At 61.0% G+C, this 42,420-nt stretch carries 47 protein-coding genes and 1 pseudogene; 4 read left to right on the top strand and 44 right to left on the bottom strand.

Annotated elements, in window-relative coordinates:
- Window positions 1-584 precede the first annotated feature (584 nt).
- From CWO89_RS08215 to CWO89_RS08155, 12 genes and pseudogenes are all read right to left on the bottom strand, one after another.
- The gene (locus CWO89_RS08215) at window positions 585-1,694 is read right to left on the bottom strand and encodes an IS630 family transposase (RefSeq protein ID WP_130578126.1); all 1,110 of its coding nucleotides are present in this window, start codon (window positions 1,692-1,694) and stop codon (window positions 585-587) included.
- 709 nt (window positions 1,695-2,403) lie between these two features.
- Window positions 2,404-2,925 (bottom strand): annotated as a pseudogene (locus CWO89_RS47695) (SDR family NAD(P)-dependent oxidoreductase).
- The gene (locus CWO89_RS08200; protein ID WP_245475817.1) at window positions 2,876-3,106 is read right to left on the bottom strand and encodes an Lrp/AsnC family transcriptional regulator; all 231 of its coding nucleotides are present in this window, start codon (window positions 3,104-3,106) and stop codon (window positions 2,876-2,878) included. Before CWO89_RS08200 ends, CWO89_RS47695 begins: the two are co-directional and overlap by 50 nt.
- 110 nt (window positions 3,107-3,216) lie before the next feature.
- Window positions 3,217-3,501, bottom strand: coding sequence for a hypothetical protein (locus CWO89_RS08195; RefSeq protein WP_130578123.1), 285 nt, complete (start codon window positions 3,499-3,501; stop codon window positions 3,217-3,219).
- A 30-nt stretch (window positions 3,502-3,531) separates the two neighbouring features.
- On the bottom strand, window positions 3,532-4,683 hold the full coding sequence (locus CWO89_RS08190; RefSeq protein ID WP_130578122.1) for an FAD-dependent oxidoreductase: 1,152 nt from the start codon (window positions 4,681-4,683) through the stop codon (window positions 3,532-3,534).
- A complete protein-coding gene (locus CWO89_RS08185) occupies window positions 4,683-5,201 on the bottom strand; it encodes a cupin domain-containing protein (protein WP_130578121.1) in 519 nt (172 codons plus the stop codon). The genes CWO89_RS08190 and CWO89_RS08185 overlap by 1 nt, the downstream gene beginning before the upstream one ends.
- A 103-nt stretch (window positions 5,202-5,304) precedes the next feature.
- Window positions 5,305-5,970 (bottom strand): TetR/AcrR family transcriptional regulator, encoded by a 666-nt coding sequence (locus tag CWO89_RS08180; RefSeq protein ID WP_165421055.1) that lies wholly within the window; start codon window positions 5,968-5,970, stop codon window positions 5,305-5,307.
- Window positions 5,960-6,664 carry an ABC transporter ATP-binding protein gene (locus tag CWO89_RS08175; protein ID WP_130578119.1) on the bottom strand — a complete coding sequence of 235 codons (705 nt, stop codon included), beginning with the start codon at window positions 6,662-6,664 and terminating at the stop codon, window positions 5,960-5,962. Before CWO89_RS08175 ends, CWO89_RS08180 begins: the two co-directional genes overlap by 11 nt.
- 3 nt (window positions 6,665-6,667) lie before the next feature.
- Window positions 6,668-7,399 (bottom strand): ABC transporter ATP-binding protein, encoded by a 732-nt coding sequence (locus CWO89_RS08170; protein ID WP_130578118.1) that lies wholly within the window; start codon window positions 7,397-7,399, stop codon window positions 6,668-6,670.
- The gene (locus CWO89_RS08165) at window positions 7,387-8,367 is read right to left on the bottom strand and encodes a branched-chain amino acid ABC transporter permease (RefSeq protein WP_130578117.1); all 981 of its coding nucleotides are present in this window, start codon (window positions 8,365-8,367) and stop codon (window positions 7,387-7,389) included. Before CWO89_RS08165 ends, CWO89_RS08170 begins: the two co-directional genes overlap by 13 nt.
- The gene (locus tag CWO89_RS08160) at window positions 8,367-9,251 is read right to left on the bottom strand and encodes a branched-chain amino acid ABC transporter permease (protein ID WP_130578116.1); all 885 of its coding nucleotides are present in this window, start codon (window positions 9,249-9,251) and stop codon (window positions 8,367-8,369) included. The genes CWO89_RS08165 and CWO89_RS08160 overlap by 1 nt, the downstream gene beginning before the upstream one ends.
- A 33-nt stretch (window positions 9,252-9,284) precedes the next feature.
- A complete protein-coding gene (locus CWO89_RS08155; RefSeq protein WP_130578115.1) occupies window positions 9,285-10,547 on the bottom strand; it encodes an ABC transporter substrate-binding protein in 1,263 nt (420 codons plus the stop codon).
- 329 nt (window positions 10,548-10,876) lie between these two features.
- Here CWO89_RS08155 and CWO89_RS08150 point away from each other — a divergent pair, with 329 nt between their 5' ends.
- Window positions 10,877-11,491, top strand: a complete 615-nt coding sequence (locus CWO89_RS08150) for a glutathione S-transferase family protein (RefSeq protein ID WP_130578114.1) — start codon at window positions 10,877-10,879, stop codon at window positions 11,489-11,491.
- Window positions 11,492-11,609: 118 nt separating this feature from the next.
- Here the strand turns inward: CWO89_RS08150 and CWO89_RS45755 are convergent, their stop codons facing one another.
- The 5 genes from CWO89_RS45755 to argE all read right to left on the bottom strand — a co-directional run bounded on the left by CWO89_RS45755 (window position 11,610) and on the right by argE (window position 15,046).
- Complete coding sequence (locus CWO89_RS45755) at window positions 11,610-11,750, bottom strand: hypothetical protein (RefSeq protein ID WP_165421054.1); 141 nt, start codon at window positions 11,748-11,750, stop codon at window positions 11,610-11,612.
- Window positions 11,747-12,172 (bottom strand): GlcG/HbpS family heme-binding protein, encoded by a 426-nt coding sequence (locus CWO89_RS08145; protein ID WP_130578113.1) that lies wholly within the window; start codon window positions 12,170-12,172, stop codon window positions 11,747-11,749. The genes CWO89_RS45755 and CWO89_RS08145 overlap by 4 nt, the downstream gene beginning before the upstream one ends.
- Window positions 12,173-12,247: 75 nt before the next feature.
- The gene (locus tag CWO89_RS08140; RefSeq protein ID WP_245475815.1) at window positions 12,248-12,868 is read right to left on the bottom strand and encodes a glutathione S-transferase family protein; all 621 of its coding nucleotides are present in this window, start codon (window positions 12,866-12,868) and stop codon (window positions 12,248-12,250) included.
- Window positions 12,861-13,853, bottom strand: a complete 993-nt coding sequence (locus CWO89_RS08135) for an NAD(P)H-quinone oxidoreductase (protein ID WP_130578112.1) — start codon at window positions 13,851-13,853, stop codon at window positions 12,861-12,863. Before CWO89_RS08135 ends, CWO89_RS08140 begins: the two co-directional genes overlap by 8 nt.
- Window positions 13,854-13,870: 17 nt before the next feature.
- Entirely contained in the window at window positions 13,871-15,046 is a 1,176-nt protein-coding gene (argE, locus tag CWO89_RS08130) for an acetylornithine deacetylase (protein ID WP_130578111.1), read from the bottom strand.
- A 33-nt stretch (window positions 15,047-15,079) separates the two neighbouring features.
- On the opposite strand from argE, the gene CWO89_RS08125 reads away from it, so the two are divergent.
- Entirely contained in the window at window positions 15,080-15,733 is a 654-nt protein-coding gene (locus CWO89_RS08125) for a DUF1028 domain-containing protein (RefSeq protein WP_130578110.1), read from the top strand.
- An 11-nt stretch (window positions 15,734-15,744) separates the two neighbouring features.
- Here CWO89_RS08125 and CWO89_RS08120 read toward each other — a convergent pair whose 3' ends face one another.
- The 7 genes from CWO89_RS08120 to CWO89_RS08090 all read right to left on the bottom strand — a co-directional run bounded on the left by CWO89_RS08120 (window position 15,745) and on the right by CWO89_RS08090 (window position 22,212).
- A complete protein-coding gene (locus CWO89_RS08120) occupies window positions 15,745-16,893 on the bottom strand; it encodes an ABC transporter ATP-binding protein (RefSeq protein WP_130578109.1) in 1,149 nt (382 codons plus the stop codon).
- Window positions 16,877-17,692 carry an ABC transporter permease gene (locus CWO89_RS08115; RefSeq protein WP_130578108.1) on the bottom strand — a complete coding sequence of 272 codons (816 nt, stop codon included), beginning with the start codon at window positions 17,690-17,692 and terminating at the stop codon, window positions 16,877-16,879. Before CWO89_RS08115 ends, CWO89_RS08120 begins: the two co-directional genes overlap by 17 nt.
- Window positions 17,689-18,489, bottom strand: a complete 801-nt coding sequence (locus tag CWO89_RS08110; protein WP_245475813.1) for an ABC transporter permease — start codon at window positions 18,487-18,489, stop codon at window positions 17,689-17,691. Before CWO89_RS08110 ends, CWO89_RS08115 begins: the two co-directional genes overlap by 4 nt.
- 132 nt (window positions 18,490-18,621) lie before the next feature.
- On the bottom strand, window positions 18,622-19,659 hold the full coding sequence (locus tag CWO89_RS08105) for an ABC transporter substrate-binding protein (protein WP_130578106.1): 1,038 nt from the start codon (window positions 19,657-19,659) through the stop codon (window positions 18,622-18,624).
- Window positions 19,660-19,835: 176 nt separating this feature from the next.
- Window positions 19,836-20,243, bottom strand: coding sequence for a RidA family protein (locus CWO89_RS08100; protein WP_130578105.1), 408 nt, complete (start codon window positions 20,241-20,243; stop codon window positions 19,836-19,838).
- An 11-nt stretch (window positions 20,244-20,254) separates the two neighbouring features.
- Window positions 20,255-20,761, bottom strand: coding sequence for a flavin reductase family protein (locus tag CWO89_RS08095; RefSeq protein WP_245475812.1), 507 nt, complete (start codon window positions 20,759-20,761; stop codon window positions 20,255-20,257).
- The gene (locus CWO89_RS08090; protein ID WP_130578104.1) at window positions 20,758-22,212 is read right to left on the bottom strand and encodes a 4-hydroxyphenylacetate 3-hydroxylase family protein; all 1,455 of its coding nucleotides are present in this window, start codon (window positions 22,210-22,212) and stop codon (window positions 20,758-20,760) included. Before CWO89_RS08090 ends, CWO89_RS08095 begins: the two co-directional genes overlap by 4 nt.
- 91 nt (window positions 22,213-22,303) lie before the next feature.
- Between CWO89_RS08090 and CWO89_RS08085 the strand changes: the two genes are divergently transcribed.
- Window positions 22,304-23,251, top strand: a complete 948-nt coding sequence (locus CWO89_RS08085; RefSeq protein WP_130578103.1) for a LysR family transcriptional regulator — start codon at window positions 22,304-22,306, stop codon at window positions 23,249-23,251.
- Here the strand turns inward: CWO89_RS08085 and CWO89_RS08080 are convergent.
- The 20 genes from CWO89_RS08080 to CWO89_RS07990 form a co-directional block, all read right to left on the bottom strand.
- Entirely contained in the window at window positions 23,219-24,148 is a 930-nt protein-coding gene (locus tag CWO89_RS08080; RefSeq protein WP_130578102.1) for a 2-hydroxyacid dehydrogenase, read from the bottom strand. The genes CWO89_RS08085 and CWO89_RS08080 overlap by 33 nt on opposite strands.
- Window positions 24,145-24,600, bottom strand: coding sequence for a type II 3-dehydroquinate dehydratase (locus CWO89_RS08075; protein ID WP_130578101.1), 456 nt, complete (start codon window positions 24,598-24,600; stop codon window positions 24,145-24,147). The genes CWO89_RS08080 and CWO89_RS08075 overlap by 4 nt, the downstream gene beginning before the upstream one ends.
- A 528-nt stretch (window positions 24,601-25,128) precedes the next feature.
- Entirely contained in the window at window positions 25,129-25,560 is a 432-nt protein-coding gene (locus CWO89_RS08070) for a sigma factor (protein ID WP_165421053.1), read from the bottom strand.
- A gap of 8 nt (window positions 25,561-25,568) precedes the next feature.
- Window positions 25,569-25,727 carry a hypothetical protein gene (locus CWO89_RS45750; RefSeq protein ID WP_165421052.1) on the bottom strand — a complete coding sequence of 53 codons (159 nt, stop codon included), beginning with the start codon at window positions 25,725-25,727 and terminating at the stop codon, window positions 25,569-25,571.
- 212 nt (window positions 25,728-25,939) lie between these two features.
- Window positions 25,940-26,875 carry a carbohydrate kinase family protein gene (locus CWO89_RS08065; RefSeq protein ID WP_130578099.1) on the bottom strand — a complete coding sequence of 312 codons (936 nt, stop codon included), beginning with the start codon at window positions 26,873-26,875 and terminating at the stop codon, window positions 25,940-25,942.
- A 100-nt stretch (window positions 26,876-26,975) separates the two neighbouring features.
- Window positions 26,976-28,643: an FGGY-family carbohydrate kinase gene (locus CWO89_RS08060; RefSeq protein WP_130578098.1), complete on the bottom strand. Its 1,668-nt coding sequence runs from the start codon at window positions 28,641-28,643 to the stop codon at window positions 26,976-26,978.
- A gap of 28 nt (window positions 28,644-28,671) precedes the next feature.
- Window positions 28,672-29,445, bottom strand: coding sequence for an SDR family NAD(P)-dependent oxidoreductase (locus CWO89_RS08055; RefSeq protein WP_130578097.1), 774 nt, complete (start codon window positions 29,443-29,445; stop codon window positions 28,672-28,674).
- A 13-nt stretch (window positions 29,446-29,458) separates the two neighbouring features.
- Window positions 29,459-30,463, bottom strand: coding sequence for an ABC transporter ATP-binding protein (locus CWO89_RS08050; RefSeq protein WP_130578096.1), 1,005 nt, complete (start codon window positions 30,461-30,463; stop codon window positions 29,459-29,461).
- Window positions 30,464-30,481: 18 nt separating this feature from the next.
- Window positions 30,482-31,312 (bottom strand): carbohydrate ABC transporter permease, encoded by an 831-nt coding sequence (locus tag CWO89_RS08045; protein ID WP_130578095.1) that lies wholly within the window; start codon window positions 31,310-31,312, stop codon window positions 30,482-30,484.
- Window positions 31,313-31,315: 3 nt separating this feature from the next.
- On the bottom strand, window positions 31,316-32,224 hold the full coding sequence (locus tag CWO89_RS08040; protein WP_130578094.1) for a carbohydrate ABC transporter permease: 909 nt from the start codon (window positions 32,222-32,224) through the stop codon (window positions 31,316-31,318).
- Between the two features lie 63 nt (window positions 32,225-32,287).
- Window positions 32,288-33,601, bottom strand: a complete 1,314-nt coding sequence (locus tag CWO89_RS08035; RefSeq protein ID WP_165421051.1) for an ABC transporter substrate-binding protein — start codon at window positions 33,599-33,601, stop codon at window positions 32,288-32,290.
- 159 nt (window positions 33,602-33,760) lie between these two features.
- Window positions 33,761-34,714, bottom strand: coding sequence for a sugar-binding transcriptional regulator (locus CWO89_RS08030; RefSeq protein ID WP_130578092.1), 954 nt, complete (start codon window positions 34,712-34,714; stop codon window positions 33,761-33,763).
- A gap of 9 nt (window positions 34,715-34,723) precedes the next feature.
- Window positions 34,724-35,389 carry an HAD family hydrolase gene (locus CWO89_RS08025; protein ID WP_130578091.1) on the bottom strand — a complete coding sequence of 222 codons (666 nt, stop codon included), beginning with the start codon at window positions 35,387-35,389 and terminating at the stop codon, window positions 34,724-34,726.
- Window positions 35,390-35,515: 126 nt separating this feature from the next.
- A complete protein-coding gene (locus tag CWO89_RS08020; RefSeq protein ID WP_130578090.1) occupies window positions 35,516-36,385 on the bottom strand; it encodes an amidohydrolase family protein in 870 nt (289 codons plus the stop codon).
- Window positions 36,386-36,395: 10 nt separating this feature from the next.
- On the bottom strand, window positions 36,396-36,788 hold the full coding sequence (locus CWO89_RS08015) for a RidA family protein (RefSeq protein ID WP_130578089.1): 393 nt from the start codon (window positions 36,786-36,788) through the stop codon (window positions 36,396-36,398).
- Window positions 36,789-36,811: 23 nt separating this feature from the next.
- The gene (gene hpaH, locus CWO89_RS08010) at window positions 36,812-37,615 is read right to left on the bottom strand and encodes a 2-oxo-hept-4-ene-1,7-dioate hydratase (RefSeq protein WP_130578088.1); all 804 of its coding nucleotides are present in this window, start codon (window positions 37,613-37,615) and stop codon (window positions 36,812-36,814) included.
- A gap of 4 nt (window positions 37,616-37,619) precedes the next feature.
- Window positions 37,620-38,480, bottom strand: a complete 861-nt coding sequence (locus CWO89_RS08005; RefSeq protein WP_130578087.1) for a fumarylacetoacetate hydrolase family protein — start codon at window positions 38,478-38,480, stop codon at window positions 37,620-37,622.
- Window positions 38,481-38,505: 25 nt separating this feature from the next.
- Window positions 38,506-39,831, bottom strand: coding sequence for an MFS transporter (locus CWO89_RS08000; RefSeq protein WP_130578086.1), 1,326 nt, complete (start codon window positions 39,829-39,831; stop codon window positions 38,506-38,508).
- A 24-nt stretch (window positions 39,832-39,855) separates the two neighbouring features.
- Window positions 39,856-40,473 (bottom strand): flavin reductase family protein, encoded by a 618-nt coding sequence (locus CWO89_RS07995; RefSeq protein WP_130578085.1) that lies wholly within the window; start codon window positions 40,471-40,473, stop codon window positions 39,856-39,858.
- A 35-nt stretch (window positions 40,474-40,508) separates the two neighbouring features.
- The gene (locus tag CWO89_RS07990) at window positions 40,509-41,474 is read right to left on the bottom strand and encodes a Bug family tripartite tricarboxylate transporter substrate binding protein (protein WP_130578084.1); all 966 of its coding nucleotides are present in this window, start codon (window positions 41,472-41,474) and stop codon (window positions 40,509-40,511) included.
- Window positions 41,475-41,643: 169 nt separating this feature from the next.
- Between CWO89_RS07990 and CWO89_RS07985 the strand changes: the two genes are divergently transcribed.
- Entirely contained in the window at window positions 41,644-42,417 is a 774-nt protein-coding gene (locus CWO89_RS07985) for an IclR family transcriptional regulator (RefSeq protein ID WP_282526825.1), read from the top strand.
- The last annotated feature ends 3 nt before the right edge of the window (window positions 42,418-42,420 follow it).

Here is a 42,420-nt window from a genome sequence, read left to right as displayed (position 1 = left end):
TTCCGCATAGCTCCGTCATAGGCTCCAATGTCCGGTTTGCGCCATAACCTGCCGATCCTCCGATTTCGCTCGTGCGGTCGAAGCCGAAGTACGCCATTGGCGCGAGGGATCAGTTCTCAGAGACAACCCGACTGCTACCGGCTACGCGATGTCGCAATTCGCGTTCACGGGTACGATAGCCAGCACCATATCGTATGAAATCCTAGTTTGGGATGAGAAATCGTGGGCTAAAAATGGCCGGAAGCGACTGGAACCGCCGGCCACGCCCTGACAATCCGCGCAGATTCTTGGAATGCCAACGTTGGTATTCGTGTTGGTACCGAGATTTCGCCGTCATAAAATGCCAAATGAAATCAATAACTTGTCTGTCCAATTCGGCGCCGGCCAGGGACAGATTGCGGCGCCGGAAGTGCAGGACAATTCCAGCATCTGGTTGGCGGCAAATGCGATCGGAATCAAACCGCGGGACCGCAGGAATCGAACTGCAACGCAACAGGCCGACACCTTCTAGGTGCGCGATGCAGCCGCCTGCAATGGGCAAACTTCTTAAGCGATTTTGTAGGTGACCAGCTAGTCACGTGAATCTAAAGTTCGCCACATAAGGTCTGCTGGGCTTTATGGCAGAAGCGTTTGACCGAGGCCAGAATCTGGTCTGCGGACTTGGTCCATTTGAAGGGCTTCGGGTTTCTGTTGTGCAGGTCGATGAAGGTACGGATGTCGGTCTCGAGCTGCCTGACGGAGGTGTGGACACCTCGCTGGATCTGCTTTCTGGTGAGTTCAGCGAACCAGCGCTCGACCAGATTGATCCATGACGCGGACGTCGGCGTAAAATGAACATGATAGTGAGGTCGACGTGCGAGCCACGCTTTGATCTTGGGTGTCTTGTGGGTGGCGTAATTATCCATGACGATATGGACATCGAGCCCTTCAGGAACTTGGGCATCGACTTCTTTTAAAAACTTCAAGAACTTGACTGCGCGGTGGCGCTTGTAGCATTTGCCGATGACGAACCCCGAGGCGACATCGAGCGCGGCAAACAGCGAGGTCGTACCATGCCGCACATAGCTGTGCGTGCGACGTTCCGGTACGCCAGGCATCATCGGCAAGACCGGTTGCTCGCGATCGAGTGCCTGAATCTGGCTTTTCTCATCGATGCTGAGGACAAGGGCTCGGTTCGGCGGGGATAGGTAAAGGCCGACGATATCGCGCACCTTGTCGACGAACAGTGGATCGCTCGACAGCTTGAACGTCTGGCTGCGGTGCGGCTGCAAGCCGAACGCTGCCCACATTCGGCGGATCGTGGTGTGGGAAAAGCCGGTTTCCGCAGCCATCGAGCGGATCGACCAGTGCGTCGCATCGGCCGGCGTCGTACGCAACGTCCGCTCGATCACGGCAGCGACCTGATCGTCGTTGATGGTGCGAGGGCGGCCAGGGCGGGCCTCGTCAAGCAGGCCATCACAGCGGTCCTTCAAGAATCGGCGGCGCCACTTGCCAACGGTATGTTCGTGGAGGCCGAGTTCCGCAGCTACAGACTTGCTTGGCAAGCCATCCGCACATCGCAGGATCGCGCGGCATCGCTCAGACAGCGACCGGGCAACACGATGACGACGAACTTGCCTCTCCAAGTACGCCCGCTCCTGCGGATTCAGCATTAACGGCGCAATCGGCCGGCCTCGCTCACCTGCATTAGCCACTCGCACTCTCCTCTGTAGAGATTCGAACTATCAACTAATGTGACGAACTTGCGTTCCAGATGACTAGGGACCCCGATGCGATGGTCCGTCCTCCGAAAGGAGAGTTGTGCAATCGGACCAGTTTCGCACTAGAAACGGCATCAACGAAGCGCAACGAACGCGATCGAAATCGAACGAAAACGTAGGAAATTCAACGAAGCTGATCGCTATTCTGCCGCTCATAACGGTCTGGTTGCAGGTTCGAGTCCTCCGGGCCCACCAGCGAATCAATCTGTTGCGGACACCAAAGAAGAACGATTCGATTTTGCATCCCGCTGCCTTGACTAACGAATTTTCGGCTCGATTTTTCGAACCGATTTGAGTTGCGCAAAAAATGCGGGGGGTCCTTTTGGATCCGAAGCTGGCACTTGCGACGAGGCACGGCAAGCGGCCTCCTCGGGCGAAGTGTTCCCATTGTTACACCTCCCCTAACATATCTGCGTCATTCTGCTCGTCCCGCTTTGAACCTGCATCGAGACGCCGCTCAGCGAGCGGAAGTACGGCGCATAAGCTGCCGCCATTTTTCTTGAAATCAGTGGATTGCGAGGCGTTTCTCGATCTCACCGCACGCGGCGTTCGATGGCGATCAACCCGACGACGGATACTCGACTGACCAGTGATGTCGAAAGCAGCCTCAAATGCCTGAGACGCTGATCGCTATCGATGTTCATCAATGGTTATTCTTATAGGACGATGGAATCCCATATTGGGCCATGTAGCCACCATCGACATAAATTGTCTGACCGGTCATGAAGCTGCTCTCGTCGCTACCCAGAAACACGATCGCGGCGGCGATTTTCTCGGGTGAAGCGAGGCGGTGCATGGGCGTGCGATTGATCATGTGATCGGGGTCGATATTTCCTTTGTCGATGAAAACCTGCACCAGCGACGGTTTCGTGAAACCGGGAGCGACCGCATTCACCCGTATGCCTCGCGTTGCTCATGCGGTCGCGCCTGACTGCGTGAGCGAATTGACCGCGGCCTTTGTCGCCGCATAGGCGCAACGATCGGGAATGCCACGAGCGCCAGTGATCGATGATATGTTGACGATCGAGCCCGAGCCTGCCTTCAGCATATGACGTGCCGCCGCCTGCATGAACAAGAACGTACTCGCGAGGTTCACATTCAACACGAAGTTCCAGTCATCGAGCGCGTACGGCCGCCACGAATTCGTCAGCGCCCTCGCTCGCATGTCCCTCTATCTTAATGCTGACAAACACTGTTATACCGAGACCAACCCGGTCGCGGCTGAGCAGGGCGCGATCGCCTTCGATAACCCCTTCCGTTTCTAAGCGCTTCACACGCCGCAGGCAGGGAGACGATGATAGGCCGATCTTCTGGGCGAGTTCGACATTCGCAGATGGCGCTTCCAAAGTACGCGATCCGAGCGAAATCAATGGAACCAAAAAGCATTGGATCAGCTCCCTTGACGGCAGCGAATCCTTGCCTTGTGCGTCATTGAGATGAGAACAGTCTCGGCCGCTCAAGATCTCCGCAACGCTTGCTCATGTTCAATCGCCTGGTCCAGAGAATTCAGAAGGTTCTGAACGTCTGCAATATCCTGCGCACGCCCGAGGAATACTACAGGATAGGTCATTGCATCCTGCGCCAGATATCGACGCTTATCGATCAACATCTGGCGCAACTTCTGCAAGTTCTCGAGCGGATCGCCGACCGTGGCCTCGCCAAAATCATCGGTGGGTCGCGCATAGCCGGAGGTATCCGCCAACGTGTCGTACAGTTCGGCAGCCGGAGGCTTCTGGAACATCGGTTGACCTTTCTTTGGGGCTGGATGCCGTTATACGGCGTCGGAAAGTGAAGGGTTCAGGGCGTCGAAGTTCGGCGTGTCGAACCGCATGTTGGGAATGTCGGCGCTCAGCAACGGGCGGAGTGCCGGATCGCTGAAGAAGATATCGTTCTTGGGGTCCAGCCGGCCTTCGGTAATCCCTTCGGCAAACTTCTGGGTGAAATGGACGAGCGGCCGGATTTTCGCCTCCCATGCGGTCAGAGCGTCCGATAGTGAGCCGTTCAAGAGATCAGTCGCCCCCAGCGAATAGGCTGTCATCATCGCTGAGTTTGCCCCCTGGCCAAGCGCCGGCGTCATCCCGTGGGCAGCGTCGCCAATCAGGACGCACTTGCCGTAATGCCAGGTGGGCGGAAAGATCGAATGGTACTCATCGTAATGCCCCTCCGAGCCGACCCGGTCGATGAACCTTCCCAACGTCGGAAACGTAGCCTTCCAAAGGCCCGGATCGATCGGCATGCTCAGTGCTTCTGGATCCGAGAGCAAGGCCACAAGGATCATGTACATAGTCTGCGACGAGCATGGGAGAAGTCCGATGCGTCGTCCGCTCGGATCGTTGTACTCGGTCGCAACATGGTCATTCCCATCGGGAAAGTCGCCGGGATGAATCGGAATCAGTAGGCGAATAGCGCCCTTGCGATGTTTGCCCAAAGGAAGCTTTCCCGCGACCGATCTCCTTACGATCGATTGGATGCCATCGGCCCCGACGACAAGGTCGGCCTCAATCCGGCGTCCTCCTTCCAGATGCAGAAGGCCTTCTTGCCCGGCGCTGAGAACCCTTGAGCCAGTCTCTATCGTCACGCCAGCCCTGACAGCCGCCTCGGCCAGCGGATCGACAAGAGCCTGCCGCTGGAACATCACAATCCGGCCACCGGTTGCTGCAAAGGGCTCGTACTCCTTCGTCTTCTGACCGGAACTCAGTCGAATGATCCAGTGGTTGAGCTGGTGCCCGCGCGTCCGTATGGCCTCGTGGAGGCCTAACGCTTCGAGAACACGCAACCCATTTTCGAATATCGGAAGTCCGTTACCGCCTGCCCTCAGCGCTTCGCTTCGCTCATGGAGCCTCACGGTCCATCCTTTTCTGGCGAGCTGAATGCTTGCGACGAGGCCCGCAATGCCGCCCCCCACGATCTCGGCGCTCGGCATTACTGCTTGCCTCCCAGAGCATCGTGCCAGATTTGTGGTAGCGAGCCGGACGAGCCTTCCAGGGGATCAAACACAGGGATAGGCACACGCCGAGAGCGTTCCACCATCCGTGCGTACTCCTCGACATAGCCCAGCCTGAAATCGTGGATGGCATGGCCCATCGGAAATGCCCCCGTCAGGCGCAAGTCTTCTGTGATCGACTCCCCGAAGTGCCCTACTCCTGCGGGGATCACGACGAAATCACCTTTCGTCATCGTCACGCACACACCCTCCGGGCCGCCGAAGCGTCCCACCAAGGTACCGCGCGTCACCGCGATCAATTCGTGGGCATCACTGTGAAAGTGGTGGCGTGGATACATACCGAAAGAACTGTGCCAATCCGTCGGCCATTCGTTCTTTCGAAACAAATCCTCTATTTCCGGAGGACGCATATCGAAGGCTTGACGGTAGATCAGAACCGGCAGACACGAATTCGGAATGCGTCCGTTGCCCTTCAGGACGTAAGTTTCGATATTCATCGAGTGTGCTCCTCCCCAAGCATCCGCGCGCGATCGAGCGGAGATGCTGCGTGTCTAATCGAGACTCTTGCTGCCGTTCAGACGGTGATCGACCTTACGTACTTCAGCCGGGGCTCCGCACCGTGAGGCCGTCGAGAAAGAGATCGATACCATCCGCGTAAACCTGCTCGATCGTGCGCTCATAGATTGTCGTCCGGCCGGCAACAGCGAGGTAAGCGTTACCCATCCACTGCCCCCACAGAGAAAGCGTCGCCGCGCGCGCGTCGACCGGCCGTGCCTCTCCGCGCGAAATTCCCAACTTGATGGCTTCCTCGATCGTTAGAATGCCGTCATTGAGCCGCGCGCTAATTTTGGCAGCGGCATCGGGAGGCAACGTTTCCTTGCGACCCGGCATGAAGAAGAACGAAAGGGTCGTAAAATACTCCGGATGAACGCGAAAGAAGTTCATATAGGAGATCGACATTCGAAACAGGTTATTGCGGACCGAGTCGTTCCGGTCGAACGACGTGATCAGCATCGTGATCATCGCATCAAGGTCGCGGAACAGAAGCTCCGTATATACTTCCTGCTTGCTCTTGAAATACAGATAAATCGTCGCCCGCGATATGCCCGCGGTATCCGCGATGTCGTCGATCGTGACCGACGCATAGTCGCCCGCGAGAAAGATGTTCTTTGCAGCGTCGATAATCTCGGCGCGTCGGCGCACAATCCGCTTTGAGCGGCGACGCTCCTTTATCGCGACCGGGTCGCGCTTATCATCAGATCCCAAGGTAGGCACGTCTCAATCCATCATCCTGCAAGAGCGTGGCGCCGAGGCCATGCATGGCGCCCCGTCCGCTTTCCAGCACATAAGCATAGTCGGCCGTCTCGAGCACGTGGACGACCTGCTGCTCGACGATCAGGATCGGAACGCCCCTATCCCGAATCGCCTTCACCAGTCTGAATACGTCCTCGACGAGCATTGGTGCCAAGCCAAGCGTTGGCTCGTCCAACATCAACAGTCGAGGACATGACATTAGTCCGCGACCGATGGCGCACATCTGTTGCTCTCCCCCTGACAGGGTACCGGCCAGTTGGTCACAGCGCTCCGCCAAGCGTGGCAGGAGATCGAAGATGAACTCGAGCTGCTGCTTTCGCTTGTCACGCGCCGCCTTTCCGTACGCTCCGATTTCCAGGTTCTCCAGAACGCTCATAAACGGAAACAGCCGGCGTCCCTCCGGCACATGAATCAAGCCCTGCTCGACAATCTGATGAGGAGGCAGCCGCGAGATATCCTTGCCGTCGAGCTCTATGCTCCCGCTGCGATTCTTGACCAGCGCCGATATCGCGGACAATGTTGTGGTCTTGCCTGCGCCATTGCTGCCAACCAACCCGACGATTTGCCCAGCTCCCACGTCAAATGAAAGCTGTTCGACGGCTTGTACGTCTCCGAAACGTACACTGAGATCACGGACGCGCAGCATCGACTAGCTCCTCGACGCCGCAAAATTGGCGCCAAGATACGCCGACAGCACCACCGGATCGCGCGTAACCTCCGCAGGAGTTCCCGTTGCGATCGGCTCCCCATTTTGAAGGACCAGGATGCGATCCGATAGCTGCATCACCGCGCTCATGTGATGCTCGATCACCACGAGAGCTATGCCTCGCTCCCTCAGCCGTTGAATGAAGCCGATCATTTTCTTGACTTCGATCGGGATAAGCCCGCCCATGACCTCATCAAGCAGGAGTGCGCGAGGGGACGTTGCCAGGACTTTGGCCATCTCCAGCCGCTTACGGTCGCCGATCGGAAGCTGTCCAGCGGAGACATCACATAGAGCCGACATGTCAAGATCGCTCAACACTTTCCGGGCGATCTCACGTGCCATTTCGATCGACCGTGCACGAAGCATTGCCCCCATGACGACGTTGTCGAGCACGCTCAGGCCCCGAAATGGCTGCACGATCTGAAAGGTGCGAGCGAGGCCCGCGCGACACCTGCTTTCGGGAGAGACGCCCCCTAAATCCATGTCGTCGAGGGATACTGAGCCCCGGTCCGGCCTGAGAAATCCGGTCAACAGATTGAAGACGGTGGTCTTTCCCGCCCCGTTGGGCCCGATGATCGAAAGGATTTCGCCGGGGCGTGCCGTGAAGCTGACGTCCTTGACTGCGGTCAAGCCCCCGAAGCGCTTCGTCAAATCCGTTGCCGTCAGGACCGCCATATCGCGCTCCGCTTCAAGAACGCATGTACCGAGGGTCCGAGCCCCGTTGGGGCGGCAAGCAGCACCAGGATCACGATGGCTGCGTAGGCAAGCTGCGTCAGGCCTGAGATTTGATCACCAAGATACACCTGCATGACTACGGAGACGACCGACACCAGGAGTGCGCCGACGATCGGGCCGTATGCCGTGCCGAGTCCGCCAACGATCGCCATCAGCGCAAAATTGAGCGACAGGTTCAGGCCCATCACGCTGTCCGGATCAACATACAGATAGTATTGCGCATGCACGCTGCCGCAAATGCTGATGAGGCCGGCAGACAGCGCGAATACGCCTATCCGAAGAGGTAAGGTGCGGATTCCGAGCGCGCGCGCGGCCTGGTGGTTCTCCCGGAACGCAACCAACGCATAACCCACCTTGCTCACAGCAATCATCCGCGTGACTGCGTAGAAGACAATGACGAGAACGAGGGCGACGTAAGTGTAGACGAGCTTCTTGGCGAAGATCAGATTCTCAGGGCTCGGCCGAAGTGGGATCGCCAACCCCGATGGCCCGCCGGTGAGATCTCGCAAGTTGATGGCGCTGATGTGGACGACGGCGCCAAAGGCGAGCGTCGACATGACGAAGAAGGAGCCCTTCAGCCGCATCGTGATGGCGCCCAGGAAAACGGCCAGAGCCGCGCTGACAATCGCGCCGAGCCACATTCCTATGAGCGGACTAATCCCCGCCTTCAGGAAAAGGATGGTCGAGACATAGGCGCCAATGCCGTAGAAGGCTGCATGGCCAAGCGACAACTGGCCCGCATATCCTCCGCTTAGGTTCCAAGCGAGTGACGCGGCGGCACCCAGAAGTGCCAGCGTGACTGCTGCCACGAAGAACGCGTCAGAAAATATGAGGGGCAGAACCGCCAAAGCCACAAATCCGGCAGCGGGCAGCAGAAGTCCGGTGAGTGGAGAGTGAGCCGGCTTCATCACGTGACATCCATGACTTCGGCACCCTTGCGGCCGAAGAGACCATTGGGACGCACGGCGAGAACAACCATGAACAGAACAAAATAGACGAGCTGCTTCAATTCTCCACCAGCAAAGTACCCGGTGAACGACTCCACTATGCCGATCGAGAGTCCCGCCACCACCGCGCCGGCGATGCTTCCCATCCCGCCCAGAACGACGACGACAAATGAGATCAGGATCATGTCGGCGCCGGTGTAGGGATTTACTGGAAATAATGGCGACAGAAGGATGCCGGCCGCTCCCACCAGTGCGCAACCAAGAGCAAATGTGACCGCGTAGACCTGGTCAACATTGATGCCGACTAGTCGCGCCGAACGACGATCTTGCGCCGTGGCGCGTATCGCGCTTCCGATGTACGTGTACTTCAGAAACGCCGCCAATCCACCGGCCAACATCAGCGCGACGACGAAAACGGCAACGCGCAACCAGGACACATAGAGTGGCCCGATCTGAAACGCGGCCGTCGCATAAGGCGTCCTGATCGATCGAAAATCGGACGTGAACAGCGTCAGTAAAAGGTTCTGCAGAAGCAGCGATAGCGCGAAGGTGACGAACACCTGGACCACATGCGGGGCCTCGAGCGTCGGTCGGATCAACAGGCGTTCAGTCACAAGTCCAAGGACGAACATCAGCGGCACGACGGCAACGCTCGCGACAAAGGGATCGATTCCGACGCGCTGAAACATGAAGTACGTCAGGTACATCGCTATCGTGAGGTACTCGCCATGCGCAAAGTTCACGACTCGTAAGACGCCGAACACCAGGGTCAAACCGACACTGATCAGCGCGTACACCCCGCCGATGAACAGGCCCGACAAAGCAAGCTGAATGTAGATGTCCATGAGAGCTCTTGGATCGCCGGCTCTAGTTCGATGTCACCGCGCATTCCAGGCGGGCAGCGGCACCATGATGGGATCGCGGACCTTGTTGGCTTCCGGATAAACGGACATCATCTTCTGATCCTGCCACTGGACCACGCTGCCGAAGGCCCGCTGATTCTGGCCCTTATCGTCGAATTTCAAACCCCAGCCATTGATGTAGGACCCGACCGGCACATCGACCTTGAGCGATGCGTCACGAAGATCCGAGGCGCCATCGGAAGCCGCCCTACCCACGATGTCCCGCGCAAGCGCAACGCCCACGACAAATCCGAGCGACTCCTGGACCGCAGGCGTAACCTTGTACTTCGCCTCGTAGCGCTTCACGAACTCTTCACGATCTGCGCGCGCCTCGGCCGTTAGAGAACTCAAATTAGCTTCGAGCGGGAACGACGATGAGAAGATTCCGTTCACATCCTTCCCGATCGCCTCGGCCAGAGATAGCGTGGAGTGACCCGCGCTGGTGCCTACAAACGCCTTCGGGCTGTAATTCATTTCCTTCATCTGCCGCTGGAGAAGGATAGCGTCATTGATGAATTGCGTGGCTATGATCATGTCCGGATCGAGCGAGCGTAGCTTCAGGACCAGCGGAGACAGATCGGTGGTCTTGGCAGAATAGAATTCGCGCAATCCGATCTTGATACCGAGTTTTTCAGCCTGGTCGATGACGGCCTTGGACACGTCGACGCCGAATGCAGAATCCTCGGCAACGACCGCAACGTTGAGGTTTTTCGGATCGATCTTCAGCATCGGCGCAAGGACTTGGGCGGTATATAGCGGAGCGGGCTGGCCAAGGCCCGCGGCGCTCAGCCCCATCCGGAACACGTTCTTGAAGTCGCGCTCCGTATAGTTGTTCGCAACCGCCATGCCTTCCCAGTAAAACGCGCCATTGCGCTCGGCCTCCTGGCTCGCCACCATCCCAACAGCACTCGTCGAGCTCCCGACGAAGATGCGCACGCCTTCTCGCGAGGCGAGACGGTTGGTCTCGCTGATAGCGGCTTGCGGGCTATTCCCGTCGCCCTTGAAGAGCTGGATTTTCCGCCCGTTGATGCCACCGCGATCATTCACAAGGTCAATCGCCGTCTCGACGCCCTGATAATTCTGGTTGCCAAATACGGAATTCCCCCCGGTCAACGGAAAGATGCCACCAATCTTGATCGGGCCTTGTGCAAGCACTGATCGAGACGTGAGAACGACCGGCGCCGCCGCAAGGAGACCCAGGACCTTTCGGCGCGGAAGACAATGCTTGGACTGAGACATGCTTTACCCCCTGTGAAGCCTCGATCAAAGAAACGACCGGCTAGAACGATTCAGATCGCGACGAGGTCGCCAGATCCGCGCGTTTTTCTCCCCCACCACGGACGCCACGATGCGACCGACGTATCGGCCGCTCGTCTGGCTGAGCCCCTTCACGGCGCGCCTGAAGGCCCCCCTCAACGAAAGCACCAATCCGATCAATTATTATACTATATGGAGTTATAGTCCATAAATTAGACATGTAAAGCTATATCGTCTAATTATTCATGGCGTGTTGCCGCAGCCACTCCCTCCTTGGGGCAGCCTTCAAACGTCCAGATCAGAGCGCGTACATGAAACTCACCTTCGCCCCAGCTTCTCCCTTTGCTCGCAAAGTCCGCATTGCCGCGATCGAGCTGGGCCTCATCGACCAAATCGAGCTCGTGGCGACCGCGGTCGTACCGGGTCAAGCGAACGAGGAATATTCCCGCATCAACCCGCTCAAGAAGTTGCCGGTCCTGATCCTCGACAATGGCGATGCGATTCTCGATTCCTACGTCGTCGTCGAATATCTCGACGAACTCGCGGGCGGCGGGAAGCTGCTCCCTCTCTCAGGTCCAACTCGCTGGCGGGTCAAAAGCGAGCATTCGATGCTGCAAGGCATGCTCGATTCCATGCTGCTCTGCCGTTACGAGAAGTTCGCGCGCCCCGAAGGCACGCATTGGAACGCCTGGCTTGACGATCACTGGAACAGGGCGTGGTGCGGATTTGCGCATTTCGCGCGACAGCCGACCCTGATGTCGCGTCCGTTCGACGTCGTTGCTATCTCGCTCATTTGCGCGCTCGGTTATGCCGACTACCGGTTTCCCGATTGCGGATGGCGCTCGGCTTTCCCAGAGCTCAACGAATTCGCGCGAGCCTTGGCGGATCGCCCATCAGTGAAGGTCTCAGCGCCACCCGCACCGTGAACATTGCGGGTATGTGCGGCTCTTCATGAACCGCCATCGAGCCCGAATACAACCCACCGCTCAGTTGGTGCAGAAAGCAAGTGCATAGCTAGCGGCAGCTACTAGGCCAAATATAAAGTCACGACCGGCTGTCAAACAGCATCGGTGGCGCGCGGCCGTTGATGCGGGGCGTCTGCCGGACGACGGAGCTCTCGTCACATTTTCCTTCGCGCAGATAGCTCCGCGCCGTTTCGCTCAGGCCAGCTTCAAACTCGCTCATGGCTTTTGATCCTCCGCTCCGATCGCCGCCAACGCGGCGCGGGCTACTTCGACGTCTTGTGCACCGGTGCCTGACCCCACGCCGACCGCACCGACACATTGGCCCGCTATAATGATTGGCAGTCCACCTTCGAGGTTGGTGAGCCGGCCCCCACCCGCAATGGCAAGCTTGATCTCGTTGGCCGGATCGAGTCGCGACGTCGGTTGACGATGTGAAGCCGCGGTGATGGCCTTGGACATCGAGGTCTCCCGTGACAGCAGTTTGGCGCCATCCATCCGGACAAATGCCAGAAGGTTGCCGCCGTCATCAACGAGCGAAATGTTCTGCGGTACGTTAAGCTCTTCGGCTTTTGCTATGGCGCCAGCCAACGCCTTGAGCGCGCCGTCATGTGTCAATTTGAGAGATGGTTTGGTCATCGCCATTTTCGATAGCTCCGGTATCATGCCTTGTACGGCTCGGTGAAGCGTGCGGAGGCATACTCCCGACGAATGTCTCAATCATCCATCCGTTGGAAACGTGTCTCGCAAAGACGGACGCAGCGACATGGTTTCGAACCAAACGGCCAGCGCCGGCCGCGTTGTACGCCAGTCGAATGACGCGAAACGGAAATCCAGATAGCCAAGCGCACAGGCGATGGTGAGGCTGCCGATGCTGATGCATGCGCCGAATTCAGCGACCGTGTTTTCCATCTGGTCGAGTGCTGCGGCGATCTTGGTCATCTGGCCGTCTATCCAGTCGGCCGATCGATGCTCATCACTTCTGCAGGTGTTCTCGTAGCGGGTCAGCAGGGCGGCATCGAGGAGGCCGTCACCGAGGGCCTGTTCGGTGAGGACCTGCCAGCGCTGGGGCCCGCGCGGAAACAGCGAACCTTTTCCGAGATCATCGAGATACTCGCAGATCACGCGGCTGTCGAATAGCAGCGTTCCATCCGCCAGTTTTGCGGCCGGGACCTTGGCGAGCGGATTGAAAATGGCGATCCTCTCATCGCGCTTCAACGGATGCGCGGCGCTCGGCAGCCGCACGATGCGATCAGTAATGCCGAGTTCGATCGCGCAGGCCATGACCTTGCGGACATAGGGCGATGTCGGCGCATAAAACAGTTCGATGGCATCACTCATGAGCGTCTCCCGTCGGCAGCAGCAACACCTTGCCGATGTTCTCGTTGGCTTCGAGAATGCGATGGGCCTGTGCGGCGTCACTGAGTGGCAATTGCCGCCAGATCAGCGGCCTCACCACGCCGGACGCGACCAGCGGCAACACCTCGGCGCGGAGCGCGGCAGCGATCGCCGTCTTCTCCTCGTCCGACTTCGGTCGCAGCGTCGACGATGTCAGATACAATCCCTTCCGCATCACCAGCCCGAAATCAATCGGGACAACACCGCCCTCCATGAAGGACAGGCTGACATGGCGTCCGCCCGGCGCCAGCACGTCGAGATTGCGTGCAACGTAAGAACCGCCGACGATATCGAGCACGACATCGACGCCGCGCTCGCCGGCAGCATCGCGCGCTGCGGCAACGAAATCGTCGGTGCGATAATTGATCGCGGTGGCGCCCAGCGCTTCGACTGCCTTCTTCTTGGCGTCGCTGCCGACCGTCGCGATGGCCGTGGCGCCGCGGGCGATGGCCATGCGTATCGCAATCGTGCCGATGCCGCTGGCGCCGCCATGCACCAGTACGGCCTCCCCCTTCGACAGCCGACCGCGCTCGAACAGATTGTGCCAGACGGTGAAGAGCGCCTCGGGCAGGGCTGCCGCCTCTTCCATCGTCAGGCCCTCGGGCACCGCGAGACAATGCGATGCCTTGGCAAGGCAATAGCGCGCATAGCCGCCGCCCTTGACCAGTGCCATAACCGCCTGACCGCGCAAGTCGGCGTCGCCATCGACCACGCGCCCTGCAACTTCGAGCCCGAGCACATCGGTGACACCTGCCGGCAGCGGGACGGCGCCGCTCCGCTGCATCAGATCGGGGCGATTGACGCCGGCCGCGGCAACCTCGATCAGGATTTCGCCGGGACCGGGCACGGGCACGGGTCGCGCGACCTGCATCAGCACGTCGGGACCACCCGCCTGCGTTGCGATGATGGCCTGCATGGTGGGGGTCATTGTCGAAACTCCGTTGCTCATTCCTGCATCCAGTCTGCACTCGGCCGGCTTAGCAGAACGGCCAGCCTGTCGATCATCGCGCTCGCCGCAGCGAGTTCATCAAAGCCGATCCATTCGTCGGCCTTGTGCCCGCGCGCCATATCGCCGGGTCCGCAAACCAGCGTCGGGATGCCCGCTTCCGCGTAGAGGCCAGCCTCGGTGCCGAATGCTACTGTCGTTGCGGGCTGCGTGTCGCTTGCAAGTCGCGCAACCAGACGTGTCGCAGGCGCATCGGCATCGGTATCCAGGCCGGGATAGGCCGACAGTTCTTCGGAGATGATGTCGGCCTCTGGCGCGCTGTCACGAAGTCGATCACGCTCGCGCGCAACCAGCTCATCGATCCGTGCAAGGATTTCGCCAGCGTCACGGCCCGGCATGGTGCGGATCTCATATTCCAGCGTGGCGCGTTCCGGCACGAGATTGACCATGCTGCCGCCATGTAGCGATCCGACATGAATCGTGGTGAATGGCGGGTCGAAGGCCGCATCGCCGCCGCGTGCGATCTCCTGATCGGCGAAACCGCGCAACGCATGAGCGATCGCCACCGCGGAATCGACGGCATTGGTGGCGCGATGCGGCATTGCCGAGTGGCCCGTGCGCCCGATCACCGTCAAGCGACGCGCCACCTTGCCCTTGTGCGCGCGAACGACGCGCATCGTGGTCGGCTCTCCGACGATGGCGAGCGCCGGCGGCGCGACGGACTGCATCAACGCACGCACCAGATCCGGCGCGCCGCGGCATCCGATTTCCTCGTCATAGGAAAACGCCAGATGTACCGGAACGGCCTGAGCCGCCGCCTTGAGACGCGGCACGGCGGAGAGAACGACAGCCAGAAAGCCCTTCATGTCAGTCGCGCCGCGACCATAGACGCGCTGATCACGGATGACGCCGGCAAATGGCGGCGCAGTCCAGGCCTGCCCCTCCACCGGCACGACGTCCGTATGTGCCGACAGAACGACACCGGCTCGGTCCGCCGGACCGATGGTCGCGAGCAGCGACGCCTTGCGTCCGTCAGGCGACGGCACGCGACACGCCGTCACGTCCGATGACGCAAGTATCCGCTCGATATATTCGATGATATCGAGATTGGAATTCGAACTTATACTTTCAATATTGATGAGCTCGCAAAGTCTTTGAGCTGTCTTCTCGATCATCTATACTACCATTACGAATACAGGAGCATCACGATGACCTATTCTATCTCGGCGCGTTGTCCGGAGACCGGCGCATTCGGCATCGCCATCACGTCGTCCAGCATCGCGGTGCCGGCGCGCTGCGCGTGGGTCGGGCCTCTGGGCCTCGTGGTGTCGCAGAATGTGACCGACCCGGCGCTCGGCCCGACCGGTCTTGCGCTGTTGCGTCAGGGCCTCGGTGCCGCTGCCGTCCTCAACAGCCTCACGCTCGGCACACCGCAGCCAGCATGGCGACAGGTCGGCGTGATCGATCGTTACGGTCAGGTGGCCTGGCATTCCGGCGCTCAGGCATTGGCCACGGCGGCAATTGCTGAAGGCGCTGGCTGCCTCGCGCTTGGCAATCTGCTCGCCGACGACAAGGTGCCCGGCACGATGATTGCGCGGTTCGAGGCGACCACTGGCCAGCCACTGGCGGAGCGGTTGATGTCGGCGCTCGAAGCCGGCCTCGATGCCGGCGGTGAGACCGACGACGAGCATGCGGCGGGCCTGCATGTCGCTCACCTCTTCGACTGGCCGGTAGTCGACCTGCGTGTCGACTGGCACGACGCGCCGATCGGCGAATTGCGCGCACTGTGGGAGCGCTATCGGCCGCAGCAGAAAGACTATGTCGCACGCGCGAAGAATCCGGGCGCGGCGCCGTCGTTCTAGACGCAGACGCCTCACGGCGCCTCGCCCGGCGGAAACGCCACGATGTCGTCGGAGCCGATCGACAATCCGATCTCGGCTCCGACCGGACAGGACGACAGTGCCGCAATGCCCGGCGAACGCAGCAAAATATGATCGCGCGCGCTACCTGGCGCGTCGATATAGAGATCGACATGGCCGCCCTGGAACACCTGCGTCGTCACAGTGCCAGGCAACGATCCCGATGCCCCTCGCGACGTCACGGAAAGATGTTCCGGCCGTACGAAGACATCCACGGAACCGCCAATCGATACTTCGGCAATAGATGCTGCAGGAACGCTCGCGCGCACATCACCAATCGAGACCACCGCGGCATCGCCGCTCCGCTCGACAAGCCGACCGTTGAGAACGTTGGCATCACCCACGAAGGACGCGACGAAGCGATCGGCGGGACGACGATAGATATCGTCAGGCGCGGCGATCTGGCGGATGCGTCCAGCGGACATCACCGCGATGCGATCCGACATCGACAGCGCCTCGCCCTGGTCATGGGTAACAAAGATCGTGGTGACGCCGAGCTCGCGCTGAATCTGCTTAAGCTCGACCTGCATAGAACCACGGAGATTCTTGTCGAGCGCCGAGAACGGCTCATCCAGCAGCAGCACCTTCGGCTTGATCACGAGCGCACGCGCGAGCGCAACACGCTGCTGCTGACCACCCGACAATTGCCGGGGCTTGCGGTCTGAGAAACCGGTGAGCTTGACCAGCGCCAGCGCGTCGTCGACACGGCGCGCCATCTCCTTCTTGTCGACGCCGCGGGTCTTCAGTCCATAAGCGACGTTCTTCGCGACGCTCATATGCGGAAACAGCGCATAATTCTGAAACACGATGCCGATCTCTCGCATGTGCGGAGGCGTTTCGGTGACCAGAGCGCCTTCAATAAAGATCTCGCCACCGTCCGCTTCGAGGAAGCCCGCAACAAGATTGAGCAGCGTGGTCTTTCCGCAACCCGACGGTCCCAGCAAGGTCATGAACTCGCTCGACCCGATCTTCAGCCAAGCCTCATGCAGCGCGATGGAATCGCCGAAGCGCTTGGTGACGCCGTCGAGCTGCACGGCCGGACGGGCTTTGTCGCTTCCCGCGACTGACGTGTTCGCGGCCATTTGATTAGTGCGCATCAACATTCAGGATTTTCCCGAGGCCCAGGAAGGAATTGGCGATCGTGAGCAAGGTCGCGGTCACGACGATGTAGATGACCGACAGGGCGGCCAGTGTGGGATCCGCGAATTCGCGGACGTAATTGTACATGGCGACCGGCAGCGTCTGCGTGGCGTGGCTGCTGACGAACAGAGTCGCCGTGAATTCATTGAACGATAGAATTGCTGCGAATAGCCAGCCGCTCAGCAAGCCCGGAATCAAAAGCGGGATCGTCACGGTGAACAGGATCCGCAGCGGCGTGGCGCCAAGGCTGGACGCCGCCAGTTCGAGCCGGATGTCGAGATTCTCCAGCGAGATGTAGGTGCTGCGCATCACGAAAGGCAGCACCATTACCACATGGGCGAAGATGACGAGTGGAAGGCCGCGCCCGACATTGGTCTGCGAGGCGAGGATGAGAACGCCGAGGCCGATTGTGTAGTGCGGGATGATCAGCGGCGACAGCAAAATGCCTTCGAGAAGATTCCTGAGCGCGAATTTGTAGCGGTGAATGGCGAAGGCGAAGGCCGAGCCGACCACCAGCGCGATGCTCGACGCCCACACCGTCACCGTCAGGCCATTCCAGAAGCCCTTGGCGAAATCGGGATAGGAGAACGCGCGCCAGAACCAGCGCAGCGACCAAGATTGCGGGGGAAAAACCAAGATCGCACGGTCGTTGAAGGCCGAAATCGCCACTACGATGCCCGGCAGCAGCACGAACAGGAGAACGGCGGCGACGAGGATGCGTCCCGACCATCGAAGCAGCAGGGCGCCTGGAGAGCGCTTCATGTCGTGGCCGCCATACGTTCGAGTGGGCTCGCGGCCTTCTTCAGCAAGGCGACCACGGCCAGCGACAATGCGAGGCCAATGATGGAGAGACTGGCAGCAAAGGGGAAATTGAAGGACGAGAAGCCGAGCTGATAGATCAGCGTCGACACCGTACTGACACGCCCGCCGCCGATCAGCTGCGGCGTCGCGAAAGCACTGAATGTCCATGCGAAGGCCGTGGAGAAACCGGCGACGATTCCGGGCATCGACAGCGGCAGGGTAATGGTGAGGAAAACGCGGACCGGACCGGCACCGAGACTTTCGGCGGCCTTCTCGTAGTTGCGGTCAATATGCGAGAGCGCTGCGGCCAGCATGATCACCATGATCGGCATGGTCACATGCACCAGCGCAGCGACCACGCCGCCAGCGGTGAACATCATCTGCACCGGACGATCCAGCAGACCGAGCTTGAGCAGCAGCGTATTCAGAAAGCCGTTGTTGCCGAGCACGATCATCCACGAATAGGTCCGCACTACCTCGCCGAGAAACAGTGGCGTGACCGATACGATCAGAATGAAGGAGCGCAGCGCCGAGCTATTGGTGCGCACCAGCGCATAAGCCAGCGGATAGGCCAGGATCAGCGTGAACACCGCCGTCTCGAAACACAGCAACACTGTATTCCAGAATGCCAAAGCATAGAGCGGCCGCAGCATGGCCGCGAAATTCTGCCACGTGAACTCACTGACTTCGAGCGAGCCGGGAATATAGGCCCGGACGCTATATTGAAAGACGGCCAGCATCGCCGCGACCAGGGCCACAGCGACGAGGCCGGCCGGCGAAACGAACCAACCCAGAAACGGACGTGTGTTCATGGACAAACTCGACGTGGGCAAACTCAAAGCGATGGACCGCGATCCGGCGGTATCAGCCGGATCGCGACCAGGACCATGTTATGGAGCCATAATGTTCTCGGTGAACCACTTGCGCCAGGTACCGGTCTTTTCGGCGCGCAGCTTGGCGTCGATCAACAGGGTCTGTTTCGCCCACTGATCCGGCGTGGAGAAGACGCCGGTCAAAGAGGCGATCTCGGGCTTGAGCTTGGCATTGTCGACCACCGGGCTGCCCTTCTTCAGTTCGGCGATCTTGGCCTGAACTTCCGGATCGAGGGCGATGTTCATGAACTTGTAGGCCAGCTCCGCCTTAGTCGAACCTTTGGTGATGGCCATGGCGTCGACACCGAGCACCGCGCCCTCCTTCGGGATCACGAGCTTGATCGGCACGCCCTGGTTCTGCATGTAATAGGCATTCATCGACAGCACGACCTGGACTGGCGTCTCACCGGTGGCGAACAGCTGCTGGCTGTTGGCGTCATTGGTGTAGAATGCCTTGTAGTTCGGCTTCAGCGCCTTCATCTTGGCTTCGCCGACTTCCCAATTCGCAGCATCACCGCCCGACAGCTTGGCCGCAACGACCATCACATGACTCGGGTCGAAATCGGGCGACGAGATCATGCCCTTGAGCGCGGGATTCCACAGGCCTTCCCAGCTATCGAAGCTGACGCCCTTGGGTAGCCGGTCAGGCAAATAGCCGATGGTGTAGACATAGGCCCAGGCGCCGATGTGGTACGGGCTGATCCTGGCCTGCTCGACCAAATGGCTGGCATTCGGAATCTTCGCCATGTCGAGCTTCTCGAACAGATTGTCGTTGGCATAGAGCCAGCCGACATGGGCCGTCGTGAAGGTGACGTCGCTCTCGGGCTTGGCTGCGGCGAGCTTGGCCTGATTCAGCCGGTCGATCGTGCCGCCGGTGATGTATTCGACCTTGACGCCGGTCTCGGCGGTAAACTTCTTCGCGATCGCCTCATCGATCAGATCGCGGAAACTTCCACCCCAGGTGCTGACGACCAGCTTCTCCTGGGCAGATGCCTGCCCGCCGATCGCGAGCGTCGACAGCAACATCAATGCAGTAAGCTTCAAAGCGCGCTTCATCTCGAAACCTCACAAGAATTATGACCCCGAGAGAAAAGCAAACACCATGCCAAGCGAACGAATTCGGTAATATTTTCAAGTATTTCCAGCGCAAAAAACTCCGTTGACCTTTCATTCGAAAGATCTCATTTCGGAATAATCGTAGCTATACTTTGGCGTCGAAGATCGACGCAGTGCTACGTCGGAATTTCCGCGATGATGTCGATTTCCATCATGTATTCAGGTTTGGCGAGCCCCTGAACGATAATTCCGGTCGAAACCGGATAGACGCCCTTCAACCACTTGCCGACAACCCGGTAGACCGGCTCGCGATAGGCGCGATCGGTGATGTAGATGACGATCTTCACCACGTCCTGCAGGCCCGAACCTGCCTCTTCAAGCAGCACCTTGGCGCAAAACATGGCATTTTCAGTCTGCGCAGCGGCATCGCCGATGCCGACGATCTTCCCGTCGAGATCCATCGCCGTCTGGCCACGCACATAAACCGTGTTGTTGGCACGCACCACCATGCAGACATCGTTGTCGAGGCTCTGCTCGGGATAGGCATCTTTGGTATTGAACTTGCGGAAACGCTGATGGGTCATGAACCAAATCCTCAGGCGGCAGCGAGACGACGGAATGTGCGATCGCAGAAGATCAAAGGAAACGCAGCTTGTTTGCGGACATTCAGCACCTCGCCGGTGACGATGCGGTGCGAGCCGAAATCGAATAGGCCGGCCACGCGGCAATCGAAATTGCACAACGCACCATCGAGCGCTGGCGCTCCGGTGAGCAGTTCTGACCATTCGCCGGCGAGAAAGCGGTTGTCGCGCAATTCGGGGATCAGCCCGGCGAAGCTGCTGGCGACACGCTCCTGCGCATCGGACAGAACATTGGCGACGAACACGCCATTGGCGAGCAGCAGAGCGAGGCTGCGATTGTCGCGGTGAACGCTGAACACAACCGACGGCGGCTCCATCGATAGCGAGCACAACGACGAGACCGTGACACCGGCCCGGCCGGCCTCACCATCCGTCGTTACCACCGCGACGCCCGACGCGGTCGTCCGCATCGCGTCGCGAAATTCATCGACGGCGACGACGTCGTGAGACGCACGGCTCACGATTGTCCCCCGTTGATACGGTCCGACAGACCCGCCGACTTCTTCACGAAGTCGAGCGGTCCGGCGAAGTCGAAGCTGTTGTAGACGGCCGCCAGATGATTGAAGTGCGGCGCCTGCGCGAACTGCACGAAGGTCAGGCGGTGGCCGGCATAGTCGGAGTTCAGCAGATCGCGCGCGAAAGCGAGCAGCTTGCGGCGATCGTCGGCCTGCCACTGCTCATTGAGCGAATAGAACTTGTTCAGCCACTTACCGCTACCCTCGGCCTCAAACGCATCGGCATTCGGCGTGATGCAGATCTGGCCGCCGCACAGCTCGCGGGCGACGTGCATCATCGCCGGAAGCTGCGAACAGGCAAACACGCGGCCGGCATAGAGCATCGATTGCTGCGGCATCAAAAGACCGCCGGGGCTCTTCTCCGCCATAGCGATCGAGGCGGTGAGATGCGCGTTGATGCCTTCGCGATAGCAAACGAGATCGGCGAGCTTCTCACGCACCGATTGCAGTTTGTCGAGACCGGTCTGCTTGGCATTCCACATCGCCGCGCCGATCATCATGTCAGCCGTGTAGAGCAGCCGCAGCACATAGGGGAATGCCGAATAACGGTGCAGTGTCGAGCGCACAAACTGCGCCGCACGGGTATGACGATAGAAGAATACATCCTCCCACGGGATCAGAACGTCGTCGAAGACAACCAGCGCCTCGACTTCGTCGAAGCGGTTGGCGAGCGGATAATCGTTGGCGCTGCTGCGATTGGCAAAACCAGAGCGGCAAATATGCTTGACGCCCGGCGCGCCCATCTTGACGATGCAGCCCACCGCGTAGTCGGACAGCTTTTCATTCGCCCAGGCACCGACGGTCGGCTTCAGATAGGCCTGATCGGCATAGGCGGCCGCGGTTTCATATTTCGCGCCGCGAATGATGATGCCCGCATCGGTCTCGCGGGCAACGTGAACCATAAGGTCGGGATCCTGCTGCTGCGGCGGCAGCGAGCGATCGCCCTTCGGGTCGGTATTGGCCGAGACGTGGAAGACGTCCTTCTCGATCACGGCGCGGATATGCCGGTCGATATTGGCGGCGAAGCGCGGATCAATCTCGGCCAGCACGTCGCGCCCGTCGGTGAGCGACCACATCTCGCCGATCGTCTCGTCGCCCACGCGGGTGACGACGCCACCGATATCCTTCATCACATGGTCGACAGCCTTGATCTTGTCGTGCCAGTCCTTCTGTTCCGTCGGCGGCCGGTAGAAGATCGAATGCTTCTCATTGCCTTCGACATAGGTCAGATCGCCGCTGTAGCGCTCTTCATGCGCCATATCGTACATGCGGGCCTTGATATCGATGATCGGCTTCAGCGCGGGATGAGTGGTCACATCGTTGACGCGATCGCCATCGACCCAGACCTCGCGACCATCGCGAATGCCCTGTTTGTACTCTTCACCCGTGCGGATCATTGATCGGCTCCTGTTCGACTGGACGACAAGGTGCCGGAGGGCCTATCATAAGAAAAATATTTTTATGTTTGGAGATGCATAGGAAAATGCGATGAAGTTCTCGCTCCGGGCGCTACGCTACGTTGTTGAGACAGCCGACGCGGGCAGCGTGACGGAGGCGGCCAAGCGCCTGAACGTCTCTCAGCCCTCGATCTCCGCCGCGGTGAGCCAGATGGAGGCGGAACTCGGTATCCAGATATTCGTCCGTCACCTCGCGAAGGGTGTGACGCTCTCACCGGCAGGCCAGCGGCTGGTGAATGACGCGAGGCTGCTGCTCAACCATGCTCGCGATTTTGCCCAAAGCGCTCAATCGCTTGGCAGTACCCTGCATGGCGAGATCGTGGTCGGCAGCTTCCTGACGCTTGCGACGCGCTTCATGCCTGGGCTGCTGGCCGGCTTTCGCGTGTGCCAGCCAGGCATCTCGGTGAAACTGGAGGAAGGCGACCAGCAGGAGATCATCGACGGCTTGATCTCTGGGCGGACGGAATTGGCGCTGTCCTATTCCTTTGCCGTCCCCGATGAAATCATCGGCGAAAAGTTCTGCGAATTGCCGCCTTATATCGTCCTGTCGGCCAGTCATCCTTTGGCGACCCGGTCTTCGATCAGCCTGACCGAAATGCGCGACGAACCTTTCATCCTGCTGGATCTGCCGCATTCGCGCGATTACTTCTCCAGCCTGTTCACGGCATCCGGCATCGAACCGCGCATCTCGTTCCGGACCCGGTCATTCGAATTGATCCGCGGACTGATCGGGCACGGCCAAGGATATTCGATCCATAACGCCGTTCCGCGCACCACTATCGGCTATGATGGCAGCCGCGTCGCGGTGGTGCCCATCACCGAGAAACTGCCGCCGACGCATGTCATGGCGCTCCGCCTGAAGCGTCATGCGCTGCGGCCGGCGGTGCAGACATTTGCCGACTACGCGCGCGAGGCCTTTGCCGTTGGCGGCCAGTTCGCGCCGGGCTCAATAGCCCCGTCGGGGATCGACGCGGCTTAGCAGCTCCTGGCCGGCCCGAAGCCGGCGCACATTCTCGCCGATCTGCCGCGCCGCTGACCGCGGCAGCGCCACCGATGCCAGATGCGGCGTCACCAGAACATTGTCCATCGCCCACAAAGGACTCTCCGGTGACAATGGTTCGGAGGCAAAGACGTCCAGCGTCGCTTCCGCGATATGAGCCGAACGAAGCGCTTCGATCAAAGCCGGCTCATCGACGATGTTGCCGCGCGACACATTGATGAAGACGGCGCCCGGCTTCATCTGCGCTAGCCGTTCGGCATCGAGAAGGCCGCGGGTCTGCGGCGTCTGGGGCAGCATGCAGACCAGGATGTCGCTATCGCCCAGAATGTCCGGCAATGCGGACAGCCCGGCAGAGGTCTCGATGCCATCCACCGACTTCAGCGTGTTGGACCAGCCGCGCACCCGATAACCCTGCCGCGCGCATTCCAACGCCGCCGTCAGCCCGAGCTCACCGAGACCAAGCACGCCGACCTTGATGGTCTCAGGATCGCGCGGATGAATATAGCGCCAACGACGCTCAAGTTGAGCGCGCTCGAAGGCCGGGATATCGCGCGCATGACGCGTCACCGCGAATAGCACATAGCCGGCCATCATCCGCGCCATCTTCGGATCGGACAGGCGGGTGATCGGCACATCCGGCAGATCATCGCGTCCGACCAGCGCATCCACGCCGGCGCCGAGATTGACCACGAGCCCGAGATTTGGGTAACGGGCGAAAAAGCCATGCGGCGGCTTCCACACCAGCGCCTGCCTGACCTTGAGGGGATTTGCGATGTCGTCTGCCTGGCGCAGATCGATACCCTCTGCGGCAAGCGCATCACGCCACGTCTCGAAGTCATCGAAGGCGCTGTAGAACGCCATGACCTCCGATGTCATTGGGCGGCCTTTTCGGCGATCAGGCGCGACACCGCCGTCAATGCCAGTTCATAGCCAAGCGCGCCGAACCCTGCGATCACGCCCGTCGCCGCTCGCGAAACATAGGAGTGATGACGAAACGGCTCGCGCTTCCAGATATTGCTCATATGCGCCTCGATGATCGGGCCCTCGAAAGCGAGCAAGGCATCGAGGATCGGGACGGAGGAATAAGTCAGCCCGGCAGCATTGATGACGATGCCCTCCGCCTTCTCCCTCGCCTCCTGGATCCAGTCCACCAAAACGCCCTCGTGATTGGACTGACGGAAATCGACGGTCAGGCCAAGTGATGCCGCGTGATCTTCACAGCGCTTCTTGATGGAGACGAAACTCTCCCGGCCATAGGTGCCGCTCTTATCGAGCCCGTAGAGATTCGCATTGGGACCATTCAGGAAATAGACGGAGGCAGAGGTCATAACCGCGCTTTCTTAGCTGTCGCAGGGAAATCAGGCATCGCTCGGGGCAAACATGACGCCGCCCCCCCCCCGCGCGAGCAAAAGCTTAGAGAGCCTTTCTTCGCAGCAGAAATCAAAAGAAACTATGCGCTTCGACGGATTTCAGTATGGCACAAGGATTGATCTTCTTCGCAGCGACCAGCTGACAGCGAAGCCGTCACAAGACACCAACATCGCCGCGGAGAAGCACGAGACGACCAATCGACGGCGATCAGCCGTAAACAGCCGAGTGGACCGCACGATTTGCAGCCGTAAACGCCCGCAGCCTCGAGCTGCCAGCTTTAGTTCGCTTCCGGCTAGTGCATTGGGGCGTGCTTGACGGCATCCTTGATCTCGCGCCAGACCTTCGCGCACCAATTGCTGACATTTTGAATCAGGACTTTCTTCAAATCCAACTCTCGCTATAACCCTTTGTTGTCACCTGTCAGAAGCAAGAGTTGGGCCACCGGCCCAGCGACTTGATCGCCGCCGATGAAGCGCGGCATGCTTTCATTCGGGAACCGAAAGCGCCGCCTCGATCTCGACCCTTCGTGCGCGGCGTTCCGCCCGGAGCCGGTCCTTTGCTATGTTCTCCGCGATACGCGCCAGAAAGGCTGATGGGCTCTGGATCTGGCCGGGATCGCTGTCGCGATGAAGATGCAGCCAGGTCTCATGCAAGGCTTCTTCCGCGAAATCCTCAGACCCCAGCTGGCGCGTCAGCCGTGCTCTGAGATCCGGCCATAAATAGCGGGTCAACTCGGGCGACCGTTGTAGGGCGCCCGGGGGCGCGGGTGCAGGCACGATCACGAACGCGCCGGCACCGGTTTGAATCGCAATCAGTCCCGTCCCGGACAACAGCGTCGCCAAAGCCACATCGGGAGTGAGGTTGGCGTCGACAGTCCGCTGACCGCCGGCCTGTTGTGAGGTCAGTGGCTCAGCCACTGCCGGTGCTACCGCGGTCGCAACTGCTGCGGCATGGTGTCGAGGTTGAGAGGGGTCACTTTCCAGCGCGATGCATCGTCATATTCGAAGTCGGTCGTGACCTCGCCCGTATCGCGGCGGATCTGCATCAGCGCTGATTTCCATTGCCGGCCGGTCGGTTGACGCATGACGTTATTGAGCTCGCGAAACTTCCGGTTGACCGAGAGGTCCCCCGGGTCTCCCGGCTCGGCCCGGCCGTCGGCGTCATTGAAATCGGCAACGAGGCACGCGGCGGCGCCGTCGTAGACGGCGCACTATCAGCGTAACGTCGATTATTGGCTGCGCGTATTTTTCCGCCTTCACCGCGAAGAATAGTCGAGCGTCGCGGCGACCAATGCCTCTAACACTTCCAAGCAACTTCGTTGCTGCGGGGCGGATCTGCCCCAACCCGCGTGCAGGTCAGCGCAGCACAACTGCACGCAAATGATAGCGCGCAGCAAAGCTCGTTGGCGTTGGTGTCCTTCAGACCGCTCCTGCCGAGCCTGCCCTGCTTATGCAGAGCGAACAGCAGCGCGGCCTGAAAGCTATCGCCGGCACCGATCGTGTCCACAACCGTGACCGCCGGTGACCCGACTTCGATGGCCCCCGCCGCTGAATGCCAGGCCTGGACTCCCTTCATTCCGCGCGTGATGACATACAGGCTGCCGCCTCCAGCCAGGAACCCTTCCGCCTTCGCGGCGTAAGCCTCTTTCCCGTAGAGATAGTCGAAGTCTACGTCCGACATGCGAACGATGTCCGCGCTGTCGACAAACCTGTCCATGCGCGCGAGATAGGCTGTCTTGTCCTTGACCAGATTGGGCCTGCAGTTCGGGTCGAACGAGATCGTCGTCGATGATTTGGCATCGGCGACCATCGCGGCGGTTTCCGCGGCTCCCCTCTCGTTGACCAGCGTCGTTGAGCCGATGTGGACGGCCTCGATCGTCTCGAACGGAATTTTTCCGCGCGAATAGGTCCATTCCCGCGTGGCCGTCTCCGCGTCATAAAACGCATATTGCGACTCGCCTGCGACCATTCGGACGAAAGCGAGCGTGGTCTGGCGGTCGCTGCGGGTGGCATAGCGAAGGTCGACGCCGGACGCCACGGCGTGGTCGGCGATCATGCGGCCGAACAGGTCGGTCGAGACGCCACCGACAAAGCCGGTCGGCGCACCAAGCCGCGCCAGTCCGACCGCGACGTTGAGACAAGAGCCTCCCACTGCTGGTCGCACTGCCTCGCGCCCGTCCGCGGCCGCAACGGGCACGAAGTCGATCAGCGCATCGCCACAGCTCAGCAGCATAGTTCGCGACCTCCGAGATTAGAGCGTTTTCGAGCGAAGTGGACACCGGTTCGCGTGAAGAAAACGTGTCAAAACAAGAATCCAGAGCGTCGGTTCTGATTCAATCAGAACCGACGCTCTGGTTGCCGTTGATTACAAAACCGCGCATCGCGTCACGGCTTCCGCGATCAAGTCCGCGCAGCAACCTGTACACCTCCCGCTTTCGGCGGTGGAATTCTTCCATGCCTGGCGCGGCCGGCTCGGTCAGGCGACCGAGCGCCGACATCGCGGCCATGGTCTCGCCGAGTGAGGCATAGGCGCCAGCGGCGACGGCGCCGAGCATGGCCGCCCCGAGCAGGACCGGCTCCGCCGTTTGCGGCAGCGCCACCGTGAGGCCGGTCGTATCCGCCATGATCTGCCGCACCAGCGGGCTCCTTCCTGCGCCGCCGCCCATGACGATCAGCTTGCTGTTGACCCCCTGCGCCCTGAAGGCATCGATGACGTCGGCGAGGCCATAGGCGAGCCCGCACAATCCCGCCACGAACAGACGCTCCATCGCGCAGATATCCGTATCGAGATCGAGGCCGGCAATGACGGCGCGCGTGTCGGGATCGGCATAGGGCGAGCGGTTGCCGAGGAATTCCGGCAGCACATGAACGTCGCGCGCCAGCAGCGCCGCCCTGCTCGCCTGCCCCGCACGGGCCATGATCCGCTCCTCGAGGACCTGGATGATCTCCACGCCGTTGCGCCTTGCCGCGTCGCTCGCCTCGGCGTGGGCCGGATGGGAGCGGATCAAATAATCGATCGCAGCACCTGCCGCCGATTGCCCGCCTTCGTTGAGCCAAAAGCCGGGCACCATGCCGGAGTAATAGGGCCCCCAGACGCCGGGCACGAAGCAGGGGTCGACCGTTGTCGCCATGATGCAGGCGGAGGTCCCCATGATGTAGGCGAGGCGATTGCAGACATCGACCTCAGCGCCCGATGCGTCCCGACCGCCGATCGCGCCGAGGCCGCCGGCGTGTGCATCGATCAGCGAGGCGCCGACCGGCGTCCCCGGTCTCAACCCGAAATCCCGCGCCGCCTGTTCCGTCAGGCCAAACCCCAGCGGCGTTCCCGGCGCGACGATCTCGGTGCCGATCCTGCGGTATTCGTCCGCGACAAATTCATTCAAGCCCACGCGCTGAAAATATGGCGCGCTCCAACGCCCTTCATGCGCGAGGTAGTTCCACTTGCAGGTCACCGTGCAGGTCGAGCGCGCGAGCGATCCCGTCGCGCGCCACGAGAGGAAGTCGGCCAGGTCGAAGAAATGCCCGGCGCGATCAAAACTGTCGCGCAAGTGCCGCTTCAGCCAGAGCAGCTTCGGCATCTCCATCTCGGGCGAGATGGAGCCGCCAACATAGCGCAACACCTCATCCTGCGTGTCGTTGATCAGCCGCGCTTCCTCGATCGCGCGATGATCCATCCAGACGATAACGTTGCGCTGCTTGTCGCCTGACGTACTCACCGTCAACGGCTCGCCATGCCGATCGAGCGCGACCAGCGAGCAAGTCGCATCGAACCCGATGCCCTTCACGAACTCCGGTGATATCGCGGCCTCCGCCATCGCGCTGCGGACAGCAGAAACGCTAGCCGCCCAGATATCCGACGACGACTGCTCGACAATGTCACCTGCCTCATGCCAGACCGCGATCGGCTGTTTTGCAGTTGCGAGCAGGGCTCCGTTTTCGTCGAAGACGCCCGCGCGCGCGCTGGAGGTTCCGACGTCGATGCCGATGAAGGCTTGCCGCATGTTCGCTCCCGTCAGTTTTGACGCAAGCTTACCAGCAAGTATAGCCACCATCGACAAGAACGATGCTTCCCGTCATGAGGCTGGCCGCTTCCGATGACAGGAACAGGACCACCGAGGCAATCTCCTCCACCTGCCCCATCCGCGCCATCGGGGTGCCGCCGATCCAGGCGTCGTACATGCGGGGATTGCCCTTCACGAATGCGTTCAGGGGCGTCTCGATATAGGTCGGCGCCACCGCGTTGACGCGCACGCCGCGCGCGCCCCATTCGGCTGCGAGCGATTTGGTCAGATGGTGCACCGCAGCCTTCGAGGCGTTGTAGTAGCACTGCTCCTGCGGCTTATTGACGATGAAGCCGGACATCGAACCGATATTGACGATATTGCCCGTCCGCGCCTGAAGCATGTGCTTGCCGAAGGCGCGGCAGCACCAGAAGGTGCCGTTGAGATTGACGTCGATGACGTTCAGCCAGTGTTCGTCGGTCACGGTTTCGGCCGGAGTCTCGCTGCGCGCGATGCCGGCATTGTTGACGAGGACATCGACCCGGCCGTAGCGGACGACGAGTTCGTCGGCAACCTCGGTGACGCGCCGTGAATCCGTCACGTCCACGATCGCGACCTCGGCCTGATAGCCCTTCCCGCTCAGATGGGCGCGCGCTTCGTCGGCGACCGCCGCGTCGCGATCGGCAATCACGACCCTCGCGCCGGCCTCCGCCAGCGCCTCAGCACAGGCGAGGCCAATCCCCTGCCCGCCCCCGGTTACGACCGCGGTCTTGCCGGGTAGTTTGAATTTTTCCAGATACATCCTGATCTTCCTGTTAAGCCCGCAGCGATTTTCCGGTTTCATCGAACCGATGCAGGCGGCCGGGATCCGGCGACAGCAGGACGCGATCGCCGGCGCTCAAATCGAGCTCGCCAACGTGGCGCGCAGTGAGTGGTCCAATTGCGCCAGCGTCGACATAGAGAAAGGTGTCGCTGCCGAGATGCTCGGCGACCATGATGTTTCCCGGCCATCCCTCGCCGTCGCGCGCGATTTTCAGGTGCTCGGGGCGAACGCCAATGGTGGCCGCGTCGTGGCGGCCCGCGACCTCGCCGGAGATGAAGTTCATTTTCGGCGAGCCGATGAAGCCGGCGACGAACAGATTGGCCGGCTTTTCGTAGAGTTCGAGCGGCGTCCCGTATTGCTCGATCTTGCCGCCATTGAGCACCACAATCTTGTCCGCCATTGTCATCGCCTCGACCTGGTCGTGCGTGACATAGATGGCCGTCGTGCCAAGCTGCTTCTGTAGCCGCGTGACCTCCAGGCGCATCTGCACGCGCAGCGCGGCGTCGAGATTTGACAGCGGCTCGTCGAATAGAAACGCTTTCGGCTCGCGGACGATGGCGCGCCCGATCGCAACGCGCTGGCGCTGGCCGCCCGACAATTCGCGCGGCTTCCTATCGAGATACGGCGTCAGATTAAGGGTTGCTGCCGCGGCCTCCACCTTCCGGCTGATCTCGGCTTTCGGCAGGCCCGCCATCTTCAAGCCGAAGGCGATGTTGCCGCGCACGCTCATATGCGGATAGAGAGCATAGGATTGAAAAACCATCGACAAGCCGCGCTTGGCGGGCGGGACGTCGACGACGTTCTTGCCGTCGATCAGGATATTGCCGCCGCTGACGTCCTCGAGCCCGGCGATCAGGCGGAGAAGAGTGGTCTTGCCGCAGCCGGAAGGTCCGACGAAAACGACGAAGGAACCATCCGAGATATCCAGATCGGCGCCCTTGATGATGTGAACAGGCCCGAACGATTTCTGGACATTCTGAAGCGTGATCTGACCCATGGCTCCAGCCTTTCCGTTTTACTTGACCGCGCCAAAAGTCAGGCCGCGGACGAGCTGGCGCTGGCTGAACCAGCCGAGCACCAGGATCGGTGCGATGGCGAGCGTGGAAGCGGCCGATAGCTTGGCCCAGAACAGCCCTTCGGGACTCGAATAGGACGCGATGAACACGGTCAGCGGCGCGGCCTCCAGCGTCGAGAGATTCAACGTCCAGAACGCCTCGTTCCAGGCCAGGATAAAGTTCAAGAGCAACGTTGATGCGAGCCCCGGGACGGCCATGGGCGTCAACACATAGACGAGCTCCCGGCCGATCGTTGCGCCGTCCATGCGCGCGGCTTCGAGGATGTCCTTCGGGATTTCCTTGAAATAGGTAAACAGCATCCAGATTACGATCGGCAGATTGCCGAGGCAGAGGATGAAGACGAGACCAGTCAAAGTATCGAGCAAACCGAAATCGCGGTAGATCAGGTAGATCGGCACCAGCACGCCGACCGGCGGCATCATCTTGGTCGACAGCATCCAGAGCAGCACATCCTTGGTGCGTTTGGTCGGCGAGAACGCCATCGACCACGCAGCGGGAATCGCAATCAGCAGCGCGATCAGCGTCGAGCCGCCTGCCACGATGATGGAGTTGAGCGCATGATGGACATAGTCGCTGCGCTCCTGCACGGCGGCATAATTCTCGGTGGTCCAGTGAAAGAACAGGAATTTTGGCGGTATGGCGAAGGCATCGAGCTCGGTCTTGAAGCTCGCCAGCACCATCCACAGGATCGGAAAGAAGATCAGGAAGCCGACCAGCCACGCCGCAACGGTCGAGACCGCCACATGCCTGCTTGTTGCTATCCGCGCCATGCGTCAGGCCTCCAAATTCCGGCCGACGATCCTGACCAGGAAGAAGGCCACGATGTTGGCGATGACCACCGCCACCAACCCGCCCGCGGAGGCACCGCCGACGTCGTACTGGATCAGCGCCTGCGAATAGATCAGGAAGGCGATGTTGGTGGTCTGCAATCCCGGCCCGCCGCCGGTGGTGACGAAGATCTCGGCGAACACGGTCAGAAGGAAAATCGTCTCGATCAGGATCACGACAGTGATCGGTCGTGCCAGATGCGGCAGCGTGATGTAGATGAAGGTCGACAGCGCGCCGGCGCCGTCCATCTCCGCCGCCTCCTTCTGCTCTTCGTCTAGGGATTGCAGCGCCGTTAGAAGGATCAGCGTTGCAAACGGCAGCCATTGCCAGGAGACGATCAGGATGATTGCGAATAGCGGTATGTCGTTGAACCAGTCGATCGGTGGCGCGCCGAACAGCTTTGCGATCCAGGCGAACAGGCCAGAAACCGGATGCATCAGGAGGTTCTTCCAGATCAGCGCGCTGACCGTTGGCATCACGAAGAATGGCGCGATCACCATCAGCCGCACGATGTTGCGGCCAATGACCGGCTGGTCGAGCAACAGCGCGAGCGGAATCCCAAGCAGGATGGTCAGTCCAAGCACGGACCCGACCAGAACCAGTGTGTTCTGCAGCGAAGCGAGAAAAGCCGGGTCGGTCAGGAAATAACGAAAGTTCTCAAAGCCGACGAACTGCGCGGATTCGGAATCGAGCAGATTGTAACGCAGCAGCGAGAAATAGATCGTCAGCGCCAAGGGGACGATCATCCAGATGAACAGCAGCGCGACCGCTGGCGTCAGCAGCATCCGCGCGAGCAGTTGCGTTTGTCGGGTCCCCGTCCCCGTTTCCGTCGGCTGCAAAGCAGGCGCAGTCATCCGGTGCAAGCTGCCGGATGGCTGCGAGGGGCTTAGCTCGGGAGTGTGAGCCAAGGGAGCCACCTATTTGATGTAACCGGCACGCTTCATTTCCCGCTCCGTCGACGCTTGCGCGGCCGAGAGCGCCGCGTCCACGCTGGTCGAGCCGGACAGTGCCGCCGAGAACTGCTGGCCGACTGCAGTGCCGATGCCCTGGAATTCCGGGATCGCCGCATACTGCACGCCAACGTAAGGCACCGGCTGCACCGTCGGTTTGTTCGGATCGGCGGCATCGATCGACGCCAGCGTCAATTTGGCGAACGGCGCGACCTTCAGATAGTCAGGGTTCTGGTACAGCGACGTCCGCGTACCCGGCGGCACGTTGGCCCAGCCCTCCTTCGACGCAACCAGTTTTGCGTAGTCCTTGCCGGTCGCCCAGGCGATGAATTTCTCGGCGGCCTCGACCTTCTTGGAGCCTGCGGGAATCGCGAGGTTCCAGGCCCACAGCCAGTTTGCGTTCTTGCCGAGCCCGGTGTTCGGCGCGAGCGCAAAGCCGACCTTGTCGGCGACCGTGGAGTCCTTTGGATTGGTCACAAACGACGCCGCAACTGTTGCGTCGATCCACATCGCGCATTTGCCAGCGTTGAACAGGGCCAGATTTTCGTTGAAGCCATTCGAGCTGGCGCCGGGAGGGCCCGCCTCCTTCATCAGGTCGACATAGGTCGCCAGCGTTTTCTTCCATTCGGGCTTGTCGAACTGCGGCACCCACTTCTCGTCGAACCAGCGTGCACCATAGGAATTGGCCATAGCGGTGAGGAACGCCATGTTCTCACCCCAGCCGGCCTTGCCACGCAGGCAGATGCCGTAGACCCCAGCCTCCTTGTCGGTCAGCTTCTTGGCCGCACTGATCACGAAATCCCAGCTCGGATTTTCCGGCATGGTAAGCCCGGCCTTCTGGAACAGGTCGGTCCGATACATGGTCATCGAGCTTTCGCCGTAGAACGGCGCCGCATAAAGCTTGCCGGAGACGGACACCGCGTCCTTGATCCTCGGCAAGAGATCGGCGACGTCGTAGTCGGCGCCGAGCTTGTCGAGCGGCACCAGCCAGTTCTTCTTGGCCCAGATCGGCACCTCATAGGTGCCGATGGTCAGGACGTCGAACTGGCCGCCCTTGGTCGCGATATCGGTGGTGACGCGCTGGCGCAGCACGTTCTCCTCGAGCGTCACCCATTTGACCGTGATGTCCGGATTTTTGCTGGTGAAGTCGCTCGTCAATCCCTGCATGCGGATCATGTCGCCGTTGTTGACGGTGGCAATCGTCAGGGCGGTCTGGGCGAGTGAGGGAGTTGAAAGCAAGAGCGCGGCCGCGCCCAGAAGGGCGCCATGGACGTTTTTCACGGTAAACCTCCCATAGTCGCGTTTGAGCATATGCCCACGCGTTGAGCGTATGTTCACATCAACCTTTCAGCTTGTCAAGCTGACACACGCTATCCGGCTGCCCGCAGCGCCGGAGAGAAAATCCGTTTCATTCAGGAAGACGCGACGATCGTGCCGGCCCTATCGATCGAGGATAGCCCGGGCCGTTGCTTCGTCGGTGATGAGGCCGTTGATGAGGCGCCCGATCAGCGCGGCGCCGATCGCTGGAACCTTGGCCTGCCCAATCGCCGCGGCGATCGTGGTGGTCCGCGCCGGCACCTGCGGAGGAATACTGGTCAACCGCTTGTTCGTGCCCCCCTTGATGAGCCGGCCCTTGGCGTCATAGGCCCAACCCGTCACCTCGCCGACGGCGCCAAGCCGCATCATCTCGAACAGCTCTTCGCGGCTGACGAAGCCATCAACATGCACCTGGGCCTTCTGGTCCATCTGACCGATGCCGATGAGACGCAGGTCGGCTCTCGCGGCAATCGCCTGGATCTTGGCGATTGGTTCGATCCGGTTCATACGGTTGCGCTCGTCTTCCGACGACATCAGGAATGGCAGAGGCATCGGATAGTGGCGGGCGCCGGTGCGATCGGCAAGGCGCCCCACCGTATCGAAGAAACTCGCCGAGCCGTCCGCCGAGATGTTTCCCACCAGCGAGACGATCTGGTGATTCGGCCGCTCGATCGGCGTGACGCGCTCCACCGCGGCCCGCACCGCGCGCCCGGTGCCCAATGCGACAATGACCGGGGTTTCCGCGCGCAAGGTTGAGTCCAGCAGATTGGCGCAACGCTCCGCGATGCCGGCGGCGGAATGCGGCGACGCCGGGTCCGACGGCACTACCTCGCAGTGAACGAGATCGAAGCGATCCTTGAGCTTCAACGCCAGTTCCATGCATGCGGCAATAGGGTGTTCGAGGCGGAAGGTGATCAGGCGTTCTGCGAGGCAAAGCGACACCAGACGCTGCGCGGACGCTCGCGAGACCTGCAGCATCTTGGCGATCTCGTCCTGCGTATGGCCGGCGATGAAATAGAGCCAGCCGGCGCGCGCGGCGTCGTCAAGACGGGATTTCTCGTTCTCGAGTGCTGCCATGAAAGCCCGCTATCTTTCGCCCCAGAAGTCCGCCATCCGGTCGAAGACACGATCTGCGCCGGCATCGCGCAGCATGCTATGCCGATCACCAAACTGGTAGTGACTGCCACCGATAAAGCCCCATACGGTCATGCCGGCGGCCTTTGCTGCGGTCACACCGCTGACACTGTCTTCGATGACAAGCGTGCGCTGTGGTGCGGCGCGCATCTGCGCAGCCGCATGGAGAAACAGGTCGGGGGCCGGCTTGCCGCGGGCCACCATCTGCGCCGTGTACACCCTGTCGCCGAAATGCGGCGCCAGACCGGTCAATGCCAGCGAAAGCGATACCCGGTCGAGATCGCTGGACGATGCAACACAAAACGGCATTTGCAGGCTGGAGATCAATGAGCCCACCCCAAGGACAGGCTGCAACGAATGCCTGAACCGTTGCAGCACCCGCGCCTTCAACGCGATCAGAAAGTTCTCGGGAACGAGGCGTTGGTCCCCCTTGTAGTGCTGCAAGATCGCCGTCGTGCTGCGGCCAAGAAATAACTCGAGGGCATCGTCCCTACTGAGCTCTATGCCGAACTCGCCAAGGACCTCTGACAGGCACTGACAGCTCAATATCTCGCTGTCCACGAGGACGCCATCGCAGTCGAAGATGACCAGATCAGGCTTTAGGTGACTGGGTTCCATCCCACAATAGGATCATATGCTCATCAGTTGAGCAATAGCCCAGCGGCCAGGAGCGCGGCGACCGCCAGATCGGCGGGCGCAACCGACGCGCGGCAGGCCGTAAGCAGGACGTCCTGAGGCCGAGCTCTAGAATCCGAATAGTCTTGCCGGATTGTGAACAAGTATCTTCTCCAAGGTCGCTTCGTCAGGCGCATACTTGTACACGAGTTCGAGAAGATCGGCGTCGTTGGGCGGCTGCACGACCGAAACCGGATGCGGCCAGTCGGTGGCCCAGACGCAGCGGTCCGGCGCCGCTTCGATATAGGTGCGCGCGATGGGGATGACGTCTTCCCAGGGGGGACCGGCCTTTGAGGTCTTTTCCCCAAGCGACAGCATGACCCAGAAATTGCCCTTCGACAGCAGCTCAAGCATCTTCTGCAGATTCGGATCGTTCTTGCCGCGGGTCGGGTCGGGACGCGCCATGTGATCGATCAACACCGGCACGTTGAGGGATTGGTACTTCTCAACGCTGGAGATGATGCCGTCCTTCTCCGGCTGAATCTTGACGTACCAGCCGAGCTCGCGGATGCGCGCGATCGCCCGCGCAAAATCCTTGTCCGACAGCACAGCCCCTAGTTCCTGCCGAAAACTGAAGCGCGCGCCGCGGACTCCTGCCTCATGCAGCTTGGCGAGGTAGGCATCATCAGCTTCGGCAAACACCAGCGCGTTGGCGCAGCCGCGATAGTTCGGGCCCATTGCCGCCAGACCGTCGAGCACGACCGTGTGGTCCGCGCCATAGGTCGTGGTCTGCACGATCACGCCGCGCTCGATCCCGAGCGCCTTGTGCATCCGCAGCGCCGCCTCCCAGGTTGCGGTCGGCATCTGATAGGCCGCGCCCGGACGTACCGGATATTTCTCCAGCGGTCCAAGCACGTGAAACTGGCTGTCGACAGTCTTTGGCGGCGGCAGCTTCGAAGGCCGGCGCGGATTCGAATCAAAGGGGAGATAGGTCGGCACGGCAAACTCCTTAGTCAATCACGGCGGTGAAATCGCACTGCACCAGCGCGCCGCCTTCCATGTCCATCGGCAGCGCATGACGCGCCGGGCGTGAGTGTTCGTCGGGAAACATCTTCAGCCACTCGGCATTGACAGGCGCGCGCTGCGAACGGTCCTTGAGCCAGACCGTCATCTTGATGATGTCGTCGGTGCTGCCACCAGCCGCCTCGATGGTCGCCTTCATATGCGCGAACATGTTGGCGCATTGCGCTTCCAGGCTCTCCGGCATCGCTCCGGTCGCGGGATCGCGGCCGAGGATAACGCCGGACATCACGAGATTGCCGATGCGAGAAGCGTTCGGGATCGGATTGGCGTGCTTAAAGCCACCGATGTGGACGCTTCTGCGCCGTGCTTGACCAGTCATCGCTTTCCCTCTGCTGGTTTGGTTCAGACAAATTGGCAGGACACCGAGCCGAACGATCCGTAATCGGCATGGAAGGTATCACCACGGCTGATATCAACCGGTCGCGTGAACGATCCGGCGAGCACGACTTCGCCGGCGCGCAATTGCTCATCATGCGGCGCCAGGCGATTGGCGAGCCAGGCGATGCCGTTGGCCGGATGGTTGAGCACGCCGGCGGCAAGCCCGGTCTCCTCGACCTGTCCATTGCGGAACAGCAGCGCACCGATCCAGCGCAGATCCGCCTCGAGCGGCCGGAACGGACGGCCGCCGAGCACGAGCGCGGCATTGGCGGCATTGTCCGAAATCGTGTCCATGACCTTACGGGTCTGGCCAGTCTCGGGATCGACGCGATGCATGCGGGTCTCGAGGATTTCGAGCGCGGGCGTCACGTAGTCGGTGGCGTTGAGCACGTCGAAGATGGAGCAGTCCGGGCCGCGCAACGGCGCCTTCAGCACGAAGGCGAGCTCGACCTCGATCCGCGGCGCATGGAAGCGATCGAACGGAATCGCGCTCGCATCCGGATAGAACATGTCGGCGAACAGCACGCCATAATCGGGCTCGGCGATGCCGACCGCGTTCTGCATCGCTTTTGAGGTCAGGCCGATCTTGTGGCCCTTGATGACGCGTCCGCGATCGAGCTGCAGACGCGTCCAGGCGCGCTGGATCGCATAGGCATCCTCGATCGTGAGATCGGGATGCTGGCGCGTGAACATGGTAGTGAGCGTCTTGGTCCGTTCGGCCTCGTCAAGCCGCTCTGCGAGGCGCCGGATGATTGAAGGATCTAGCATGGCGCTATTGCTCCATAACCACCGAGTTGCGCAGCACGCCGATCCGCGACGACTCCACCTCGACCACATCGCCGGGTTTGAGCCAGCGCGGCGGATCGAACCGGGCGCCGGCGCCCGTCGGTGTGCCGGTCGCGATCATGTCGCCGGGCTTCAGGGTCGCGAATGTGGAGAGATAGGAGATCAGGAAATCGAACGGGAACATCAGCCGCTCGGTGCTGTCCTGCTGTCTGACCTCGCCATTGACGCGGGTGATGATGTCGTGTGGTCCCCGCGGATCGCATTCTTCCGACGTCACGATCCAGGGGCCGATGCTGCCGGAGCGATCGAAATTCTTGCCCTGCGTGACGTTGAACTTGCCGTGATGCAGCCAGTCTCGCACGCTGCCCTCGTTGCACAGCGTCATGCCGAAGATATGCGAGAAGGCGTCGTCGCGCGCGATGTGCCTTCCCTGCTTGCCGATCACGATGACGAGCTCGCCCTCATAGTCGAGCTGGTCGGAGACTTTCGGCTTCTCGATCCCCTGCCCCGATCCCACCACCGACGATGGATTGCGCACGAACAGGCTCGGATATTTCGGCAGGTCCGAGTTGTCCTTGTATTCGGCGTTGCGGTCCTTGTAGTTCACGCCGATGCACCAGAGCTTTTCCGGTGCCGGTACCGGCGGCAGCAGCGTCAATTGGTCCAGCGCATGATCGGGACGCTGGCCGGCCGAAGCACGCCGGGCCGACGCAAGGCCGTCGCGCGCGATCAGTGATTTCAGATCGGGAAATTCAGCGCCGATCCGCACCATCAGATCGACGACCCCATCGTCATCAGCCACACCATAATGTGGCTCGCCATTCACGAGATAGCTCAACAGTCGCATCGCACGCTTTCCTTCGACGAGAGTTTCACGCTGTCTGGCCGCTACGCTGGGCGCCGGCGGCCGCAGCCAGTTCGCGCCCGCGCGTCTCGGGCAAGGATAGGGTCATCGCCAGGAAGATGATGATGGCGGGCACGACGACCATCATGCCGAGCGCAAGCTGGCCGCCGAACCAGCCGGCCGTCAGCGGAACGACCACAGGTGCCAAGCTGCCGACGCCGCGCCCCGCCATGTAGATGAAGGATACCGCGGTCGAACGCACCTCGATCGGATAGATTTCCGACAGCCAGGTGCCGACCACGCCGAGCGCCGAGTTACCGATCACGAAGGCGATGTAGACCCAGAACATTGGGAAGCCAAACAGGCTGCCGGCGAACCTGTCATACGCGAAGATATAGAGGCCGCAGGCCATCGCGCCCCACGCGAGGCCCGGCAACAGCGCGCCGAACCGCCGGCCGAAGGCGTCGTTGAGCAGGCCCATGCTGATGTACGAGCAGCCGCCGACGATGGAAGCGATCACCGAGATGTTGCGCACGACTTCGGGCGGCGCCGCGAGCGACTTCTGCATCAGGGTCGGCATGAAGACGACGACGCCGTAATAGCAGAACATGTAGGCCATCATCCACGCCAGGCACATCAGCGAGATCGGCAGCAACCGGCCCTGGAACATCAGAAGCATCGTGTTGGTGGTCTTGACCTTGCTCGCGACCAGGCCGCTTTTGCGCGTACGATCGAACTGCAGCCACGCCTTGGATTCCGGCATGAAGAAGCGGATGAAGATCATCAGCAGGATCGGCGAGCCGCCGGTCAGAAGCGCAATGCGCCATCCCCATTCCACGCTGAACGACGTGGTGGCCCAAACCCCGACGATCGAGGCGCCGGCGCTCGCGACCACCGCACTGCCCTGGATGAAGGCGCTGCCGATACCGCGGCGGTCCTTGTTCCAGGCCTCATTGAACAGCACCATGCCGGCACCCCATTCGCCGCCGAGCCCGACGCCGGTGATGAAGCGGAGCAATGCCAGGCTCCAATAATCCCAGGCGAACGCCGATGCGATCGATCCGGCGGCGAACACGCCGAGCGTGAGCTGCAGCGCCTGCTTGCGGCCGATGCGGTCGCCGAGCCAGCCGAATAGTGCGCCGCCGATCACTGACCCGATCAAGGTCAGACTCGTCACGCTCGCGACCTGGCCCAGCGAAATGCCGAGCGACGACTGTATCGAGCTCATCAGGAACGGCATGATGAGCACGTCGTAGAGATCGAGCGCGAAACCGAGCATGCAGGAGAAGATGATCGCGGCGCGTTCGCCGGTCGTATAGGTGCCGATTGCGGAAAGCGAGGACTGTTCGGTCATGTCTGTCTTGCTGATATTGCGATCTCAATCGGTCGACTTCGGCGCCTGGAACACGGCGCGCAAGGTGACGATCTCTCCGAGCCGGGCATAACGCGGGCCTGCGATGCGCGCAATCGGATCGAGCGCCTCGGTTTCGACCTTGCCGTTGTTCACGAGACCATCCCGGAGGTGGAACATCAGAACCTCGCCGACGATCAGCCGGCTGCGGGCCTCACCGAATTCGAGACATTGGCGAAACCGGCATTCCATGGCAACCGGCGGCGCGGCGAGCCGCGGCACCTTGATGCGTTCGCTCGGCACGGTCTCGAGCTTGAGCAGTTCGACCTCACTCACCTCGGGCGGATGCTCGACCGAACTCTCATGCAGCGCCGTCATCAGCGGCGTGTCGGCGATGTGGATGACGTATTCTTCGGTATCTAGAATATTATGCGCGGTGTCCTTGTAGACGCCGGCCTTGCGGCCAACGCTGATGGCGAGCATCGGCGGTTTCTGCGAGACAAAGGTGAAGGCGCTGAAGGGGGCGAGATTGAGCACACCTTTGCGCGACATGCTGGTCACCCAGGCGATCGGCCGTGGCACGACGATCCCGGTCATCAGCCGATAGATGCGCTCGGCGCCGAGTTCTGAGGGGTCAATCTGCATGCTGCCTCGAAGCTTGACTGGCCTGCGCACCGGCCTCAATCGGCCCGGATGTTCGCCTTGCGGACGATGGGAATCCATTTGGCGTCTTCGCGCGTCAGATAGGCCGTGAACTCCGCAGGCGACATTGTGACGGCCTCGGCGCCGAGCTTGTCGAATTTCGCGACGACCGCGGGATCCTTCAGGATCTCCGCCATGGTGTCGTGCAGCTTCGTTACGATCGCGTCCGGCGTACCGGCCGGCGCGAACAGGCCGGTGAAGGTCTGCGCGTCGAAATCCTTGTAGCCGAGCTCGGCGAAGGTCGGCACGTCGGGCATCGAGGCCAAGCGATGTCCGCTGGTGACTGCAAGCACACGAACCGCGCCGCTCTTGACGAAGGGCAGCGCGACGGAAACCTGGTCGAACGCGAACTGCACCTGCCCACCGATGAGATCATTGGTCGCCGGCGCATTGCCGCGGTAATGCACTGTGACCCATTGCAGGCCGAGTTCCGATTGCGCCAGTTCGCTGAGCAAATGATTGGTCGTCCCCGCCCCCGGCGAGGCCATCGTGAGTTTGCCCGGCTCGCGGCGCGCCAGGTCAAGAAACTCCTTCAACGTCTTTGCCTGAACGGATGGATGAACCTCGAGCACCAAGGGCGTCATCGAGATGGTCGTGATCGGGAGGAAATCCCGTTTCCAGACATAGGCCTCGCGCTTATTGATCTCGGGAGCGAACAGCACCGGGCCGTTGGCGCCGATGAACAGCGTGTAGCCATCCTTCGCCGATTTCGCGAACGCCTCGCCCGCGACCAGGCCACCGGCGCCGGACTTGTTCTCCACGATGAAGGCCTGCCCGAGCCGTTGCTGCAGCTTGTCAGCCACGATGCGGGCAGCGCTGTCGACATTGCCGCCGGCGGGATATGGCACGATCAAGCGGACATTGCGCTCCGGCCATGTCTGGGCTGCGACCGGTCCAATGACCATCACCGCGATGGCCGCAACCGCAACAGCGAGAAACCTCATGTGACATCCTCCCAAAGCGGCGGCGGATGAGGTCTCCACCCTGTTCTTGTTGAGTGTCCGATCGGGGTCGTCTAGGCGACGCCTCGATGAGATGCGAGATCATCCGGCGAGCGGGCTTTACTTGTCGACGGCTTTGCGCCAATTCTGTCCACATTATGGACAGCAAACCGTGACCACGGAACCGAGGCAAGGTGCCCAGGCGATCCGGCGCGCGTTGATGGTCTTGCGCATCCTCGCCGCTGGCAGGGAGACCGGAGTACCGCTTACCGAAGTGGTGCAGGCGACCGGGCTGACGCGGCCGACGGTGCACCGGATCGTTCACGTGCTGATCGAGGAAGGCATCGTCGAACGGCACGAGAAGACCGGCCGCTATGCGATCGGCGGACAGGTGCCGGAATTGGCGCTGGCGCGCCCCTCGCGTTCGCCGCTGCTTGCCGCGGCGGACAATATCCTGGCGCGAACCTCGCAGCGGGTCGGCGACACGTTGTTCCTGACGGTACGTACCGGCAATGATACGCTGTGCATCGATCGCAGGATCGGCTCCTATCCGATCCAGGTGTTGTCGATCGAAGTCGGCGCCAGACGTCCGCTCGGCGTCAGCAGTGCAGGTGTTGCGATTCTTGCCGCGATGCCGACGCCCGACGCACGCAAGATCGTGACTGCCAATGAAGTGCGGTTTGCCGGTTATCGCACCAGCGTGGCGACGGTGCTTTCACAAATCGCCTTGGCCAAGCGCAGAGGCTATAATCTGCGCGAGGCCGGTCTGGTGCAGGGAACGAAATCGCTGTCCACCTGGATCAAGACCCCCGATCGCCGGCCGGCCGCGGCGATCACCGTATCAGCCGTTCGCACCAGACTCGGACCGCGCCGAGAGCAAGAGGTCGCCGAGATTTTGCTAGAGGCTGCCCTCGCGATCGAGAAGAAAATTGAGTCTCTCCCTTAGAGC

Source organism: Bradyrhizobium sp. Leo170 (assembly GCF_004296405.1).
In the GTDB taxonomy this organism is placed as follows: domain Bacteria; phylum Pseudomonadota; class Alphaproteobacteria; order Rhizobiales; family Xanthobacteraceae; genus Bradyrhizobium.
Note: the sequence above shows the minus strand (reverse complement) of the source record. Positions and strands in the feature narration are given on the sequence as shown.

Coding starts and splice junctions, on each gene's coding strand:
- CWO89_RS08195 (WP_130578123.1), bottom strand. CDS start 3,501: ATGTTCCAGAAGCCTCCGGCTGCCGAACTGTACGACACGTTGGCGGAT.
- CWO89_RS08190 (WP_130578122.1), bottom strand. CDS start 4,683: ATGCCGAGCGCCGAGATCGTGGGGGGCGGCATTGCGGGCCTCGTCGCA.
- CWO89_RS08185 (WP_130578121.1), bottom strand. CDS start 5,201: ATGAATATCGAAACTTACGTCCTGAAGGGCAACGGACGCATTCCGAAT.
- CWO89_RS08175 (WP_130578119.1), bottom strand. CDS start 6,664: ATGCTGCGCGTCCGTGATCTCAGTGTACGTTTCGGAGACGTACAAGCC.
- CWO89_RS08170 (WP_130578118.1), bottom strand. CDS start 7,399: ATGGCGGTCCTGACGGCAACGGATTTGACGAAGCGCTTCGGGGGCTTG.
- CWO89_RS08165 (WP_130578117.1), bottom strand. CDS start 8,367: ATGAAGCCGGCTCACTCTCCACTCACCGGACTTCTGCTGCCCGCTGCC.
- CWO89_RS08160 (WP_130578116.1), bottom strand. CDS start 9,251: ATGGACATCTACATTCAGCTTGCTTTGTCGGGCCTGTTCATCGGCGGG.
- CWO89_RS08155 (WP_130578115.1), bottom strand. CDS start 10,547: ATGTCTCAGTCCAAGCATTGTCTTCCGCGCCGAAAGGTCCTGGGTCTC.
- CWO89_RS08150 (WP_130578114.1), top strand. CDS start 10,877: ATGAAACTCACCTTCGCCCCAGCTTCTCCCTTTGCTCGCAAAGTCCGC.
- CWO89_RS45755 (WP_165421054.1), bottom strand. CDS start 11,750: ATGAGCGAGTTTGAAGCTGGCCTGAGCGAAACGGCGCGGAGCTATCTG.
- CWO89_RS08145 (WP_130578113.1), bottom strand. CDS start 12,172: ATGGCGATGACCAAACCATCTCTCAAATTGACACATGACGGCGCGCTC.
- CWO89_RS08140 (WP_245475815.1), bottom strand. CDS start 12,868: ATGAGTGATGCCATCGAACTGTTTTATGCGCCGACATCGCCCTATGTC.
- CWO89_RS08135 (WP_130578112.1), bottom strand. CDS start 13,853: ATGACCCCCACCATGCAGGCCATCATCGCAACGCAGGCGGGTGGTCCC.
- argE (WP_130578111.1), bottom strand. CDS start 15,046: ATGATCGAGAAGACAGCTCAAAGACTTTGCGAGCTCATCAATATTGAA.
- CWO89_RS08125 (WP_130578110.1), top strand. CDS start 15,080: ATGACCTATTCTATCTCGGCGCGTTGTCCGGAGACCGGCGCATTCGGC.
- CWO89_RS08120 (WP_130578109.1), bottom strand. CDS start 16,893: ATGTTGATGCGCACTAATCAAATGGCCGCGAACACGTCAGTCGCGGGA.
- CWO89_RS08115 (WP_130578108.1), bottom strand. CDS start 17,692: ATGAAGCGCTCTCCAGGCGCCCTGCTGCTTCGATGGTCGGGACGCATC.
- CWO89_RS08105 (WP_130578106.1), bottom strand. CDS start 19,659: ATGAAGCGCGCTTTGAAGCTTACTGCATTGATGTTGCTGTCGACGCTC.
- CWO89_RS08100 (WP_130578105.1), bottom strand. CDS start 20,243: ATGACCCATCAGCGTTTCCGCAAGTTCAATACCAAAGATGCCTATCCC.
- CWO89_RS08090 (WP_130578104.1), bottom strand. CDS start 22,212: ATGATCCGCACGGGTGAAGAGTACAAACAGGGCATTCGCGATGGTCGC.
- CWO89_RS08085 (WP_130578103.1), top strand. CDS start 22,304: ATGAAGTTCTCGCTCCGGGCGCTACGCTACGTTGTTGAGACAGCCGAC.
- CWO89_RS08080 (WP_130578102.1), bottom strand. CDS start 24,148: ATGACATCGGAGGTCATGGCGTTCTACAGCGCCTTCGATGACTTCGAG.
- CWO89_RS08075 (WP_130578101.1), bottom strand. CDS start 24,600: ATGACCTCTGCCTCCGTCTATTTCCTGAATGGTCCCAATGCGAATCTC.
- CWO89_RS45750 (WP_165421052.1), bottom strand. CDS start 25,727: ATGCGTCAACCGACCGGCCGGCAATGGAAATCAGCGCTGATGCAGATC.
- CWO89_RS08065 (WP_130578099.1), bottom strand. CDS start 26,875: ATGCTGCTGAGCTGTGGCGATGCGCTGATCGACTTCGTGCCCGTTGCG.
- CWO89_RS08060 (WP_130578098.1), bottom strand. CDS start 28,643: ATGCGGCAAGCCTTCATCGGCATCGACGTCGGAACCTCCAGCGCGCGC.
- CWO89_RS08055 (WP_130578097.1), bottom strand. CDS start 29,445: ATGTATCTGGAAAAATTCAAACTACCCGGCAAGACCGCGGTCGTAACC.
- CWO89_RS08050 (WP_130578096.1), bottom strand. CDS start 30,463: ATGGGTCAGATCACGCTTCAGAATGTCCAGAAATCGTTCGGGCCTGTT.
- CWO89_RS08045 (WP_130578095.1), bottom strand. CDS start 31,312: ATGGCGCGGATAGCAACAAGCAGGCATGTGGCGGTCTCGACCGTTGCG.
- CWO89_RS08040 (WP_130578094.1), bottom strand. CDS start 32,224: ATGACTGCGCCTGCTTTGCAGCCGACGGAAACGGGGACGGGGACCCGA.
- CWO89_RS08030 (WP_130578092.1), bottom strand. CDS start 34,714: ATGGCAGCACTCGAGAACGAGAAATCCCGTCTTGACGACGCCGCGCGC.
- CWO89_RS08025 (WP_130578091.1), bottom strand. CDS start 35,389: ATGGAACCCAGTCACCTAAAGCCTGATCTGGTCATCTTCGACTGCGAT.
- CWO89_RS08015 (WP_130578089.1), bottom strand. CDS start 36,788: ATGACTGGTCAAGCACGGCGCAGAAGCGTCCACATCGGTGGCTTTAAG.
- hpaH (WP_130578088.1), bottom strand. CDS start 37,615: ATGCTAGATCCTTCAATCATCCGGCGCCTCGCAGAGCGGCTTGACGAG.
- CWO89_RS08005 (WP_130578087.1), bottom strand. CDS start 38,480: ATGCGACTGTTGAGCTATCTCGTGAATGGCGAGCCACATTATGGTGTG.
- CWO89_RS08000 (WP_130578086.1), bottom strand. CDS start 39,831: ATGACCGAACAGTCCTCGCTTTCCGCAATCGGCACCTATACGACCGGC.
- CWO89_RS07995 (WP_130578085.1), bottom strand. CDS start 40,473: ATGCAGATTGACCCCTCAGAACTCGGCGCCGAGCGCATCTATCGGCTG.
- CWO89_RS07990 (WP_130578084.1), bottom strand. CDS start 41,474: ATGAGGTTTCTCGCTGTTGCGGTTGCGGCCATCGCGGTGATGGTCATT.